At 67.6% G+C, this 51220-nt stretch carries 37 protein-coding genes and 3 pseudogenes; 32 read left to right on the top strand and 8 right to left on the bottom strand.

What is annotated here, in order from left to right; all coding sequences use genetic code 11:
- Positions 1–425: 425 nt before the first annotated feature.
- The 13 genes and pseudogenes from ACTWPV_RS48175 to ACTWPV_RS48115 all read left to right on the top strand — a co-directional run.
- Positions 426–734 (top strand): annotated as a pseudogene (locus ACTWPV_RS48175) (hypothetical protein); the annotation flags it as partial.
- 91 nt (positions 735–825) lie between these two features.
- Positions 826–1449 carry a PadR family transcriptional regulator gene (locus ACTWPV_RS48170; protein WP_443156980.1) on the top strand — a complete coding sequence of 208 codons (624 nt, stop codon included), beginning with the start codon at positions 826–828 and terminating at the stop codon, positions 1447–1449.
- A gap of 182 nt (positions 1450–1631) precedes the next feature.
- Positions 1632–2630: an asparaginase gene (locus ACTWPV_RS48165; RefSeq protein WP_443156979.1), complete on the top strand. Its 999-nt coding sequence runs from the start codon at positions 1632–1634 to the stop codon at positions 2628–2630.
- 11 nt (positions 2631–2641) lie between these two features.
- The gene (locus tag ACTWPV_RS48160) at positions 2642–3163 is read left to right on the top strand and encodes a (2Fe-2S)-binding protein (protein ID WP_347649978.1); all 522 of its coding nucleotides are present in this window, start codon (positions 2642–2644) and stop codon (positions 3161–3163) included.
- The gene (locus ACTWPV_RS48155; protein ID WP_443156978.1) at positions 3163–4026 is read left to right on the top strand and encodes an FAD binding domain-containing protein; all 864 of its coding nucleotides are present in this window, start codon (positions 3163–3165) and stop codon (positions 4024–4026) included. The genes ACTWPV_RS48160 and ACTWPV_RS48155 overlap by 1 nt, the downstream gene beginning before the upstream one ends.
- Positions 4023–6251, top strand: coding sequence for a xanthine dehydrogenase family protein molybdopterin-binding subunit (locus ACTWPV_RS48150; RefSeq protein ID WP_443156977.1), 2229 nt, complete (start codon positions 4023–4025; stop codon positions 6249–6251). The genes ACTWPV_RS48155 and ACTWPV_RS48150 overlap by 4 nt, the downstream gene beginning before the upstream one ends.
- A 47-nt stretch (positions 6252–6298) precedes the next feature.
- Positions 6299–7228 (top strand): MBL fold metallo-hydrolase, encoded by a 930-nt coding sequence (locus ACTWPV_RS48145; protein WP_347649981.1) that lies wholly within the window; start codon positions 6299–6301, stop codon positions 7226–7228.
- 6 nt (positions 7229–7234) lie between these two features.
- Positions 7235–7918, top strand: coding sequence for an SRPBCC family protein (locus tag ACTWPV_RS48140; RefSeq protein WP_347649982.1), 684 nt, complete (start codon positions 7235–7237; stop codon positions 7916–7918).
- 31 nt (positions 7919–7949) lie between these two features.
- Entirely contained in the window at positions 7950–9044 is a 1095-nt protein-coding gene (locus tag ACTWPV_RS48135; RefSeq protein WP_443156976.1) for a mandelate racemase/muconate lactonizing enzyme family protein, read from the top strand.
- The gene (locus tag ACTWPV_RS48130; RefSeq protein ID WP_443156975.1) at positions 9044–10396 is read left to right on the top strand and encodes a dihydroorotase; all 1353 of its coding nucleotides are present in this window, start codon (positions 9044–9046) and stop codon (positions 10394–10396) included. The genes ACTWPV_RS48135 and ACTWPV_RS48130 overlap by 1 nt, the downstream gene beginning before the upstream one ends.
- A gap of 307 nt (positions 10397–10703) precedes the next feature.
- Positions 10704–12155, top strand: coding sequence for an MFS transporter (locus ACTWPV_RS48125; protein WP_443156974.1), 1452 nt, complete (start codon positions 10704–10706; stop codon positions 12153–12155).
- Positions 12152–12730, top strand: coding sequence for a PadR family transcriptional regulator (locus ACTWPV_RS48120; RefSeq protein WP_443156973.1), 579 nt, complete (start codon positions 12152–12154; stop codon positions 12728–12730). Before ACTWPV_RS48125 ends, ACTWPV_RS48120 begins: the two co-directional genes overlap by 4 nt.
- A 195-nt stretch (positions 12731–12925) precedes the next feature.
- A complete protein-coding gene (locus ACTWPV_RS48115) occupies positions 12926–16219 on the top strand; it encodes a BTAD domain-containing putative transcriptional regulator (RefSeq protein WP_443156972.1) in 3294 nt (1097 codons plus the stop codon).
- A gap of 24 nt (positions 16220–16243) precedes the next feature.
- Here the strand turns inward: ACTWPV_RS48115 and ACTWPV_RS48110 are convergent, their stop codons facing one another.
- Positions 16244–16957 carry a sensor histidine kinase gene (locus tag ACTWPV_RS48110; RefSeq protein ID WP_443156971.1) on the bottom strand — a complete coding sequence of 238 codons (714 nt, stop codon included), beginning with the start codon at positions 16955–16957 and terminating at the stop codon, positions 16244–16246.
- Positions 16958–17296: 339 nt separating this feature from the next.
- Between ACTWPV_RS48110 and ACTWPV_RS48105 the strand changes: the two are divergent.
- The 7 genes and pseudogenes from ACTWPV_RS48105 to ACTWPV_RS48075 form a co-directional block, all read left to right on the top strand.
- Positions 17297–17584 (top strand): annotated as a pseudogene (locus tag ACTWPV_RS48105) (ATP-binding protein); the annotation flags it as partial.
- Between the two features lie 210 nt (positions 17585–17794).
- Positions 17795–19183 carry an aspartate aminotransferase family protein gene (locus ACTWPV_RS48100; RefSeq protein WP_443156983.1) on the top strand — a complete coding sequence of 463 codons (1389 nt, stop codon included), beginning with the start codon at positions 17795–17797 and terminating at the stop codon, positions 19181–19183.
- Between the two features lie 96 nt (positions 19184–19279).
- Positions 19280–20140, top strand: a complete 861-nt coding sequence (locus ACTWPV_RS48095) for an NADP-dependent oxidoreductase (protein ID WP_443156970.1) — start codon at positions 19280–19282, stop codon at positions 20138–20140.
- 279 nt (positions 20141–20419) lie between these two features.
- Positions 20420–20602 (top strand): helix-turn-helix domain-containing protein, encoded by a 183-nt coding sequence (locus tag ACTWPV_RS48090; RefSeq protein ID WP_443156969.1) that lies wholly within the window; start codon positions 20420–20422, stop codon positions 20600–20602.
- Positions 20603–20708: 106 nt separating this feature from the next.
- Entirely contained in the window at positions 20709–21332 is a 624-nt protein-coding gene (locus ACTWPV_RS48085) for a TetR/AcrR family transcriptional regulator (protein WP_443156968.1), read from the top strand.
- The gene (locus ACTWPV_RS48080; RefSeq protein WP_347649991.1) at positions 21332–22813 is read left to right on the top strand and encodes an FAD-dependent monooxygenase; all 1482 of its coding nucleotides are present in this window, start codon (positions 21332–21334) and stop codon (positions 22811–22813) included. Before ACTWPV_RS48085 ends, ACTWPV_RS48080 begins: the two co-directional genes overlap by 1 nt.
- On the top strand, positions 22810–23778 hold the full coding sequence (locus ACTWPV_RS48075) for a quinone oxidoreductase family protein (RefSeq protein WP_443156967.1): 969 nt from the start codon (positions 22810–22812) through the stop codon (positions 23776–23778). Before ACTWPV_RS48080 ends, ACTWPV_RS48075 begins: the two co-directional genes overlap by 4 nt.
- Positions 23779–23832: 54 nt before the next feature.
- Here ACTWPV_RS48075 and ACTWPV_RS48070 read toward each other — a convergent pair whose 3' ends face one another.
- Genes ACTWPV_RS48070 through ACTWPV_RS48055 form a run of 4 tightly spaced genes read right to left on the bottom strand, consistent with a single transcriptional unit; the run spans position 23833 to position 27154 of the window.
- Entirely contained in the window at positions 23833–24717 is an 885-nt protein-coding gene (locus tag ACTWPV_RS48070) for a LysR family transcriptional regulator (RefSeq protein WP_443156966.1), read from the bottom strand.
- The gene (locus tag ACTWPV_RS48065; protein WP_347649994.1) at positions 24717–24839 is read right to left on the bottom strand and encodes a hypothetical protein; all 123 of its coding nucleotides are present in this window, start codon (positions 24837–24839) and stop codon (positions 24717–24719) included. The genes ACTWPV_RS48070 and ACTWPV_RS48065 overlap by 1 nt, the downstream gene beginning before the upstream one ends.
- Positions 24840–24854: 15 nt before the next feature.
- Positions 24855–26504 carry an FAD-dependent monooxygenase gene (locus ACTWPV_RS48060; RefSeq protein WP_443156965.1) on the bottom strand — a complete coding sequence of 550 codons (1650 nt, stop codon included), beginning with the start codon at positions 26502–26504 and terminating at the stop codon, positions 24855–24857.
- Complete coding sequence (locus ACTWPV_RS48055; RefSeq protein WP_443156964.1) at positions 26501–27154, bottom strand: TetR/AcrR family transcriptional regulator; 654 nt, start codon at positions 27152–27154, stop codon at positions 26501–26503. The genes ACTWPV_RS48060 and ACTWPV_RS48055 overlap by 4 nt, the downstream gene beginning before the upstream one ends.
- A 760-nt stretch (positions 27155–27914) precedes the next feature.
- Between ACTWPV_RS48055 and ACTWPV_RS48050 the strand changes: the two genes are divergently transcribed.
- The 4 genes and pseudogenes from ACTWPV_RS48050 to ACTWPV_RS48035 all read left to right on the top strand — a co-directional run.
- Positions 27915–31886: a LamG-like jellyroll fold domain-containing protein gene (locus ACTWPV_RS48050; RefSeq protein ID WP_443156963.1), complete on the top strand. Its 3972-nt coding sequence runs from the start codon at positions 27915–27917 to the stop codon at positions 31884–31886.
- Positions 31883–38641: a polymorphic toxin-type HINT domain-containing protein gene (locus tag ACTWPV_RS48045; protein WP_443156982.1), complete on the top strand. Its 6759-nt coding sequence runs from the start codon at positions 31883–31885 to the stop codon at positions 38639–38641. Before ACTWPV_RS48050 ends, ACTWPV_RS48045 begins: the two co-directional genes overlap by 4 nt.
- A gap of 24 nt (positions 38642–38665) precedes the next feature.
- Positions 38666–38983 carry a hypothetical protein gene (locus ACTWPV_RS48040; RefSeq protein ID WP_443156962.1) on the top strand — a complete coding sequence of 106 codons (318 nt, stop codon included), beginning with the start codon at positions 38666–38668 and terminating at the stop codon, positions 38981–38983.
- A gap of 573 nt (positions 38984–39556) precedes the next feature.
- Positions 39557–39843: pseudogene (locus ACTWPV_RS48035) on the top strand (transposase); the annotation flags it as partial.
- 483 nt (positions 39844–40326) lie between these two features.
- Here ACTWPV_RS48035 and ACTWPV_RS48030 read toward each other — a convergent pair.
- A complete protein-coding gene (locus ACTWPV_RS48030) occupies positions 40327–40608 on the bottom strand; it encodes a hypothetical protein (RefSeq protein ID WP_347649999.1) in 282 nt (93 codons plus the stop codon).
- Positions 40609–41068: 460 nt separating this feature from the next.
- Here ACTWPV_RS48030 and ACTWPV_RS48025 point away from each other — a divergent pair, with 460 nt between their 5' ends.
- The 6 genes from ACTWPV_RS48025 to ACTWPV_RS48000 all read left to right on the top strand — a co-directional run bounded on the left by ACTWPV_RS48025 (position 41069) and on the right by ACTWPV_RS48000 (position 47783).
- The gene (locus ACTWPV_RS48025; protein ID WP_443156961.1) at positions 41069–41668 is read left to right on the top strand and encodes a TetR/AcrR family transcriptional regulator; all 600 of its coding nucleotides are present in this window, start codon (positions 41069–41071) and stop codon (positions 41666–41668) included.
- A gap of 1187 nt (positions 41669–42855) precedes the next feature.
- Positions 42856–44058, top strand: coding sequence for an MFS transporter (locus ACTWPV_RS48020; protein WP_443156960.1), 1203 nt, complete (start codon positions 42856–42858; stop codon positions 44056–44058).
- Positions 44059–44346: 288 nt separating this feature from the next.
- Complete coding sequence (locus tag ACTWPV_RS48015; RefSeq protein WP_443156959.1) at positions 44347–44604, top strand: TetR/AcrR family transcriptional regulator; 258 nt, start codon at positions 44347–44349, stop codon at positions 44602–44604.
- Between the two features lie 66 nt (positions 44605–44670).
- Positions 44671–46308, top strand: coding sequence for an FAD-dependent monooxygenase (locus ACTWPV_RS48010; protein ID WP_443156958.1), 1638 nt, complete (start codon positions 44671–44673; stop codon positions 46306–46308).
- Positions 46309–46524: 216 nt separating this feature from the next.
- Positions 46525–47031, top strand: coding sequence for a methyltransferase family protein (locus ACTWPV_RS48005; protein WP_443156957.1), 507 nt, complete (start codon positions 46525–46527; stop codon positions 47029–47031).
- A gap of 290 nt (positions 47032–47321) precedes the next feature.
- Positions 47322–47783 (top strand): ester cyclase, encoded by a 462-nt coding sequence (locus tag ACTWPV_RS48000; protein ID WP_443156956.1) that lies wholly within the window; start codon positions 47322–47324, stop codon positions 47781–47783.
- A 97-nt stretch (positions 47784–47880) separates the two neighbouring features.
- Here the strand turns inward: ACTWPV_RS48000 and ACTWPV_RS47995 are convergent, their stop codons facing one another.
- Positions 47881–48669, bottom strand: coding sequence for an SDR family oxidoreductase (locus ACTWPV_RS47995; RefSeq protein ID WP_443156981.1), 789 nt, complete (start codon positions 48667–48669; stop codon positions 47881–47883).
- Between the two features lie 297 nt (positions 48670–48966).
- Between ACTWPV_RS47995 and ACTWPV_RS47990 the strand changes: the two genes are divergently transcribed.
- On the top strand, positions 48967–49623 hold the full coding sequence (locus ACTWPV_RS47990; protein ID WP_443156955.1) for a hypothetical protein: 657 nt from the start codon (positions 48967–48969) through the stop codon (positions 49621–49623).
- Positions 49624–49642: 19 nt separating this feature from the next.
- On the opposite strand, the gene ACTWPV_RS47985 is transcribed toward ACTWPV_RS47990, so the two are convergent.
- A complete protein-coding gene (locus ACTWPV_RS47985) occupies positions 49643–50062 on the bottom strand; it encodes a hypothetical protein (RefSeq protein ID WP_443156954.1) in 420 nt (139 codons plus the stop codon).
- Positions 50063–50236: 174 nt separating this feature from the next.
- Here ACTWPV_RS47985 and ACTWPV_RS47980 point away from each other — a divergent pair, with 174 nt between their 5' ends.
- The gene (locus ACTWPV_RS47980) at positions 50237–50761 is read left to right on the top strand and encodes a TetR/AcrR family transcriptional regulator (protein ID WP_347650007.1); all 525 of its coding nucleotides are present in this window, start codon (positions 50237–50239) and stop codon (positions 50759–50761) included.
- The last annotated feature ends 459 nt before the right edge of the window (positions 50762–51220 follow it).

Genomic DNA, 51220 nt, shown 5'->3' with positions numbered 1-51220 from the left:
AGGGCGGTCACGACACCCCCTGCCGACTCTACGGCGTGCGTGAGCAGGCTCACGGCCTTGCCGCCTGCGGGCACCTCGAGGCGCACGGTGATGGAGTACGACACACTGGGGACGGTCGCCACGTCAAACGCTCCTTCGGCCCATCCGACCGGCTCCGGTCTCGCCTTGACGGCCATGGGTGTATAAATTTACGTAAAGTTATACATTAACGCTTCGGCCGGCCACTCGGCCAGGAGGCTTCCAAGGTCGACTGAAAGGTTGTTCGTGCGCGACGTGCTGCCACAGCGCAAACGATGCTTGGGTTTGGGTGCAGGTTCGGGTTGGCGACCGTGGTGAGTGCCTTTCGCAGCGCACCCTGGTCGCTGGGTGCGGCGACGGCGACGGAGGTCTGCGCGCCCCTTGGACCGTGATTCATTCGGGGATTGATCGTTAGTTCGTTCAAGGATGGGTTCCTTCGACGGCTTGTGCCAGATGAGTTGTGGGAGTTGTTCCAGCGGGTGGTCCCGCCGGCGCGCCCGCAAGGTGGCGGGCGTCGGCGGGTCGACGATCGGGTGCTGGCCGTCGCGATCAGCGCCGCCAACGTCCACGACAGCCTGGCGCTGGAACCGCTGGTGCGATCGATCCCGCTCGTTCGCTCCCGACGTGGCCCGCGACGCCGTCGACCGGGCGAACGTCACGGCGACAAGGGCTACGACCACCCCCATCTGCGGACCTTCCCGCGCGGGCGGGGCGTCGTCCCATCGCCCGCCGCGGTATCGAGTTCAGCCAACTCTTAGGTGGTAGAGAACCCTGCACACACCATCCACAGATCTACGGAGGCTTCTCATGTCGCTCCGGCACGCCCTGCTGTCCATCCTCACCGTGGAGTCGATGACCGGCTACGACCTGGTGAAATACTTTGACGGCAGCAACGCCTTCGTGTGGAGCGCCCCGCCTAGCCAGATCTATCCCGAGCTGAGGCGGATGGAGCGGGAAGGGCTGGTGCGGGCTCAGGTAGTTCCACGTGGCGACAGGGCCGAGAAACGCGTCTATTCCATCAGTGGTGCCGGCGCCGAAGAGTTGCAGGGCTGGATCGCCATGCTGACGTTGTACCAAGGGGAGCGGGATCCTCACAGGTTGCGCGCGGCGCACTTCGAGATGGCTACCTATGCGGCCGCGCGTCGCCAGCTCCGCGAGCACCTCAAGCATTACTCTCAGGCGCTGCGCGAATGGGAGCAGATGATCGAGGATATCGAGTTCCGCCGGGTGTCCCTGCTGCGAGGGCGGCTGATGGCGCGACCGGCGGCGGAACACGAGGCGATCGTGGCCTTCAGGCAGTTCGCCTTCCGCGGGAAGGCAGCCAGGGCGCGCATGGAGATTGCCTGGGCCGAAGAAGGGCTCGCGTTGCTGGACGAGCTGGAGCGCAAGCACATACAGCTCGCGGAGGAGCGCCCGCCCACCGGGCGCTGAAGGCGGCCTCCCAAGGGTGCGCGGCGGGTCCGGTGGGCCAGGACCTCACCCGCTCTGACCAGTCGGTACGACCAGCTCTGTGCGGGTAGGCAATCGATGTGGAGCGATTCCCGCCAGAAGGGTCTTCCCATTTATGTATCAGTATACGTAAGATGAGATCTAAGTAGCTCTGGGAGGAACGTATGACCGGGAGTGATCGGCGCATTCGGGTGCTGGCACTGGGTGGCACCATCGCCATGGCGACCACAGGCGCCCGCGGCGGCGTCGTCCCCGTACTGGACGCGGACGCACTCGTCGCCGCAGTACCTGGACTGCCGACGCTGGGCCACATCGAGGCCGAGAGCTTCGCCCGGGTGCCCGGCGCCCATCTGGGCCTCGCCGATCTCGTCAGGCTCAGTCGCAGGATCGCGGATGCGATCAAGGACGGCGTCGATGGCGTCGTCGTGACTCAGGGCACCGACACCATCGAGGAGAGCGCCATGGCGCTCGACCTGCTCCTTGATGTCGACCATCCGGTCGTCGTGACCGGGGCCATGCGTGATCCCGCTCAGCCGGGCGCGGACGGCCCCGCGAACCTGCGCAACGCGGTCCTCATCGCGGCCAGCGACAAGGCCCGGGGCCTGGGCGTGCTCGTGACGATGAACGACGAGATCCACGCGGCGAGGTTTGTCCGCAAGGCGCACACCAGTCGACCGTCCGCCTTCACGTCGGCCAGTGCGGGAGTGGTGGGCTGGACGGCCGAAGAGCGGGTCCGGATCCCGCTGCGGCCCACCCGGCGGGTTCACGTGGACCTATCGGACGCACGAGAGCCCGCCGCGGTCGCGGCGGTGACCGCGACGCTCGGCGACGACGGGCGGCTGGTGCGCTTGCTGCCCGATCTCGGCTACGAGGGCGTGGTCGTGAGCGGGTTCGGCGTGGGACACGTGCCGGCGCGGATGGTCGACGACTTGACCGCCGTCGCGCGAGAGGTGCCGGTTGTCCTCGCCTCACGCGCAGGAGCCGGGGAGACATTCTCGGGCACCTACGGCTTTCCGGGCTCGGAACGAGACCTGCTGGCCAACGGTGTCATTCCGGCAGGGGCGCTCACCCCGCCTCAGGCGCGTGTCCTGCTGTCGCTCGCGCTGAGCGCGGGCTGGCCCGCCGCGCGCATCGCCGAAGCCTACGACGTCCTGTCGGGATGAGGGAAGCAGACATGTCAGACGTTGACCACCGCCCGAGCGGCGGCTGGCTCGAAGCCGAAGAGAGCGTGTGGATCCGGCTCGTCGTCAACGACCGGGAACTGCCGGTCAAGGCACCGCCCCGCTGCACGCTTGCCGATGCACTGCGCGACAACAACCTCAAGGGCACCCGGCTCGGCTGTGAGCAGGGCTCCTGCGGCGCCTGCACCGTCTTGCTCGACGACCAGCCCGTCAGATCCTGCCTGATGCTGGCTGTGCAGGCTGAGGGCGGCCGGGTCGAGACCGTCGAGGGGCTCGCGCAGGGTGCGGAGCTGCACGCGTTGCAGCGGGCCTTTCACGAGTACGGCGCGTTGCAGTGCGGGTTCTGCACCTCAGGATTCCTCATGCTCGCCGCCGGGCTGCTACGCGAAGAGCCGGACGCCGGCCCAGAGAGGATCCGCGAGGTCCTGTCAGCCAACCTGTGCCGCTGCACCGGTGGCGTGCCCATCCTGCGGGCCGTCCTGGCCGCGCAGCGGGAACTGGGCGGTGAGCGCTGATGAAACCACCGCCCTTCGCTTACCACAGGGCGTCGTCATTGGACGAGGCGCTGAGCCTGGCGGAAGAGGCCGGCGAGGACGCCAAGTTCATCGCCGGAGGTCAGAGTCTGATGCCGCTGCTGGCCCTGCGCATGTCTCGGCCGAGCCATCTCGTGGACATCAACCGGCTGCCCGGCCTCGGCGGCGTACGCATTGAGGACGGCGGTCTTCGGGTCGGCGCCCTTGTCCGCCACGCCACCCTCGAACGTTGCCCCGAACTGGACGGCCCTTGGCGCGCACTACGTGAGGCGGCCGGCCTCATCGGCCACTATCCGATCCGGCTGCGCGGGACGTTCGGCGGAAGCCTCGCGCATGCCGACCCGTCGTCCGAGTTGCCCGTGGTCAGCACCGCGCTGCGGGCCACCCTCGTCGCGCGCTCGCTGTCGGGGGAGCGGGAGATCCCGGTCTCCGAGCTCTTCGCCGGCCCGCTCATGACGGTACTCGAACAGGGCGAGTTGCTGGTAGAAGCCCGGTTCCCGGCTCCGGACCCGCAGACGCGCAGCGTCTTCGAAGAGTTCAGCCCGCGGGCCGGGGATTTCGCCTTCGCCTCCGCCGCCGTCGTTCTGGCCACCGACGGTGATGGCCGGGTGCGGCATGCACACATCGCGCTTGGCGGAGTCGCCGCGGTCCCCGTGCGTGCGCGCGAAGCCGAAGTGGCACTCGAAGGCAAGGCCCTTACCGGCGGCGTGGCGATGGAGGCCGCCAGGATCGCCGCCGCGAGCTGTGACCCGTCGGGCGACGCGCACGCCAGTCCCGCTTATCGCAAGGAACTCGTCGCCGTGCTCGTCGAACGAGCGCTGACGCGGCTGAGGGAGGAACGATGACATCCACCTATATAGGCGTCAGCGTCGAGAGGGACGACCTGGCCTTCTTGATCGGTTCCGCCTGCTACGTCGCCGACATCGACCGAGAAGGCCAGCTCTACGCGAGAATCGTCCGTAGCCCCGTCGCGCACGCCCGCATCCTTGGTGTGGACGTGACCGAGGCCCACGACCAGCCTGGCGTCGTGGGCGTGATCACGGCGGCCGACGTGCCGGACACCCGAATCCCGATCCGGCTCCCCATGGCCGAGACGCAGTACACGCACCTGTTCCTGCAGCCGCCGCTGGCCCGCGACGTGGTGCGCTATGTGGGTGAGCCGATCGCGGTCGTCGTGGCGAGCGATCCCTACCTCGCCGAGGACGCCGCCGAGCTGGTCGACGTCGACCTCGACGAACTCGACGTCGTGGGCGACGTCCTGTCCGCCGCTTCGGAGGGAACGCCGATCCTCCACGCCTCAGCCGGGACCAACATCGTCACCACTGTCCCGTTGAGCCACGGCGACGTGGCGGCGGCCTTCGCCCGCGCTGACGTCGTGATCAGGGACCGGCTGAGGATGCACCGGCACACCGCCGTTCCGATGGAGACACGCGGCCTGCTCGCCGAGGTCGATCCCGGGACCGGCGTGCTCACTCTGTGGGGCGCGGCCAAGGTGAAGCACTTCACCCGCCGGGCGCTCAGTGACATGCTGGGCATCGGGCCCGAACGCATCCGCCTCGTGGAGAACCACGTCGGTGGCGGGTTCGGCGTGCGCGGCGAGCCGTACCCGGAGGACTTCCTCGTGGCGTTCCTGGCGCTACGGCTCGGCCGCCCCATCAAGTGGATCGAGGACCGCGCCGAGCACTTCGTCGCCACCAACCACGCCCGCGAGCAGGAGCACGACCTGGAGATCGCGGCCACGGCCGACGGGCGGCTGCTGGCCTTCCGTGACCGCGCCTGGTGTGACCAGGGCGCCTACGTACGTTCACAGGGCATCCTGCCGGCGCTGCTACCCGCCCTCCACCTGCCGGGCCCTTACCGGTGGGAGGCCTTCTCCGTCGAGGCCAACGGTGTCCTTACCAATCGCACACCCGTCGGCACCTATCGCGGTCCAGGTATGACGGAGGCCACGTTCGTCCGCGAGCGCTTGCTCGACAGGCTCGCCCACGAGCTCCAGCTCGACCCCGCCGAGCTGCGACGGCGCAACCTGATCGGCCCCGGCGACCTGCCGCACAACTTCGAGCCCACGTCCATCACCTACGAGAGCGGAGACTTCCCGGCAGGCTTCGAACACCTCCTCGACCACGTGGGTTACGACGGCTTGCGAAAGCAGCGTGAGGAGCTGCGAGCGAGCGGCGAACACGCCGGCATCGGGTTCGCCGCCTACACCGAGATCGGCGCCATCGGACCCTTCGAGGAAGCCAGGATCGTGCCGAGCCCGGACGGGCGGTTCGTCGCCCATGTCGGTGTCGCCTCGCTCGGTCAGGGCGTGGAGACCGTGCTCGCCCAGATCGCCGCCGAGAAGCTGGGCACCTCGATAGACGCCGTATCCATCGATCACCACGACACCCAGGAACTGGCCGACGGCTTCGGTGCGTTCGCCAGCCGTTCGACGACCCTGGCGGGGAACGCCGTCGCGCTGGCCGCAGAGGACCTTCGCGCCAAGGCCGCCGCCAGGCTCGACGTGCCCGTCGAAGAGGTCGACTTCATCCAGGGGCAGGCCAGGTCGCGCTGCGGCCGCCAAGTCCCGCTCGCCGAACTGGGGGAGGGCCGGGGCCGCTTCGACAAGCCTCATCCCAGTTTCTCCTTCGGCGCCGCCCTGTCGCTCGTCACCATCGACCCAGGGACGGGTCAGGTGCGGGTGCTGCGTCACGTGGTCCTCCACGACGTCGGACGTGCCGTCAACCCGGAGCTACTGCACCGACAACTGGCAGGCGCCGCCTCACAAGGCATCGGTGCGGCGCTGCTGGAGGAACTGCTGTACGACGAGTACGGCCAACCCCAGTCCACCATCATGTCCGACTACCGCATGCCCACCGTCGAGGAACTGCCCGACATCGAGGTCATCGTGGAGGAGCGCCCGACTACGACCAACCCCCTCGGTGTCAAGGGCGGAGGGGAGTCGGGAATGGTCGGCACCCCCGCCGCGATCGCCAACGCCGTCGCCGACGCGCTCGGCTCCAAAGGCGCCCGGGTGTGGCGCCTCCCTCTCACACCCGACCGTATCCGAGAACTGCTTCGTCACAACTGACTGAGGAGATTGCTGTGTACTGCTGGCCAGCACCCGTTGTTCCCGAGATGACCGAGCGTCAGAAGGGGTTCTTCGCGCCCAACTTGAGTCCCGTCGGGCTCGAGTTGATCCCGACAGAGTTGGCCAAGGGCGTTTACGGCCTGATGGCCAACCGGCTGCCCAAGGACAACAACGGTTTGATCATCGGAAGCAAGGCCGCTCTTGTCGTGGACGCGGGCATTACGCCCGGCGTCGGAAAGTACCTCCAAGAGGTCGTCAAGAAGATCACCGACAAGCCGGTCCGGTATCTCGCAAACACGACCTTCCACGGTGACCACACCTTCGGCAACGTCGCCTTTCCCGATGACGTCGCCATCATCTCCTCACGGCTCAACAAGGCGTCGATGACCGACCTGGAGCAGGAGAAGGAACTGCGCGGCGAGAGCATGTACGGCGACCCCGGCATGGAGGAGGTCGTCACCTGGCGGGAGCCGGACATCGTCTTCGACCGGTTCTGCGAGATCGACCTTGGCGGGCGGGTCGTGCACCTGTGGCACTTCGGCACCGGCAACGGCTCGGGCGACACGCTGGTCCACGTTCCTGACGCGCGGGTGGTGTGGGCCGGGAACTTCCTGCGGCACGCGGGGATGCCGCCGATGCTGCTCGCCGGAGATCCCATCGGCTACACCCGTTCGATTCGCGCTATGAAGGCCACATTGGAGCTCGATCGTTTCGTCCCCGGCCATGGCCCGCTCAGCGACGCTGAACCGTCCGTCAGCTGGATGCTGGCCTATCTTGAGAACATTGCCGCCAGCGTCGACCGCTACCGAGCCGAGGGCATGGAGCTTGACGCGATGATGGACGCGATCGAGCTCAAGAACCCGATGACCCTTCCGCCGGACGTCCCCGGCGCCGATCGCTTCCCCGCGCTGATGGACTCCCTGCATCGACTGAACGTCCTGTTGACCTACAGGTACCTTCAGGCGACCGGCAGGTGAACCAGTATGCACATCGAGAACAGCTTCACCGTTCCGCTGACCGTCGACCAGGCGTGGAGCACGCTGCTCGACCTCAGCCAGGTAGCCGAATGCATGCCGGGAGCGGTGCTCGACTCCAGCGAAGGTGATGTCTTCGCCGGACGGGTCAAGGTCAAGGTGGGGCCCGTGAGCCTCACTTACAAAGGGCAGGCCGAGATCACCCAGCGGGACGAGGCGTCACACGTGGCAGTGCTGGTCGCCAAGGGACGCGACGCCCGAGGTAACGGCACGGCCGGCGCCAACGTCACCATGCGGCTGGCCGATGACGGCGGGCACACGCGGGTGGACCTGCTCACCGAGCTGGACATCACCGGACGCCCCGCACAGATGGGGCGTGGGGTCATGACCGAGGTCAGCAACAGGCTCATCAATCAGTTCGCTGAGAGCCTCGCGGGGAAGCTGGCCGCCGAGCGCGCCACTGGAGCGGCCACACCGCCCACGCAGGGCGCCCCGGCAGGGTCAACATCCGACCTCACGTCGGGAAATGCCTCGGGGCCCGCCGCAGCCGCGCCGCGTCACGCCGCGTCCGCGCGGCCCGCGACCCGCCCGCCCGCAGAGATCAACGTACTCAGCCTGGCGGGTCGGTCGGCCTTGCACCGCATGTGGGAGGGATTCACCAGGATTCTCGGCCGCCTGCTGGGCCGCCGCTGATCGATACCGACATCATTCACACAGGAGCATCATGCCTACCGGCACCCGTATCACCGAAGTCCTCACGGACTTCCTGTCGATCCCCCTCGAGCGGCCTCTGGTCACAGCGGCCTTTCCCATTCCAGCCATCGACACTGCGCTGGTGCGGGTGCGCACCAGCGACGGCCACACCGGCGTGGCCTGGAGTTTCGCCTTCGGGCGAGGAAAGGTCGCGGCACTGCTCGGGCTGATCGACGATCTGGCCGACCTCGTGGTCGGCGCCGACGCGCTGGCGACGGAGCAGCTCTGGGCTCGCATGTCCAAGGCGGTAGGCTTCGTCGGCCGGCACGGCCTGGCTGCGCTGGCCATGTCCGCCATCGACACCGCCTGCTGGGATCTCAAGGGCCAAGCGACCGGGCAGCCCGTACACCGGCTGCTCGGGGGCTTCCGCGACAGCGTCGAGGTCTACGCCAGCCAGGGGCTGTGGCTGGACCGCTCGCGCGACGAGCTCGCCAAGGAGGCCCGCGATCTGGTCGACCGTGGCTTCCACGCGGTCAAGATGCGCGCGGGGCTGGCCGATGAGAACGAGGATGTGGCCCGCGTCGCCCTCGTTCGCGAAGCCATAGGCCCCGACGTGAAATTGATGGTCGACGCCAACCAGGCCTGGGACCTTAAACAGACCCTGCGCATGGCGGCACGGTTCGCAATCTACGATCTTTTCTGGCTCGAGGAACCTATGCCGTACACGCAGGTCGAGGCGTATGCCGAGGCCCGCCAGGCATTGGACATGCCGTTGTGCACGGGTGAGTCCAACTATCTCAAGGGAGAGCTGCTGACCCTCGCCGGGCAGCGGGGCGCCGACTACGTCATGCCCGACCTCATGCGCATGGGCGGCATGACCGAGCTGGTCAAAGTGGCCCACCTGTGCGAGGGCTTCGAGGTGCCGGTGACTCCGCATCTGTTCATGGAGCACTGCCTGCACCTCGCGGCGGGGCTGCCGAACGTCGTCTGGCAGGAGTACCAGCCCTGGTGGCAGCCCATCATGGAGGAACCTCTCCAGGTGATCGACGGCCGTGTCGAACTCACGGACACGCCCGGATTCGGCATCGTGCTGTCGAAGGAAGCCGTGGAAAGGTATCGAGTCTGATGGCCGACGTCGATCTGCTCATCACCGGCGGCATGGTGGTGAGCTCGCAAGGCCGCCGCCCGGCCCACGTCGCCGTGTGCGATGGACGCGTCCTGACGCTGGATGGGGCACATCTGTCGGCAGTCCGCAGGATCGACGCCACCGGGCTGCTCCTGTTGCCCGGGGGGGTCGACACGCACGTGCACCTCATGGACCCCGGCAGCACCGACCGGGAGGATTTTCCCAGCGGGACCAGGGCCGCTGCAGTGTCCGGTGTCACCACGATCATCGAACACTCGCACGGCACACCCGTACGCACGGTGGATGACCTTCAGGCGAAAAACACCTACCTCCAAGGACGGTCCAACGTCGACTTCGGGCTGGCAGCGCACGCCTGGCCGGGCGAGACCGGCGCCGTCGCCGCGCTCCGGCAGGCCGGGGCCGCCTTCTTCAAGGTGTTCACGTGCACGACGCACGGGATCCCCGGCCACGACGCGGCCGCCCTGCAAGCGCATCTGCTTGCCTCGGCAGAGGCAGGCGCCGTCAGCCTCATCCACTGTGAGGACGAGTCGCTGACCTCCGCCGCCGAAGCCTTGCTGCGCGCGGCGGGGCGTGACGACCCCGGCGTCATCCCCGAATGGCGCAGCCGGGACGCCGAGGTGCTGGCGGCTGCAGTCACCGCGCTGCTGGTCAGGCGTACGGGCGCGCGAGCCGTGGTGGCACACGTCAGCCATCCCGAGGTGGCCGGCTATCTCGCGGCGGAACGCGCCCGCGGTGCGCGCCTGCACGCCGAGACCTGCCCGCAGTACCTGCTGCTGCGTGAGGACGAGGTGCACGTGCGTGGAGCGTTCCGCAAGTTCACGCCGCCCGCTCGGGCCAGGCACGACGCGGATGAGGCCGCGTTGTGGGCGTTGTTGCGCGACGGCGGCCTCACCCACGTCTCCTCCGACCACGCGCCGTCCACCGCCGAGCAGAAGACCTCGGGCAACATCTGGGACGTGCACTTCGGCCTGCCCGGGCTGGACAGCACGATGGCGCTGATGCTGAGCGCCGCGGCGCGCGGGATGCTCGCCTACGAGGACGTCGCCAGGCTGTACAGCGAGGTTCCCGCGCGCATCTATGGCCTCTGGCCGCGCAAGGGGCGCCTCTCTTCAGGGGCCGACGCCGACATTGTGCTCGTCGACCCCACGGCGCGTTGGAAACTGCAGAACGAGAACGTGTTCTCCAAAGCAGGCTGGACGCCATACGACGGCATGGAGATGACCGGACGGGTTGTCGCCACGTATTTGCGCGGCGATCTGATCAGCGAGCACGGCGAGCCGGCCGACCAGCGGACCGGTCGGCTCGTCGCTCCCGGCGGCACGGCCGGCTGACGACGCTTGGGGACGGTGATGCGGCTGGGCGTGCGCTGAAGGGGCAGGCCCAGCCGGTGCCCTCTCCACTCTCACGCCCCGTGACCGGTCAAGAGGGAGTTCCAGCCCGGCGTTCGCCGCCCCGCCGCGGCCCAGGTCGGTGCGGATTGCCTCGTCACGGACGCTGAGGAACACGACAGCACCGGAGCCTCCGAGCACAGCCGCTGGAGCCCGGTGCACGGGTGCACGGCCCTGGCCGTGGAGCCGGACGGTTCTTCCTCACGCCATCGCCGGCCCCGCACGGCCGGTCTTCCCCATTGAGGAGCACGTGGTCTCGTATCGGAGCCTGTTCGCGATTCGCGAATTTCGTTATCTCTATGCCGGGCTGAGCCTGTCCTACATCGGCGACAAGTTCGCTTCCCTAGCCGTCGCCGTGCTGGTCTTCGACCGCACCGGCTCGGGGCTGCTCACCGGCGTTGCGCAGGCATCCGCGTTCCTTCCCGCGCTCGTCGCAGGTCCGCTGTTCGGCGCCCTCGCCGACCGCTTGCCACGCAGGCGCGTCCTCATCGTGTGCGACATGGCGCGCGCCTTCCTGGTCATGGCATTGCTGGTCCCCGGGGCACCGATGTGGCTGCTGATCGTGCTGCTCTATACCGGCAGCCTGTTCACCCCGCCGTTCGTCGCTGCCCGCGCCGCCCTCTTCCCGGAAATCCTCGACGGAGCCGCGTCCATCGCCGGAAACGGCCTGAACAGGATCACCTATCAGCTCTGCCAGGTGGCGGCCTACGGAGCCGGGGGGATGCTCGTCGCCGCAACCGGGCACGAGAGGGCACTCGTCATCAACGCCGCGACGTTCGCCATCTCCGCAGCGCTCACCGCCATCGGAGTACGTTCGCGCCCGCGGGCGCTCCCGCGTGATAGCGCCCGCTCAGTGCTCGGTGACGCGCGCGAGGGCATGCGCTACGTCTTCGCCGATCCGTGGTTGCGCGCCTGCCTGCTGCTGGTGTGGTCGGTCTCCATGTTCGCGCACGCACCAGAGGCGATCGCCTACCCCTACGCCACGCACCTCGGTGCGGAAGCATCTGCGGCGGGACTGCTTCTCTCGGCGACCGCTCTAGGTTTCGCCCTAGGTACGGCGTTCCTCACGCGTCTCGTGCCATCGCTGGTCCTGGACCGTCTCATAGTCCCGTTCGCGGTACTGGCGGGGGGCGCGATGGTGCCCTTGATTCTGAGCCCGCCGCTCCTGGTCGTGCTGGTGTCGCTCTTCGTCTCTGGAGTGGGATGTTCGTTCTCCGCGCCGCTGCTCGCGATGTTCGCACGGCGGGTCGACCTGGAATATCGCGGCAGGGCCGTGGGCGTGGCGATCGCCGGACTCACTGGAGGGCAGGGGATCGGATTTCTCCTCACGGGGGCCCTGCTCGCCTTGGATGTTGACCCGGCACGAACGTCAGCCGCCTGCGGCGCCGCCGCACTGGTCGCCGCGATCACCGCCGGATTCGCCGTAAGTCGTGCCTCCCGGTGCGTCGCACCCGGATCCAGGCCGGCGGGGTCCAGCCGCAGTCGGCCCGACCGGCGGCGCCGCGGAGCACACCGGCGACGACACGGACGCGGCAAGAGCACCAGGATCAGTGCGGCCTGTTCCGGCGCCTGTGCGGTCGCTCCATGCCCTGAGAACGGCGCGGCGTCCGGTAGGTTCACCGGTAAGTATCCAGATACTGACAAGGACCACTCATGTCACTTCGGCATGCTCTGCTGGCCACCCTTACCGCGGAGCCGATGACGGGCTACAACTTGATCAAATACTTCGACGGCAGCGTCGCTTTCGTCTGGAATGCCCCACACAGCCAGATCTATCCGGAGCTACGCAGGATGGAGCGCGACGGCCTTGTGGAGGTGCAGGTGGTGCCCCGTGGCGAGCGGGCCGAGAAGCGCATCTACTCGATCACCGAGGCCGGATTCCAGGAACTGCGGAACTGGCTGATCACTCTGGCTCCCTACCAGGGAGAGCGCGACCCCTATCGATTGCGTGCCGCGCACTTCGAGATGGCATCATACGATTCCGCCAGGCGCCAGTTGCGGGAGCACATCAAGCACTATGAGCGAGCGCTGGGCGAATGGGAGCAGATGATCGAGGACATCGAGTCCCGGCGGGTCTCCCTCCTCCGGCAGCGGCTGGCGCAGCGTCCCGATGCCGAGCACGAGGGCATCGTCGCGTTCCGCCGGTTCGCGTTCCGGGGAGAGGCGGCGAAGGCCCGCATGGAAATCGCCTGGGGAGAGGAAGGGCTGGCACTGCTGGACGAGCTCGAGAGAAAGGGCGTTCCGCTCTGGGGTGAGCAGGACATCGCCAGCATCTGAGCAGACGAAAGCCCGAAGCGCGCCTCCTCTGGGGCGGCTGGCTTGCGTCCGAACGCGTTGAAGCGGGATCGGCGCGCACGACCCCTCCCCGGTTGAGCGCTGTCTGTCGAGACGTGCACGCGCGGGCATGAGCGACTGTGCGCCCGTCGCCATGCCCACACCGTTCGCTGCCGATAGGGGCTATAAGCTGGGACTATGCGCTTTGGAGTGCTGGGCCAGGTGCAGGTGTGGACGGCTGGTGGCGAGCCGGTGCCGGTGCCGGAGACCAAGGTGCGCGCTTTGCTGGCCGATCTGCTCGCTCATCAGAAGCGGTTGCTGTCGATCGACCAGCTGATCGACGATCTATGGGGAGACGAGCTGCCGGCCAACCCCACCAGCGCTCTGCAGTTGAAGGTTTCCCGGCTCCGGCACGCCTTGGAGCAGGCCGAGGCGGGTGGGGGCGAGCTGGTGGTATCTCAGCCGCCTGGATACCTGCTGAAGGGCACCTCGGACGCCGACACGTTCATCGAGCTGACCTCTGAGGCGCAGGGCATCAAGGATCCTCGCGCCAGGGTCGCCATGTTGGCCGAGGCGCTGGACCTGTGGCGAGGGCCCGCGTTCGCCGATTTCGCCGACGAGGGCTTCGCCCGCCGGGCGGCTCACCGGTTGGAGGAACAGCGTCTGGCTGCATTGGAGGAGCAGGCCGAGGCTCGGCTGGAGCTGGGCGAGCACACGCTGCTGGCCGCCGAGCTGAGCGATCTGGTGGAGCGTCATCCAGTCCGGGAACGGTTGCGTGCCCTGCAGATGCGCGCCCTTTACCGCGCGGGGCGGCAGAGTGACGCACTGGCGGGCTATGCCCAGCTCCGCGAACACCTGGCCGAAGAGCTGGGTTTGGATCCCTCCCCGGAGCTGGTCGCACTGCATCAGGCGATCCTGGAGCAGGATCCGGCTCTGAGCCCGCCATCTCAGACGGACTCGCCGGCTCGGCCATGGACCAACCTGCCAGCTTCGCTGACCGGCTTGGTGGGCAGAGAAAGGGCGGTCGACGAGGTCCGCTCGCTTATGGGAAACAGGCGGCTGGTGACACTGACCGGTCCCGGCGGGGTGGGTAAGACCCGGTTGGCTCTCGAGATTGCCGGTCGATCGATCGGGCGCTATCCCGACGGGGTGTGGCTTGTCGAGCTGGCGGGGCATTTCCGGGACGCCACGTCACCAGAAGTAACCATGGTGGCCCATAGGGTTGCGGCGATCATCGGTGTCCGTGACGACATGCTGTCGGATCGGGGCCCTGTTTCGTCGTGTGATCTACTTGCCGGTGCGTTGCGCACCAAGCGGCTGTTGCTGATCTTGGATAACTGCGAGCACATCGTGGACCCGGTGGCAAGGCTGGTCGAGCAGCTGATCAGAGCGGGCTCCGAGCTGCGGTTCCTAGCTACCAGCCGCGAACCGCTCGCGTTGACGGGTGAGACGGTCTGGCCCGTGCCGCCACTGACGCTACCCGACCCGTCCACCGACCTGTGCCCAGCCGTCTTGGCGCAGAATTCCGCCGTACAACTGTTCATCGAACGCGTCACCGCCGCGATGCCCAGCTTCACCCTCGACGCAGGCAACTCACCGCATGTCGCCCAACTGTGCCGGCGACTGGACGGCATCCCGCTCGCCCTGGAACTGGCTGCGACCCGCACGCCGGCAATCGGTGTGCGGGAACTCGTGAGCCGTCTCGACGACCGGTTCCGGCTCCTTGCCACAGGCCGCCGAGACGCGCCGGAACGCCAGCAGACGCTGCGAGCGCTCATCGACTGGAGCTGGGACCTGCTCACCGAGCCCGAACGGGTCGTGCTGCGCCGACTGGCCATTCACGCCGGTGGCTGCACTCTCACCGCCGCCGAAAGAACCTGCTCCGGTGCTGGGATAGACCACGGGAACGTCGTGGAGATACTGGCTCGTCTCATCGATCGCTCACTGATCATGATGGCCGATACGCCGAACGGTCCCCGATATCGGCTCCTGGAAACGGTCGAAGGCTACTGCCTTCAGCGCCTGCGCGAAGCAGGTGAGTTCGGTGACGTACGGCGACGCTTCCACTGCTACTACCTTTCGCTAGCTCAGAGCGCTGAGCCGCACCTACGCGGCCACGAACAGCGCAAATGGCTGGACTGCCTGGACCGCGAAACCGCCAACTTGCATAGTGCGCTTGACGGCATGGTGCGCCAGGGAGACGCCGCCGGATCACTCGAACTGGTCAGCGCGTTGGTGTGGTACTGGTTCCTGCGTGGACGGCTCAACCATGCCCGTGACTGGCTGGATCGAGCGCTGACTGCGGACGGTGAAGCGCCGACCCATCTGCGAGCCACCGTCAGAGTCTGGCGGGAGTGCATCGAGCTCCTGACCGAGGGGAACGTCGGCCACGAGGCGCGTGTCCGGGCGGCCGAGCAGGCGTTCGAGGAGATCGAGAACCCGCGAGAGAGAGCCCGTGCCCAGTGGTTCCTTGGCCACGCCTTGTACACCAGCATCAGTGACCTGCCCACAAGCGCAGACCTCGTGAGGCGGGCTCTGGCGACCTTCAGCCAGATCGACGATCGCTGGGGAACAGCAGCTGCGCTGAGCACCGCGACACACCATGCCATGGTGCACGGCGATCTCAGAGCGATCGAAGAGTATGGCGACCAGAGCTCTCAGCTGTTCAGCGAGCTCGGCGACCGCTGGGGGCAGCTGCAGATCGTTGGCCCGCTCGCTTACCACGCCGAGGCTCTGGGCGACTACGAGCGCGCCACGCGGCTGCACAGTGAGGGGCGGCGCATAGCAGAGAATCTGGAGTTGTGGTCCGACGTCTCTGATCGGATCATGCATCTCGGCCGTATCGCTCTATTGAGGCGTGACTTCGCGCAATCGCGCGACCGGCACGAACGAGCCAGAAGCGTGGCCATCGAGCACCGCTACGAGCGCGGGGAGTACCACTACGAGGTTGGCCTGGCCCTCATCGAGCGGAGGGAAGGCCAACTGGAGCTCGCCGAAGAGCGATTGCATCGCCTGCTTCAACGGCAGCAGAACGCAGCCTCGGTGCAAGGTCGCGCGCTGCTTCTGGCCGAACTCGGTTTCATCGCCGAGCAACGCGGTGACGGTGAGACGGCCTTGTCCCGCCACCTCCAGGGTCTCGTGGCCGCTCGTGCAACCGATAACCTCCGAGCTATCGCCCTCGCTCTGGAGGGCCTGGCCGGCGCCCATACCCTGCTCGGCCGTTGTGACGAGACCGCCCGGCTCTTGGGAACAGCTGATGCGGCGAGACGCTCGGCCGGAGTGCCGCTGCCCCCCGCAGAACGCGCCGACGTCGACCGGAGCACCGCACGGGCGCTGGCGGCGTTGGGGGAGGGTGCCTTCGCCGCCGAGTTCCGGCGAGGGGCGTGCCTGGACCTCGACGTGGTGCTTTCCGCCTTCGACGGCGGTCCGCTCTCCGACGGCCTTGCTGCGGCTGGTCGGCGCAGGCGCCGTGACCTATCGGGCACGACCTAGTGCTCTGACCGCAGCCACATGTCCTCAGCGACCTCTGGCTGGCCGGGCCGCCTGCGCGGGGATCCGGAATACGAAGCATGCGCCGCCGAGGGCCGAATTTTCGACTCCGAGTGTTCCACCGTGTGCGAGGGCGATGTTGCGGGCGATTGCCAGGCCGAGTCCAGTTCCGCCGCGGTCGCGGCTACGCGCGGGGTCCAGCCGGACAAACGGCTCGAAGATACGTTCGCGATCGGCTGGCGGGACGCTCGGTCCATCGTCCGCGACGGCCACTACAACCATGCCGCCGTCTCTGCGTACTTGGACCTGGACCGTACGCTTGGCGTGCCGCTGAGCGTTGTCGAGCAGGTTCGTCAACACGCGATTGACATGGGTACGGACGGCGATGACCATCACCTGGCGCCCCAGCCGCAGGTCGATGTCGCCTGGACGCCGGGATACCTCGCTCCGTGCCAGCTCGGCCACGTCCACTGCCTCCCGCTCTGAGGGCACGTTCATCCCCACCCTGGTCAGCAGAAGCAGATCAGTGATGATCGCTTCGAGTCTGCCGACGTCCCGCAGCGCATGGTCAAGCAATTCGGGCAGGTTGGTCTGATCCATGTGGAGCTGGGCCTCCTCCAACTGTGCCCTGAGCCCAGCCAACGGGGTGCGCATCTCATGCGAGGCGTCCGTCGCGAACTGCCTGGTGCGCTCGAACGCGCAGCCATGGTCGCATCCCCCGCGCGGCTCAGTATCGCCCATTCGGTCCGTCGTTGAATACGTCACGGAGCCTGGGGCATGAGCCGAGCTCAGCGGTCGCGAGGCGATGCCGACTGCTGTCGCAGTGGTCGCGGCCTCCTGTGCGTGGTGTCTGTCCATCTCGTGATCCCCCACCTCTCGGCATTTCTCAATCTGCCGGACGGGTCCGTCACTCCGCTGTCGGCTCACTGTCGCCATAGCTCGGCTGACAGGCATCGACAGCAAACCGACAAGCCGAAGTACCAGCATGGGCGATGTAAGGAAACATCGATCAGACTTGCGTAAGGAGGCGATCCCGATGGGACCCTAACTACGAACGCCACGTACGCTTTTCACGCCCGTCCAGAGGAACTCGCGTGCGTACGGCGCTTCGCGCGCCAGGCGGTGGCCGGTCACCCATGCGCCGATGACGTCGTTCTCATGGTTTCGGAGCTGGCCGCCAACGCGATCGAGCACTCCGGGAGCCGGTGCCGGGGCCGGTTCATCGTGCAGGTGACCCACCTCGACGACGCAGTACGCGTCGAAGTGCACGACGCCGGCGGCCCGGATGAGCCCCGGCTGCGCCGCGCCCATCCGGATGCCACCAGGGGGCGTGGTCTGTTCCTCGTCGACAGCCTCGCGCGTGGTTGGGGCGTCGACCGCCGCGAGCGGGCACGGGTGTGTGGTGCGAGATCCACTGCTCCTGCACGAGATGGGCAGGCGGAGACCGGGCTGTGGCCTGATGATCCGGGCCCTTCGTTCTACGACCTCCTGCACGGGCTGGCCGGCTATGGCCAGATCGGCCGATGGGCGCATGGCGTCGACGAACCGGAGCGCATCCGCCGTCGCGGATGGGGCGCGATGGCAAGCGTGCCTCACTGGATGGCCTACACAGCCGCAATGCTTCGGGTTTTTCCCCGCATACTGCTCGAAAACATCCGCTGGACCAGGGGATTCACGCCAGGGCACGATCGTCACATGTCGCAATTGATCCGCTATTCAGGAGAGTTCTCGCCAGACGTGATCGCCCGCGCCTCTGGCTCATGGTTGGAGACGGTGGACGGCCGGCGTCTGCTCGACTTCACCTCGGGGCAGATCTGCGCCACCATCGGGCACAATCATCCGCGCATCGCCGAGGCGATCCGGCGCTCGCTCGAGACCGCGATCCATCTGAACTCCCGGTTCCTGTCGCCTCCCGTGCTGGACCTCGCGGAGCGGCTTGCCGCCCTGCTGCCGCCGGGCCTGGACCGCTCGATGTTCGTCAGCACCGGGGGAGAGGCGAACGAGGCTGCCGTGCGGATCGCCAAGCTGGTCAGTGGCGGCTTCGAGGTGGTCGCGCTGACGAGGAGCTGGCACGGAATGACGGCTGGCAGCCAGTCGTTGACCTTCTCCGCGGGTCGGCGTGGCCATGGTCCGACCGTTCCGGGGGTCTTCACGATCCCGGCTCCATACGCGTATCGGTGCCCGATCCGGCACTGCGCGGGAACATGTGACGCAACCTGCATGGAGGTCGGATTCGAGCTGTTCGACCAGCAGACCACCGGGTCACGCGCCGCCGTGATCGCAGAGCCCGTCCTGTCGTCGGGGGGAGTCCTGGTGCCGCCGCCGGGTTACCTGAACCGGTTGCATGAGCTGGCCCGCGAGCGCGACATGTTGTTCATTCTGGACGAGGCGCAGACCGGGTTCGGCCGTCTCGGCGCAATGTTCGGCACAGAGCTCTTCGGCGTCGTGCCTGACATCCTGACACTGTCAAAGACGCTCGGCGGCGGTCTCCCGATCGGAGCGGTCACCACTACGGCCGCCATCGAGCAGGCCGCCTACGACCGGGGACTGATGTACTACACCTCGCACCAGTCCGATCCGCTCCCGGCGGCTGCCGCCCTCGCCGTGCTCGACCTGGTCATCGAGGACGACCTGGCTGCCCGCGCCGCGAGGCAAGGCGAGCGGCTGGGCGGCCATCTGCGAGACCTGCACAAGCGCCACGAGATCATCGGCGAGGTACGCGGACTCGGTCTCCTGTGGGGCATGGAGCTCGTCGAGGATCGGGAGACCAAGAAGCCGGCGGTCGAGATGGGTGACGCCCTGACTGACGCCTGCCGGAACTGCGGCCTGTCGCTCAACATCACTAAGGGGCGGGCCGCCAAATCCACCGCCTGCCTGCGCATCGCCCCTCCGCTGACGGTGACCGACGACGAGATCGACGCGGCCGCCGAGATCCTGGACGACGCCCTGACCACGCTGACCGGTTGAACCTCAGCCGGACAGCGTGCCGGGCGTCTCCCAGAAGCGCGCAGCCGACCAGCCCGCGCTGACCGCCGGCGATGCGCGGCCCTCGACGAGCAAGAGGTGCTGGTAAAGGTCGTGGCGGCGGGTGTGAACCCGGTGGACTTCTACACGAGGATGGGGGTCGCCTACAACAAGGTGCTGAGCCTTCCGTTCATCAACGGCTGGGACGTGGCCGGGATCGTGACCGAGGTGGGATATGGCGTCACCAGGTTCAGCCCCGGCGACCGAGTGTTCGGGATGCCGTGGTTCCCGCGCCAGGCAGGCGCCTACGCCGAATATCTGACGGCGCCCTCGCGGCACCTGGCCTTGATGCCCGAGGGCATGTCGTTCGCCGAGGCGGCCGCGCTGCCGGTGGCTGGATTGACGGCGTGGCAGTGCCTTGTCGACGTCGCGCGAGTAGGCCAGGGGCAACGAGTGCTCGTGTCGGCGGCCGCGGGTGGCGTCGGCCATCTGGCGGTCCAGGTGGCCAAGGCCCGCGGTGCCCACGTCATCGCCACGGCCAGCGCGCCCAAGCACGAATTCGTGCTGGGGCTCGGCGCCGACGAAGCCATCGACTACACCGCCACTGACGTGGCCGCGGCCGTACGAGAAGTGGACGTGGTCTTGCAGATGTTCGGTGGCGAGCACGCCCTGCGAGCGCTGGAGTGCCTGCGCCCCGGTGGGATCATGGTGAACGCACAGGGGGCGTGGACCCCGAAGATGCACGAAAGGGCCGATGAACTCGCCGTGCGTGCCACAAGCTTCCTGGTCGAGCCCGACCCCTTCGGTCTGGAGCGCCTGGCGGATCTGTACCGGCAGGGGCGCCTCGTCGTGCACATTTCCGAGGAGTTCCCGCTCGCCGAGGCCGCGGCCGCGCACGAGTTGGTCGCGAAAGGGCGCACGTCGGGCAAGGTCGTGTTGACCGTGTCCGAGTCCGAGTGAGCGGCCTGGTCATTTGGCGGATTCAGGTGGCGGGCACGGCGGCCATCCCGTGCGGAAACGAGAACGAGGAACAATGTCGTGAACGACCCATTTCCCGACACGATGATCGAACAGGTCACCCTGGTCGACTGTTCACGGTTCCGCCTGAGGAAGCGGAGCGCTTCCTGGAGCAATGGAAACCTCGCGCCAGGCTGATGTCCCGCAGCCGGGGGTTCATCCACGCCTCATGTACCGGGCGATGGTTGACGACGTGGAGTTGTGTTTCGTCAACGTGGCCGAATGGGAGAGCAGATCGTCCGGTTGGCGGCGAACGGCATGAGCAACAGGGAGATCGCCGCGCGGCTGTTCACCCGCCCGAGAACCGTCGGATACCACCTTCACAAGGCCGTTCCGAATCTTCGGGTCGCCTCCCGCGGTGAACTGGCCAGACTGGCACTCGGACCACGCTCGTTTCAACCATAGGCCGCAAATCTGTCGTTTGACCAGTCATGACCGCGCCGCTTGCTGGCACGTTTATCCATGGGTAACATCCGAACCGTTCCGTTCGGTTCGGTTGAGGGGAGGTCCCATGAAAGTCCAAGCCCGGGACGACGCAAAAGTGTCGCAGATCCGGCAGGCGGCCAAAATCTTGTTCCTGCGGCATGGGTTCGCGGCCGTGAGCACGGCGGCGCTCGCCAAGGAAGCGGGCGTCTCCAAGGAGACCCTGTACTCCCGCTATCCGAGTAAGGAGGCGGTTCTCGCCGACGTGCTCGAACATCTCATTTCAGCGGGGAAGCTGGGCACCAGCGCGCCTGTCTTGCCCAGGACGCGGAGCGAGCTCGACGGCGCGCTGCGGGCTCTGGCCCGCGAGTTGGGCGGCGAGCTCATGGAGCGCGAGTACATCGAGCTGGCGCGGATCGTGATCGCCGAGACGCCACGGCTGCCCCATGTGGGAGAGATCTTTCGCCGCTCGGTGCCGGAACGAGCGTTCCAGCTCACCATCGAGCTGCTCACGGCCGGTAAGAAGGCACGGCTTATTCGCGACGTCGACATGGTGGCCGCGGCTCGTATGTTCGTCGGTCCGCTGGTGGTGCATGCGCTGACGAACGTGCTGCTCGTCGCGCCTCAGACGGCTGGGGACGCTCCGGTCCCACCGCTTGAGGTGGACGCACATGTCGACCTGTTCCTCGCCGCGGTTCTGAAGGAGGAGTGATGAGTAGCTCGGAAGTCCTGATCGTCGGTGCGGGGCCGACCGGCCTCGCCCTGGCAGTCGAACTGGCCAGGCGAGACGTCCACGTCCGTATCGTGGACGTGGCATCCGCTCCCACCAGCCAGACACGGGCGCTTGGCGTCCAGCCGAGGACCCTGGAGTTGTTCGAGCGATTGGGCTTGGCGGCAGAAGCCGTCGCGGAGGGCGTGCCCGTCACGGAGTTCAGGCTCTTCAGCGAGAACAAGCAGTTCCTGGATCTCAGCCTGAGCAGGCTGGACACGCCGCACCCGTACTTGCTGATGTTGCCGCAGCCGGCAGTGGAGGAACTGCTCGGCGCCCGGCTCAAGGACTATGGCGTCCTGGTCGAACGCGGCGTCGAGTTGACCATGCTGTCCCAGCAGCCTGGAGAAGTCGAGGCTGTGCTGCGGCATCTCGACGGTACGGTCGAGCGGGTGCGCGTGCCGTGGCTCATCGGCTGTGATGGCGCCCACAGCACGGTACGGCATCAGTTGGGCGTGCCCTTTGTCGGAGGCGCGTTCGAGGAGAACTTCGCCGTGGCGGACGGGCGCGTGGAGTGGCCGCTGCCGTACGACGTGTTCTATTCCTTCCTCTACAAGGGAAACTTCGTTGCCTACTTCCCCATGCCCGGCGGCCTGCACCGCATCACGATCGCCTACCCGCCCGGCCGGGCGCCCGCCGGTGAGGTGTCCTTCGACGAGGTGCGGGAGGCCGTGGCCATGTGCTCGCCACCCGGCACCCGCCTGGCGACGATTGTGGAATCCGGCCGTTTCCGGATCAACCAGCGTAAGGTCGCGCGGCACTCCGTCGATCGTGTCTTCCTCGCGGGCGATGCCGCCCACGTTCACTCGGTGGTCGGCGGGCAGGGCATGAACACCGGTATCCAGGACGCGTTCAACCTCGGCTGGAAGCTCGCCGCGGTCGTTCAGGGCAGGGCACGCCGCGAACTTCTGGACAGCTACGCTGCAGAGCGCTCGCCCGTCGCGCATCGGCTGGTAAAGGGGACGCGCCGCGCGACGCGGATGACGCTGCTGCGCAACCCGATGGCGACCGCGGCGCGCCGCAACATCGCGCCGCATGTCACCGCCCGGCCGGCAGTGCAGCGAATCCTCTCGCGGGCGCTGACCCAGCTCGACGTCTCCTACCGCGACGGGACAGGAGGTAGCAACGACGACCGGCTCGCGGTGGGCGACCGCTTCCCCGACATCGGGCTCCTGCACCCGTCCAAGCACACGCTGCTGGTGCCCGGAGCCGAGCCGCCAGCGCTGCGCGACACGCTCGGTGACCTCGCGGACCTCATCGACGTCCGACAGGTGCCGGACGGGCGGATCCGTGTCCGGTACGGAATGGACGGCGGCGGGTTGGTCCTCGTCCGCCCCGATGGCTACCTCGCCCTGCTCGGTGGCGACGTTCGCGAACTGAGCAGCTATCTCGACACCACTTACGGTCCACGGAGGAACATATGAAGGCGATCCGCATGCACGCCGTCGGCGGTCCCGAAGTACTGCGCCTGGACGACGTCGACGTGCCCTCGCCAGGCCCGAACCAGGTCCTGGTGAAGGTGGCGGCCGCCGGCATCGCCTACGGCGACGTCATGAAACGCCAGGGCGGCTTCGGCCAGGAACTGCCGCTCCCCGCGGGGCTCGGGCTCCAGGTGGCGGGCACGGTCGCGGCGCTCGGCCGGGAGGTCAGCGCGCCTGAGCCGGGGTCGCGGGTGATGGCCTGGGTCGATCATGGTTATGCCGAGTACGCGCTCGCCGCCGCCCCGGCCGTGGTTCCGCTGCCGGACACCGTCGACTTCCAGAGCGCCGCGACGCTGCCGGTACAGGGTGTGACGGCGTACCAGACATTGCACGACGCCGGCCGCCTGCGGCAGGGAGAGTCCGTGCTCGTGCACGCCGGGGCGGGAGGTGTGGGCAGCATCGCCGTGCAGCTCGCCCGGCTGCTGGGGGCCGCCGTCGTCATCGGTACGGCGAGCAGGCAAGGGAAGCTCGACCACATCCGGGCTCTGGGCGCCATCGCCGTCGACTACACCGGCGACGACTGGCCGAGTCAGATCCTGGAAGCCACTCGGGGGCGAGGCGTGGACCTCGTGCTGGACTCGATCGGCGGCAGCGTGGCCGCTCGAAGTCTGGAGTGCCTCGCGCCATTCGGCCGGATGGTGAGCTTCGGAGTGGTGGGCGGCTCTCCTGCTGACGTTTCCAGTATGTCTCTTATGCATGGGAATCTGTCATTCATAGGCTACGGCCTTCCTGGACAGATGCAGCGGCAGGACCGCGTCGCGGCCGCTGTCGGGGAGCTGTTGGACATGCTCGCCGCAGGCCGTCTCAAGGTCGCGGTGGGGCAGGCGTTCCCCTTGGAGCGGGCCGATCAGGCCCATCGCGCCATCGGCGAGCGGTCCACGACGGGGATGACGGTGCTGCTGCCCTGAGCGGGTGCGGGTCTCGCGAGAAGAACACAGGCTGGGCTGTCCTTCGTGAGCCGGTCAACGAGCCGACCCGGCGGCGGCGCGTAGTGCCGCGCGGACGGCGGCCAGAGCGGGGCGGGCGAGACCGTCGTCCCTGACGACGGTGAAGATTCTGCGGCCGACCCCGATGTCGAGGGTTTCCACGGAGCTCTCGCGTTCCGGGCGGGCCAGATCGGGCAGCAGCGTTACGGCCTGGCCGGCGCCCACCAGCGCGAGCAGAACCAGGAGATCGGTCGCGCGGTGCTTGATGTCCGGGTGGAAGCCGCCCTTGGCGGCGCACACGTCATGGATCAGCCGTTCGTGGCTGGTGCCGCGGTGGCCGCCGGCCCACTGGGCGCCCGCCACGTCGGCCAGCCGCCTGGCCGGATGACCTCGGGGGACTACAAGGCGGACGTTTTCAGCGTACAGGTCCTCGACGGTCAGTCCCCGCAACCGCCGTAGCGGGCGGCCGTCGTAGTCGTCGCAGATCGCCAGGTCCGCCTCGCGGCGCCACAGCGCGTCGAGCGCCTGGTCCGACTCCAGTTCGGTGATCTCCCCGCGCAGCGCCTGATGATCGCGCGCCAGCGCGGCCAGCGCCGGGGCCGCCAGATGGACAGCGGCGGTCTGGAAAGCCGCGATCCGCACCACCCCGGCGACGGCCCCGGCTGCGGATGCCATCTCGGCCTCCGCCCGTTCCACGTGGGCCAGCAGCACGTCCGCGTGCCGGGCGAGCACGTGTCCGGCCTCGGTGAGCCGAAGCCGGCGTCCGTCCCGTTCGAGCAGCGTCACTCCGGCCTCGATCTGCAGCTCGCTGAGCTGGTGCGAAACTGTCGATGGGCTGTACGACAGCGCCTCCGCGACGGCGGCGATCGTGCCGCGCCGCCGAAACTCCCGCAGGAGCCGCAACCGATGGAGATCCAGCATCACGTCAGCTTGGCACACGCGACTCCGCTGCCGATCTGCCGGTCGTGGCCGTCGCTCCGGGCCGGGCGGGCGCCGAGCGAGGGCGCCAGCATCATCCCGGCACCGGCCACGATGCACGCCATCTGACCTGCCGGGGTTCAGGCGGAGGCCAACTCCGCCTCGGCTGGCCTCAGCCAGGAGCCGAGCAGGGGCGGCAGGCTGCCCGGGTCGCTGGTGCGGAAGGCGAGGTAGCCGTCCGGCCTGATGAGGAAGACGTCACCCGGTTTGGCCCCGAACCGGTGCAGCAGCTCGCGCCTGGCGTCCAGGAGCGTCGGGACCTCGCCCGAGCCGGGCAGGCCCTCGCCCAGCACCATGAAGCAGCGCAGGGAGCCGGCATAACGGTCCTGCAACCGCGACAGCTCGGCCAGCATGGCCGTCCTCATCGTCTCGGAGGTGTAGGAGGAGGCGTATCCGACGAGCAGATAGCCGGACTCACGCAGCAGGTCGTACAGGCGGACGCCCGGGCCTCCGCCGTCGGCGAGGTCGAGGTCCGGCACCCGGTCGCCGGCGTTGATCGCGCCCCTCGCCGGCCTCGGCAGGCGCTGTGCCTTCGACAACGTGGTGTGCCGGTAGTTCACCCCGGTCTGGGTCACCCGGCCGCTCATCAGGTTCTGCACCGGGATCGTGGCCAGGGCCAGGCCCAGCATCTTGCTGCTGACCTTGCGGTACACCGCCGAGCGCGCCTGGTTGATGAACAGCCGGAACAGCATGTCCGACAGCTTACGGGTGCGCTCGCCGATGGTGTGCCGCTCGTCGTTGTAACTGTCGAGCAGCGACTCCGGGGCCCTGCCCCGGCAGACGTAGGCGAGTTTCCAGGCCAGGTTGAAGGCGTCCTGGATGCCGGTGTTCATGCCCTGCGCGGCCACCGGGATGTACAGGTGGGCCGCGTCACCGGCGAAGAAGATCCGGCGGTCCCGGTAGGAGGGGAGCAGCCGGTCCTGGGCGCGGAACCGGGTGATCCACTTCGGCTCCCTGATGCGCAGCGGGTAGGGGACGATCGCGTCCACGGTCTCTTGCACGTCGGCCAGCTCCAGCGGCTCACGATGCGAGATGCCCATCTTGGTCAGGTCGAAGGCGATGACCCGGACGTACTCGTTCTGGAAGGGCAGCAAGGCGAGGCCGCCGCGCTCGTTGGTGTGCAGGCTGACGAACCCGCGCGGCAGGTCGCCCTCGACCAGCACGTCGGCGATGAGCGCGGTGCCGTCGAACAGGGCGCTGTGCTTGGTCGTGCCGTACGCGCCGCTGAGCACGCTGTGCGAGCCGCTGCAGTCGATCAGGTAGCGGGCGCGCAGAGTGCTCTGTTCCCCCGCCGGGCCGGTCACCGTGGCGAACACCGCGTCGCGCTCCTGGGCGGCGGACACGAGCCTCGCCTCGCGGGTGACGCTACCGCCGAGCTCGTGGAGCCGCGCGGTCAGCGTCCGCTCGGTCTCCTCCTGCGACAGCGTGAGCATGAACGGGTAGCGGCTCCCGGAGTGGTACATCTCCACCATCGCGGGTGTGCGGTCGTCGGCGCCGAAGTTGAAGCCGGGCGCCAGATACCCGTCGCGGACGATCGCGTCGCTGAGCCCGTGCAGGTGCAGCAGTTCCAGAGAGCGGGCCTGCAACACCAGGGCCCGCGAATACCGCGCGGGCTCGTCCCGCTCGTCGATCAGCACGCATTCGACGCCGTGCCGCAGTAGCTCGATCGCCGCGGTCAGCCCGGTGGGCCCCGCGCCCACCACGAGCACCTGGGTGTCGTGAACGGTCATGAACCTTCCTCCTTGGTCAGAGTGCAGGTGAGAAAGAAGCCGACATGCGTCTCCACGAGGCGTTCGGCCGTTGCGATGTCGTCGGCGGTGGCGTCGGGGCGCAGGTGCATGAACCAGATGACATCCAGGGGCGCCATCAGCTCCCACACCAGGTGCTCGGCGGGCAGGTCCGCCCGCAGTAGACCGGCGGCCTGCCACGCCTCGAACGGCTGGGCGAGCCGGTGCCTGGCCACCTCGATCGCCTCGGCCAGCCCGCGGGCTCCTCCGTGCCCCGCCCCGTTCCGCAGGACGACGCCGGCGAAGCGCCGCCCCCACGGGCTGGACCACACCTCGAGGAGCTGGCCGGCCAGGGCACGGACGGCCGGGCCCGGCTCCATCGCGGCCAGCGCGTCCAGGTCCGGGCACAACGCCTCTAGCAGGGGTGGCCCCAACCGCTCGAACAGGGCGGCGTACATCGCGTCCTTATTCGCGAAGTGGAAGTAGATCGCGCTGCCGTGGACGCCGGCCCGCTCGGCGATCTCCCGCACGCTCGTCGCGGCGTAGCCCTTGACGGCGAACAGCTCCAGCGCCGCGTCGAGCAGGAGCCGGCGCGTGTCTTGCTCCTCGCCCTTACGCGGACGCCCGGGGCGTCGCTTTGTCTCCATCGACATGGCCTCAGCAAATCCAACAACCGCTGAATTTGTTATCCGTCACATGACCAGTCCGCCGGCGGACCTCGCCGGCGCGCCCTGGCCGCGTCCACGAACGGGGCCCCAGCCGGCGCTGCGACCCGAACTCCGACACGACTTGCGCCCGCCCTGGCGCGACCGATGACGAGGCTGACCCGAAAGACCAGCAGCGGTCTCCGTCATCAGACGCATCTCCTTGATCGTTAGATCCGCCGTCAAGGGCGGAATCTGGCCCGGTACGGGATCCGTCGATCCGTGGGGCGTGCCCGGGTGTGCTGGGATAGCGCGCTGGCGGAAACGTTCTTCGGTGCGTTGCAGAATGAGTGGCTCAACGGGATGGCATTCTCGAGGCACCTCACCACCGAATGCTGAACGCCTTTGCGACGGTCACCGTCGGCTCTTGGCGCTTCCTCTCCCAGTAAAAGCAAATCCGTCATCCGAGCGGCCTTCCGCACGACCCCACGGGCGACCGGTCCGGCTCACCGGCGGACTGCGACTGGTCATATGACAGATGTGCTGGTTCGATGTGCCACTCACCTTTGGCCATGTGAAGACTTATTCTTGGCGCTTAGGTCTGGCGACATCGTTGGTGGCGGCGACGTTCGCCGCCGGAGCCAATGGGTCGCCAAGCACTTCAGCGGTAGCAGCGGTCGCGCCGCCGACAGCCGCCCCGGCCGAGGGCGGGGCGCTGGCAGAAGAGCAGGCGCTGGCGCAGGCCAGGAGCACACGCAAGCCGGTTGAGGTGGTTCCGCTGCGGGGGGAGAGCAGCGAGGTCTTCGCCACCCCCGACGGCAGGCTGGAGGCCCGCGAGCACCTGCGGCCGGTGCGGGCGCGGGTGGACGGCCAGTGGCGTCCGGTCGACATTACGCTGGCCAAGAGCGGCGACGGCACGGTGGCGCCGAAGGCGGCCACGGTCGGCCTGCGGTTCTCCGGTGGCGGCGACGTACCGATGGTCCGGATGAGCAAGGCCGGCCGTGAACTGGCGCTCTCCTGGCCGGGCAAGCTGCCCGAGCCTCGGCTGGAGGAGGCCACCGCCGTCTACCCTGACGTGCTGCCCGGGGTGGATCTTCGGCTGGGCGCTCAGGTGGACGGGTTCACCCAGTTGCTGGTGGTCAAGACGCCCGACGCAGCCCGGCGAGTCGGCGAGTTCAAACTCACGATGGCCACCTCAGGTATGAGCGTGCGGAAGACCGACGCCGGCGGGCTCGCGGCTGTGGACGGTGCGGCGGGAGGCACAGTTTTCGAGGCCGCGCCCCCGGTCATGTGGGACTCGAAGAAGGATGCGAACCATGCCCGGGCGGCCGACGACAAGGGGGCGAACCGAGCACACGTCGGCGTCGACCTGGCGAGCGGCGGGCGTGAACTCGTGCTGAAGCCGGACACGAACCTGCTCACCGGGGCGGACACGGTTTACCCGGTGTTCATCGACCCGCAGTGGTACACACCGAAGGCGACCGCGTGGACGATGGCCTCGAAGTACTGGGCGTCAAGCCCACAGTGGAAATTCAATGGGGATCACGACGCGGGCATGGGGTATTGCGGCTGGGAGTACTGCAATCCCTACGACGTCAAGCGGCTGTTCTACCGCATGCCCGTCTCCAGGTTCGCGGGCACCACGGTGCTGTCGGCGGAGTTCGTCGTGCCCAACACGTGGTCGGCCTCGTGTACCGCCATGCCCGTGCAACTCTGGCGCACCAAAGGCATTTCCGAGTCCACGACCTGGAATACCCAGAAAGCGTCCGGATTCTGGATTGACTACTTGAGGACGGAGACGTTCGCTTACGGCTACGACGGCTGCGCCGCCAGGGATGCCGAGTTCGACGTGAAATCGGTGGTGCAGCAGGCCGCCGATGGCAAGTGGGCCACGATCACGTTCGGTCTGCGAGCACCTGCTGTCGACGAGAGCGACAGGTACAGCTGGAAGCGCTTCTCTGACGATGCCTACTTGCGGGTCCGCTACAACCGTCCGCCGGCACAGCCTCGGATGTCGCAGCTGACCATGCAGTACGGCGGGGTCTGCAAGCAGCCGGGCGACGCGCCGTGGGTGCGGTCGTTGGGTGTGATCTACGCCAACAACATCACCGATCCCGACGGCGACAACGTGTCGGTGCAGTTCCAGGCCGCGTGGGACGGCGGCATGTGGCAGCCGGCCCGTACTGCCATGAAGCGGTCGGAGTCGGACTTCTCCATCCAGTTGTCGTCGTCGATCCCGGAGGACAAGGCGGTTCGCTGGTATGTGCGCGTCTACGACGGCGCTCAGTACTCGGCGTGGTCCCACGCGGGAGACCCGACGGCCTGCTACTTCCGCTGGGACACCGACGCTCCGAAGCCGCCGGCCATTTCCTCCGGCGACTACCCGGTGCAGGACCCTGAAGATCCGAACGATCCCTGGTACGACGGGATGGGCAAGTACGGCTCGTTCGTCATCGGGGGCAACGACACCCAGACGACCAAGTACTGGTACGGCATCAACGTTGATCCCTCGTCCGACAACACGGTCACGACGACGAGCGGGGCCGCCCGCACCCTCACCTTCCTGCCGCCACGGGCTGGCGTGAACACCTTGTGGGTTCAGTCGTTCGACGCGGCCGGCAACCGCTCCGCGCCCACCGGGTACCGGTTCCGGGTCAAGGCGGGGCAGCCGGAACGGGCTACTTGGCAGTTCGATGAGAACGCGGGTCAGACGCAGGCGCAGGGCTCCGCCCCGCCGCGTCCCCTCACCCTCGCCGGCGGAACCGTCCTCGGCGCGGAGGGCGCGATCGGCACGGCGCTGGCCCTCAACGGCACCGACGCCCACGCCGCCACCGACCTGTCCGTGGTGGACACAACGCAGAGTTTCTCGGTCTCGGCCTGGGTGAAGTTGGACACGCTGCCCGGCCATCCTGCGGTCGTGGCCGCACAGCTCGGCAACGAAACGGCGGGCTACGAGTTGTCCTACTCCAACCTGGACGACCGCTGGGTGTTCGCCAGTTACGCCGCGGACAAGGCCGGGGCAGGCACGGTGCGTGCGATGCCGAGCACCGCCGGCGGAGTCCGGGTGGGTACGTGGACGCATCTGATGGGCTCCTTCGACGCGTCCCTCAACCAGCTGCGGTTGTATGTGGATGGCGTCCTTGCCGGATCGACGGCGCACGACATCGGCTGGAACGCCGCTCGTGGCGTGCGGCTCGGGGCGGGCGCCACCAAGGGCGTGGCGAGGGATTTCTTGCCCGGCTCCCTCGACCAGGTGGAGATCTTCGACCGCGCCCTGGCGGACGGCGAGGTGGCCAAGCTCTCCGCCAAGGAGCCGGTGACCGGAGGGAACCGGCCGGCGAGCGCGGTCTTCCCCCTCGACGAACCGGCGGGCGCGACCGAAGTGATCGGGCATGCTCAGGTGATGCCCGCGGTCTTCCGCGGCGGCGCGTCGGCCGGAGCCGTGGGCGTGCGCGGCAAGGCACTGTCGCTCGACGGGACGGACGACCACGCGGTGGTCAGCACGCCGCACATCAACACCTTCCGCAGCTTCGCCGTGTCGGTCTGGGCGCGACTGGAGGCCAAGCCCGGTCACTCGGCCGTGCTGCTCACCCAGCAAGGCCAGTATCGCAGCGGGGTGGAGCTCTTCTACTCCGCGCACCTGGACCGGTGGGTGCTCAACCAGCACAAGTCCGACGCCCCGGATGCCGGGCAGGTCCTGGCCGTGCAGTCCACGGGCGGCCTGCCGCAGGCGGGCGAGTGGGCGCATCTGGTCGGCGTGCACGACACGGTGGCCGACACGCTGACCCTGTACGTGAACGGCGTGAAGGCGGGCCAGGTCACGCTGGACAGCCCGTGGTACGCGGCGGGCGCATTCCAGGTCGGCGCCGGCCTGTACAGCGGCGTCCCCGGCAACTTCTTCCCCGGTCAGATCGACGACATCCGCCTGTTCGACCGGGTGCTCTCCGCCGACGAGGTCAAGCAGCTGTTCAAACAGCGGCCGGTCGTCGCCGCCCGCTGGCTCTTCACCGAGTCATCGGGTACTCCGCCAGTCACGCCGGACGCCTCGTCGTCCGGCAACGCGATGACCCTGTACGGCGGGGCGCAGGTGGGGCCGGGCGGGATCGACGGCACGGTGACGCTGGACGGCGTCGACGACTACGCCGTCACCGCGAAGAGCCCCTTGGACACTGGAACCAGCTTCACGATCAGCGCGTGGGCTCAAACGGCGGCTGTCCCGGACCGGCAGGTGACGCTGCTCAGTGTCCCGTCCACCCAGCAGAGCGCGCTGGCCGTGAGATACGTGCCCAGTTCCGATCCCACCAAGGATCCGGGCCGCTGGCGCATCGTCACGGCCGACAAGGACACCGCCGACGCGACCCTCACCACCATCGACAACGGCCTGTTCTTCAGCGCGACGGAATGGAACCACGTGGCCCTGGTCTACGACGCGTTCGCCGACGAGTTGATGCTCTACGTGAACGGAGGGCTGCAGGACGCCGTCTGCGCCGACGACAGCGGGGAGGACAGCGCAGGCTGCGTCGACCTGGCCTCCTGGAAGGAGAACGTGATGACGTTCAAGTCGGCCCAGCCCATGCAGCTCGGCCGGGTCAAGACCGGGTCATCCACTTGGGGGGAGCACTGGCCCGGCGCGGTGTCCGACGTGTGGGCCTTCCACGGCGCACTCACCGATTTGCAGATCGATCACCTGTCCATCGGCGCGTCGGGCCTGCCGACCGAAGTCCCCGGGGGAATCGGATGAGGCCTTTCTCACTTTTCAGACGGGCTGCGGCGGCGATGTCGGTGGTCGTGGTGGCGTGCCTGATCCAGGGCGCGACGCTGCCGTCCGGCGAACAACGTTCGGCCGAGCCCGAACGGGACAGGCCGGTGGCGGGCAAGGTCTTACGGGCCAAGCCGCGGCCGGTGACCAAGGTGCCGGCCACGCCGCGGGAGAGACCGCGAAGCGCCTGGCCGCGGGCGAAGAAGGCGGTGGTCACGCTGCCTGCGGCAGGGGCCAAGGCCGCGGTTGCCGCGGCGGGGACACCGCTGACGCTCACCATGAAAGGTACGGCCGCCGTCGGCGAGGTCGAGGCCGGAGTCCTTTCCCGTAGGGCGGCGTTGAAGGCCGGCGCCGACGGCCCGATGTTCACGTTACGGTCGACGACCGGAGCGGAGGGGTCGGTGGGCGCCAGTCTGGACTACTCGAGCTTCGCCGGCCTGTACGGCGGGGCGTACGCCTCCAGGATGACGCTGGTCGAACTGCCCGCGTGTGCGCTGACCACGCCCGGTGTGCCGGAATGCCGTACCGCGACGCCGCTGAAGACGGTCAACGACGCCGAGCGTCGGACCCTGGCAGTGGATGAGGTGAAGCTGCGTGCCGGCACGCCCACCGTGCTGGCGGCGGTGGCGGGGACATCGAGCGCTTTGGGTGACTACAAGGCGACGTCGCTGTCGCCGTCGTCGGCGTGGCAGGTCAACCTGAACACCGGTGATTTCGCCTGGTCATACGACATCCCGGTGCCCGAGGTGCCAGGGGGCCTGGTGCCGGGGGTGGAGCTGGGGTACTCCTCCGGCGCAGTGGACGGCCGCACTGCCACCACCAACAACCAGTCCTCCTGGATCGGGGACGGGTTCGACCTGTGGCCGGGCTACATCGAGCGCAGTTACAGGTCGTGCGCGGACGAGGGCGTGGAGAACTCCGACGGGATGAAGCCCGGCGACCTGTGCTGGGCTTACGACAACGCGTTCGTCTCCTTCAACGGCAAGGGCGGCGAGCTCGTCCCAGCCGGCGAGAACACCTGGAAGTTCCGGGCGGACGACGGCAGCAAGATCGAGCGGATCGAGGGCAGCGGCGACGACGTCCGGGGAAACGGGGCCAGGCAGGACGAATACTGGCTGATCACCGCTCCCAACGGGGTGAAGTACTACTTCGGTTACAACCGGCTGCCGGGATGGAGCTCGGACGAGGAGACCACCGACTCGGCGTGGACGGTGCCGGTGTTCGGTGACGACGCCAACGATGACTGCCACGGCGACACCTTCGCCGAGTCGTGGTGCCAGCAGGCGTGGCGGTGGAACCTGGACTACGTCGTGGATCCGCGCGGCAACGCGATCGCCTATTTCTACGACAAGGAAACCAACTCCTACGGCCGCAACCTGAAGCCCGCCGACGACACCCGCTATGTGCGCGGAGGCACGCTGGATCGGATCGAGTACGGCCTGAAGAGCGAGGCGATGTACACCACGGCCGCCCTGGCCAAGGTGGACTTCACGAGCGGTGAACGGTGCCTGCCGAACGAGTTGACCACGTGTGCGTCGATCGAAACCGACGCGGCCTACTGGTACGACACCCCCTGGGACCTGAACTGCGACGAAGGCGAGGACTGCGACGAGGGAAGGTTGTCGCCGTCGTTCTTCACCCGTAAGCGGCTGACCTCCATCACGACGTACGCTGGCGGCAGCAAGGTCGACTCCTTCCAACTGGGGCACCGGTGGGGCCAGGCGGATGTCGACTACCAGTTGCTGCTGGATTCGATCCAGCGGACCGGTCATACCGCGAGCACGGCGATCACCCTGCCGGAGGTCTCGCTGGCGTACACGCAGCTGGCCAACCGGCTGGACAAGACCGGTGACGGGTACGCGCCCTTCATCAAGAGCCGGCTGTCGTCGGTGGCCGATGAGTACGGCGGTCAGATCGGCGCGGAGTACTCCGCGCCGGCGTGCGCGTGGGATAAGTTACCGACTCCGCACGCCAACACAACCCGGTGTTTCCCGCAGTTCTTCGGCGGAAGCGTCAGCGACCCTCCCACCCAGCAGTGGTTCAACAAGTACGTGGTCACCGCCGTCACCGCGACCGACCGCACCGGCGGCGCACCGGACCAGGTGCTCAGGTACGACTACCTGGATGGCGCGGCCTGGCACTACGACGACGACAACGGGCTGACCGAGGAGAAGCACAAGACCTGGTCGCAGTGGCGCGGCTATCAGCACGTGCAGGTACTCACCGCAGCATCGCGGACCGATACCTACTTCCTGCGCGGAATGCACGGCGACAAGGCCGCACCCGATGGTGACGCGACGAAATCCGTCAGCGTGTCGCTGGGCGACGGTGAAGGGGACCCGATCGTCGACCACGAGGCGCTGGCCGGAGCCATCTACAAGACCGTCGAATTCTCCGGTCCGGGCGGCGACGTGCTGACCAAGTCGGTGACCAGGCCATGGCGGCACCAGACAGCGGCAGCGACACGGCCGTGGGGAGCGATCACCGCGAACCTGACCGGCGCCGCTCAGAGCAGGACGTGGACCTCGCTGGACGACGGAGCAGGCGTCAAGTGGCGCACCACCACCACCAAGAACACCTACGAGATCGTAGCGGGGCGGATCATCACCATCGACGACCTCGGTGACGACGCGACGGCCGCAGACGACAAGTGCACCCGCACCACCTACGCCACCAACAACGTCGGCGGGAACCTCACGCTGCCCGCGCGGGTGGAGGTCGTGGCCAAGACGTGTGCCACCACCCCCGAACGGCCGGGTGACGTGATCACTGATGTGCGCACCGCCTATGACGGTGGCGCCTACGGAGCGGCTCCCACGACTGGGTCGCCGACCGCGACGGCCACGTTGAAGGAATACGACGGAAGCACTGCCGTCTACCTGGAGTCCGGATCCACCTACGACTCCTACGGGCGGGTGGTGACCAGCACCGATCTGACCGCGACCGTCAAGGTCACCGCGGATGGAACGATCACCAGGACCGCCCGCGCGGACGGTCGTACCACCACCACGCAGCGCGCCCCGGCGACGGGGTTCGTCACCACGACGAAGGTGACCGGTCCGCCGGCCAAACCCGGTGACCCGGCCACCGCGCAGACGGCCACCACCACCCACGACGCCACCCGCGGGCAGGTGCTGTCGATGACGGACACCAACACCAAGGTCACTAACCTGGCCTACGACGCCCTCGGGCGGCTGACCAAGGTCTGGCTGCCTGACCGGCTCTCCGGACAGACCCCCTCCTACGCGTTCAGCTACCGGATCACTGGAAACGACCCGGTCGCGGTCGGCTCCACCTCTACCGGCCTCAACGGCACCACCCAGACGTCCTACACCCTGTACGACGGGCTGCTGCGGCCGCGGCAGGTGCAGGAACCGGGTCCGGACGGTGGCCGGCTGATCACGGACACGTTCTACAACGAGCGGGGTCTCGAGGCGATCGAGTTCACCTCCTACTTCGCCACGGGTTCCCCTGCAACCGGGCTGTTCCAGCCGGACGACGCGCTCAGCGTGGAGACGCAGATCCACCACAGCTACGACGGGCTGGGCCGGGAGACCAAGACCGAGCTTGTCGCGGGCAACAGCACCGGCGGCAAGCCGGTGAGCACGACCACCACGATCTACGGCGGTGACCGGGTGACGGTCATCCCTCCTGTCGGCGGCACGGCCACCACGACGGTCGCCGACGCCCGCGGCCAGACCGTGGAGTTGCATCAGCATCATCAGCGCAGCGCGGCTTCGGCCGCTGATATCACCACCTTTACCTACAGCCCGGCCGGGAAGCTGAAGACGATCACTGATCCAGACGGGAACGACTGGACTTTCGAATACGACTTCCAGGGCCGCCAGGTGGCGGCCGAGGACCCCGACAGAGGCCGCAGTACCAGCGACTACGACGAAAGAGGCCAGCTCACCTCGACCCAGGACGCTCGCGGAGCCGTCCTCCAGTACGTCTACGACGGGCTCGGACGCAAGACCGAAGTGCGCGACACGGCCGGCGCGGTGCTGGCCTCGTGGGAGTACGACACGATCACCGGGGCAAAGGGACAACTGGCCAAATCCACCCGGCATGTCGACGGACAGGCCTACGTGCAGCGGGTGGACACCTACGACCGGCTGTACCGGGTGACCTCCTCCAGTGTGGTCATCCCCGACGTCGAGGGCGCGCTGAAGGGCACCTACACCTTCAAGACCTCCTACGAGGACGCCGGAATGGTCAAGGGCCTCGGGCTTCCGGCAGCAGGGGCACTCCCAGCGGCCACCGTGGCCTTCGCCTATCAGGACAAGACGCTGTGGCCGACGGTCGTCAACGGGTTGGGCGTCACGGCCACCACCGGCTACTTCCACACGGGCGACCGCAGCGAGATCGTGATGTCCCGCGCGGGAGGCAAGGCCACCACCGTGGGTTACGGCTATGAGTGGGGCACCCAGCGGCTGGCAGTCAACAGCGTGGACACCCAGGACGTGCCCGGCACCGACAGGAGCGCAACCTACCGCTACGACGAGGTCGGCAACATCGTCTCGGTGGCGGACGTCTCCCGCGACGGCACCGACACCCAGTGTTTCGCCTACGACTATCTGCGCCGCCTCACCGACGCATGGACCCCGGCCGTCTGCACCGCCATCCCCTCGGGCGCCGCGTTGACGGGGCCGGGCGCCTACTGGCACTCCTACACCTACGACAAGGTGGGCAACCGCCGCACCGAAACCCAGCACGACCCGTCAGGCGACGTCGCCAAGAACATCGCGCGCACCTACGCCTACCCCGATCCCGGAGACGTCCGGCCGCACGCCCTGACCTCGGTCACCACCAAGGGGCCGGCCGGCACGACTACCGACACCTACAACTACGACGACGCCGGCAACACCACCAACCGCCCCGGCCAGGTCCTGGAATGGGACGTGGAAGGCCACCTGGCGAAGGTGACCGAAGGCAGCAAGGTCACGGAGTACCTCTACGACGCCGAAGGCAACCGTCTGATCGGCCGTACACCCACCGACACCACCCTCTACCTGGCTGGCACCGAACTCGTCCTGGCCAAGGATGCCTCCACCCCCAAGGCCACCCGCTACCTGGATCTGGGCGGCGGTCACCAGGCGGTGCAGCAGGACGACGGAACGGTGACGTTCACCATCGCCGATCATCTGGGCACCGGGCAGATCGCGATCGAGGCGGCTACACAGAAGCTCACCCAGCGCCGGATGCTCCCCTTCGGCGGTCCTCGAGGCGCCCAGATCACCGGCTGGCCGGGCACCAGGGGCTTCGTCGGCGGCATCGACGACACCCAGACGACAGGGTTGACCCACCTGGGGGCCCGCGAGTACGACCCGTCCACCGGCCGCTTCATCAGCGTCGACCCCATCCTGGACGTCCAGAACCCGCAGCAATACCAGGGATACGCCTACTCCGGTAACAATCCGATCACCTTCAGCGACCCGACCGGCCTGCTGTTCGACTTCGGATCGTGGTTTGATCGCGTGGTAAAGGGCGCGGCGAGCGCGGCTCGTTCAACCGCCACCACGATCGCCAACCAGAGCGGCTATGTTCCCGGCGGCCAAAAGCCGCACGTCGATCAGGTCAGCGTCCAGGACGCGACCGTCATCGAAGGCGTCCGTATACCCACCAATACGGAACTCGTCTCCATGGCCCCTCATCTTTATAAGGAGGATACTCCAGAATGGGCCAACCAGCGGCTATGGGCCCGTAGGCAGTGCGTGACGTCAGAGCGGGACGGAGGGCTAGGCGGCTCCAGCTTCTGCAGCGTAGTCCTGCACATGCGATGGAACGAGATGCCCCGACCTCAGCACGACCACAACCACTCCCTGTTGAAGGGGCTTGTAAAGGCAATTTGGCCGGTAGATGACATCGCGAGTTGCAAGAATGGGAAAGGGAAAGGCTGCTTAGGGACCCTTGTTTCCATTTCCCCCTGGGGCAAGCTCGCCAAAAGGCTTAAGGTCCTCAAAGGCGGCAAGAAGGCCACGGGTGCAAGATCGGCGACGAACTGCGTCAACAGCTTCGCCCCCGACACCCCCGTCTTGATGGCCGACGGCACCCGCGAGGACATCGAGGACATCGAGGTCGGCGACAAGGTCCTCGCCACCGATCCCGAGACGGGCAAGACAAGCGCCGAGAAGGTCACGGCGCTGCACCGCAACCACGACACCGAGCTGGCCGACATCACCATCAGAAATTCTGACGGAAAAGCCCTCTCGATCCGCACCACCCAGCACCACCCGTTCTGGAGCGCCACCTCCAAGAAGTGGGTCGACGCCGCCGACCTACGCGTGGGAGACGCCCTCCGGACACCACGCGGCGACCACGTGAAGATCACCGCCGTACGCGTCTTCGACGGCGCGCGCTACATGCACAACCTGACAGTCGACGACCTTCACACATACTATGTGCTGGCGGGCGAAACATCGGTCCTTGTCCACAACACAGCGCCATGCGATAAGGCCCTCGCCACCGTCTGGACATCTCCCAACAGAAGCCTTGCCGACAGCTTCGCGTATCACTACGAGAAACATGGCAGGCCTCTTGGAAAGACGGAAGAAGAATATCATGCCGATGCCAAGGCATGGCTTGAATCAAATCCCGCCAGAGCGAGAATGAATTCGCGACTGGTAGAGCTTGCCGATGGAACGAGGGCGGCCAAGTATACGAGCCCGAACGGAGGTCCAGGAGGAATCGTCCAGAATGGCAAGCTGGTCAGCTTCTGGTATGATGCTAATCATTAGGAAGGGTTCAGGAAGATGGACTTCATGGATTCCTACAGCCTATGGAAACAGCTCATGCGCCCCCCAAAGGGAGTGGATGAAGAAACCATAGACCTTAGAACCGACCTGCTGGTGTCAGATGAGTATCTGTTGTCGGTGGCAAATCTGGTGGACCACGGAACCTTTACTCCCCCAATGGTCGACGTATTGTCCTATCTGGACAAGATCATGCTCCATGCAGAGAGAATGATCGCGACGGGTGGTCGCGAGGTTCGGGAATCCGCACGCAACTTGCATGCATATGCAGCGCTTTCCCGACAGTTGTACCAGCAATATCTTGAAGTCGGCTCTCAGGAGAAATGACGATCCCTTGCAGTGGTATTCAGTCACTGCTGATGACTGAGGCGGCCCCACGGAATTTCCCGTGGGGCCGCCTGCACGTACGGACCCTCGGTGTCGTACTCTGCCATGTTGTCGACGCCGAATTTCGGGGCCGCTTGACAGATTCGGCGGCGGATAAGGTGGTTTATCTTGGGTCCATTCGAGATTGGTCATCTTCGTCAGTCGCAGACGATTCTGGCCGCTCGCCGAGCAGGACCACTCCTGGTGAGACAGCGGTCCATACCGGCGGTGGCGGCCCAGCGGATGATCGCTTCGGCGACCTTTGGGTCCCGTTCGCAGTCGCGGGCCGGACGGCGACAAGCGGTCAGCCAGACAGGTGTCTCTTCCACCGCCCAACGTCGCGCGATGACGCTGAACCCTCGCTGATCAGCGGGCTTACGGACGATCTCCAACGTGGTACGCAGGGTGTCGCGGACTCAGTTCACCAGCCGACCGGCGAGCCCCTGATCGGCAAACACGTGCCGGATTGGAGTGGTCGGGTACGCCGACAGCAGCGCGGTCTTGGCACCGTCGCGGTCCTGCCAGTTCGCAGCGGAGGACTGCCAGCCGGGCGTCTTCCTCGCGTACGCTTTCCCATCGGGCCGAGGGCTGATCGATGCTGAACTGTGTCTGCCGAAGTCCTGGACCGATGATCGAGCTCGGTGCGTGCAGGCCGGCATCGGCGAAGAGGTGCTGTTCGCCGCCAAGCCCGTACTGGCCCGGTTGATGCTCACCCGCGCTCTGGAGACGGGCGTACCGTGGGTCACGGCCGATGAGGCATACGGCATGGAGTTCACGTTCCGGCACTTCCTAGAAGCGCCACCTCAGCTATGTGGTCGCGGTGCCCAAGCACCAGTGGATCGGAAAGGGGTGGGGCGGGCAGATCCATGCCAGCACCGCGACCGCCCACGCCCCGCCTGAGGCATGGAAGCGCCGCTCGGCCGGTAACGGCGCCGCCCACGCGGTCTTTGAGGGCCAGGCCGCCGAGCTTGGCCAGGCGTCGGCGGAGCGAGTCGGCGAATCGCTTTGGGTGTAGCTCTTCCTCAGTGGTGCGACACGAAGTCGCGCATATCGAGTGAACTCGCAGATTGGAGGCCGGTTATGCCGGGTGCGTAGTCCCTGATCAGTGTTCGAGATCGGTCCCCGCCCCGACGTGCGTCCACGGGTCCTGCCCGCTGGGGGTGCGAAGCTCGGGGGAGACGCCCAAAGGCCCCTGGAAGAGGCGGCAAGCGGCGTAGTCGTGGCGGTCCGGGCACAGTGGTTTGAACCCGTCCGGGTTTGATGGACAGCAGGAGCCCCCATCAATGCCGGACGGGTTCACATCTCTACACGCGGGCGACCTTGGCGATCGCCACCTCCCCGGTCACGGTGCCCAGCTCCTCGACCTGAAAGTCGGCCAGCGCCTGGCGGATGCGCTCCGCGCCCGCACCGGCACGGCGAGCGTGCTCCTCGGTCTCGAACAGCGTGACGGTGACCACCGTCCCATCGTCGGCGGCGATGGCGTAGTAGGCGGCGATGCCCTCGGGCACCCTCACTTCCGCCGAACCGTCCTCGCCCGAAAGCTGGCTGGCGAACTGGGTCTCGACCCGGTGCATCAGGTCCTCCATGGTGCCGGCACCCCTGCTGTACCTGCGAATCAAGGCATTCACGAAATAAGTCCCCATCTATTGACCTACAAGTCCTCGTACGAGGATATACCACCGCTGCTAGAAAGTCATCAACAGGAGACATGCGCGCGACGGCCAGGTGCCACGGGCACGATGTTCCGATGACGTACCCACGAAGCCCGAGGACCGGTTGCCCGATAGATGTGCGCTTCGCACGACAATGCAGGGAGCGCGACGTCTGTCAATGGCCAGGTGTGTGTCGCCGATGCGCCCGGGCCGTCTGGGGCACCTCGGAAGACGAGGTTGGGGACGGGCGAGGCCGATAGCGTTGTCCAGGCGCGCCGCCGAGCCGTACGGCGATCAGCTCGGCTGCCAGCTCCCGTCATTCGCGATGAAGTCCTTATTGGGGGACTTTTTGGTCACAGCAAGGGGATATACGATAGATCTCGAGGAGGAGACCATGCGTAAGACGGGACGCCGCCCCGGGACATCGACCACCAGGCAGGAGATCGTGGCCGCCGCTGCCGGCTCGTTCAGCTCCAGCGGCTACGACGGCACAAGCGTACGGCAGGTCGCCGCCGACGCCGGCGTCGACCCCGCACTCGTACGCAGGTTCTTCGGCAACAAGGACCAGCTGTTCAGCGCGGTCGTCGCGGAGGTGTTCCAGCCGGACCGCACGGTCGTCATGCTGCTGGACGGTCCGCGCTCCAGCCTGGGGCGCCGGCTGCTCGGCTACGTCTTCGACCTGCTGGGGGACGTCGACTCCCCCGGCCCGCTGCTCGGCGTCATCCGCTCGGCCGCCACCAACGAGCACGCCGCCTCCCAGGTCAGGGACTTCCTGGCCGCCGACCTGCTCGTCAAGCTCATCCGGGCCCTGGGCATGGACCACCCCGACCTGCGCGCGACGCTCACGGCCAGCCAGCTCGTCGGGCTGGCGATCGCCCGGTACGCCGTACGGGCCGAGGCACTGGTCACCGCTGATCCCGACGAGCTCGCCGATTGGGTCGCGCCGACGTTGCAGCGCTATCTCACCGGGCGAGCGCCCAGGCGCTCAACCTGAAGCTACTGGCACCGCGCCATGAGTACCCGGGGCAGCATCCCAGCCAGCGCGACACTTCGGCGAAACTGAAAAAACATGCCGGTTAGCCACGTGCCGGGGTTCGCTTCCTGCGCATCTGGCCTGGTCATGCCGGCCGCCACGACGGTGCGGAGGCGCGGGCCAGCCGACGGGACATCACGTCGGTCATCGCCCAGTGCACCCGTGATTCGGAGCTGGGCGGCACAGCCGCGCCAGCCCTGGGCCACGGCGGTCGCGGAGCGCTGCCGTGCCCTGCTCGCCAAAGGACGGCGACGCCGAGGCGCACTACGCGCGTGCGGTAACACTGCACCGGCACGGTGGCCGCCCCTTCGAGCGAGCCAGGACCCCTAACCGCGCGTGCACCAGTCGCGGAGGCGCGCGGTAACGGCGCCGGCGGGGAGTCGGAGCTGTGCGCACATTGTTTGAGATCGAAGAACAGCCGTTCCCTGGCGATGAGGCCGTCGCACACCCTCCACATCTCGGCGAACGGCAGCTCAAACCGGCCCTTGGTGGGGCGCCAGCGGCGCTTCCACGGTCGCCGTGAGCATCCCGACACGCGCCGGATCCATCATGTGACGGATCATGTTTGCGGAAACGACGCCGCGATCCCACGCGTTCAAGAGGAGGCGCCTTCCGCCGTGTCAGCATTCCCCCTCACATCAGATACTGAACTCCCAGCCATGACCGGTCAGCCGGCAGATGTGGCATGTCAGACCGGCCGACCAACCCTGGCCATGTCAAGGTGCTTCCGCCTGCCGCGCGGGCACGGCAGATCGTGACGCGTTCGTCGTTTCTCCATGGCCCCGAACCTTTGTCACCGCACGTGATCAGCCGCGGAGCGGAGCGACCCCCTGGTGCCGCCGCTGGGCCACTCACTCATCGAGGTTGACGCCGCACGACCTCATGCTCACCCGGCTGGCGCTCGTCGCCCATCTGGTGCCGCACGCAGGTCATGCGACAGATTCGCCGCACAAGCACCTCCCATAACTTCCTGCGAGGCAGTCAACATGGAAGGAGGTGCCCCATGGGTAAGGCCAACGGTTGGGACTGACCATCGTCTGATGCACTCACCTGACCAGGGGACTGAAAATCGACCTGGTGAGCACGGCGACCCTGGCGACCCGTTGTCAGGCGCGCTCACCAGGTTTCCTCATCTCCGGGGCACTCTCTTGGTCACATATCGAGACCTGTTCCGGGTGCGGGAGTTCTGCTTCCTGTACACCGGGCTGGTCCTTTCCTATATTGGCGACAAATTCGCTGCCATCGCGGTCGCCGTACTCGTCTTCGACCGTACGGGGTCCGCATTCATGTCAGGGCTCGCGCACGCGTCGGCCTTCCTGCCCGCGCTGGTGGCGGGTCCCCTGCTCGGCCCGCTGGCCGACCGTCTGCCCCGGCGCACGCTGCTCATCGCCTGCGACGTGCTACGGACCGCGACGACCGCGGGACTACTCCTCCCCGGTTTGCCGGTAGGGGCGCTGATCGTGCTGCTCTACGCGGGCAACATCCTCACCGCGCCGTTCACCGCCGCCAGGTCGGCGTTGTTTCCCGAAGTGCTCGACGGGGAGGCGTCGATCACCGCGAACGGACTTAACCGGGTCACCTACCAGCTCTGCGAGATGGCCGCGTTCGCCGCGGGCGGGCTCGCCGTACTCGCCATCCGGCCGGAGGGCGCGCTGGCCGTGAACGCGGCCACCTTCGCGGCGTGCGCCTGCCTCACCGCGATCGGCGTACGGAGGCGACCGCGGGCACTCCCGCCCCGATCCAACGCCGGGATCATGACGGGTGTGCGGTTCCTCCTCACGGACCCGTGGCTGCGCAACTGCCTGCTACTGGTGTGGCTGGTGTCGATGTGCGCTCACGCGCCGGAGGCGATCATCTACCCTTATGCTGCTTCTCTCGGTGGTGGACCGTCCCTGGCGGGCCTGATCCTCGCCACCATGGCCGCAGGTTTCACACTGGGGACTGTAATGCTCACCCGGTGGCTGTCCCCGGCAGCCCGGGACCGGCTCATAGTGCCGTTCGCTGTGGTGGCGGGGGCGGCCCTGATGCCACTCGCGGCCGAGCCCTCGCTGCCGCTGGTGCTTGGACTGTTGTTCGTCGCAGGGCTCGGCTGCGGATATTCGGCCCCACTCAACGCGCTGTTCGTGCAGCGGGTTCCGGCCGAGCTGCGCGGCCGGACCATGAGCGTGGCGATCGCCGGGATCACCGGCGGTCAGGGAGCCGGTTTCCTACTGGTCGGCCTCGCCGCCGGCGCCGGGTTGGACCCGGGGATCACCTTCGCTCTCTGCGGGCTCCTGGCCGCGCTGGCCGCGCTGGCCGCCGGCCTGCCATGGCGACGTTCGCACGCCCGCGGTACCGCCCCCGCCCAGTGACTCGCCGCACCGGATCGCCCCATCGCCCGCGTAACGTCAGGGATGATGACGGGGACCGCCGTGGAGCCGGAGGACCGTGGCAAGGTCGTCGAAGAGGCCGTGTCGAGCGCGGGGCGGAGGGTCGCAACAGCGGCAACAGCAGTAACAGCCGTGTGAGGTGCTGGCCGGTCACTTCCTGTCACGATGGGAGGGACGAGGCGATCATGCTGCTGCTCCGTTCGGCCGCCACGAACCCGGCAGCCACCGCGCATATAAGGGCCATCTTCGAGTCGCAGATCGCCGCTTTCGTTGCGCGAGCCCTCCCTTTGTGACCTCGCCGAGGCGTCCTGGCGTGCCGGTCTGGTGCGCACACAACTGCTCGGCGTGGCCTTCGTCCGCTACGTCGTGGAGCTCGCCCACGTCGTCTCCGTGGCCGCCGGTTGCCTGATCCGCGACATCACCCGGTCCTGCAGTACTACCTCACCGGCGAACTCGGCGTCGAGGCCTGAGTTCCCGCCCCATCCCGCACGCAGGCGCTGTCGTAACCAGTCATGTGAACAACTGTAGGCCAACACTTGTTGGCCTACAGTTGTTGGCATAAAGTTCATAGCAGACAGAGCGAAGGAGCGCACGGTGACCAACATCGAAGAGGGGATGTGCGAGGTTCTCGTCGTCGGTGCCGGACCAGTCGGTCTCATGGCAGCCGGAGAGCTGGCGCACCGTGGCGTCGCCGTAAGGGTGATTGACCGCGAACGTACGCGGGACTCGTTGTCCAAAGCCCTCGTGGTGCACGCCAGAACACTGGAGATCATGGATCTCGCCGGGCTCGCCGACGAGTTCGTCAAACGCGGCTATCCGGCGCCCGGACTGGATGTGAGCCTGCAGCGCACCGGCAAACCCGTGTCCGTGAACATGCGTCACCTGGACACGCGGTTCCCCTACATGCTGGTGCTCCCGCAACGCCAGACCGAGGAGATCCTCGCCGGGCGCCTGGAGGATCTCGACGTCCCGATCGAGCGTGGCGTGGAACTCGTCGATTTCTCCCCAGGGCAGGACCACGTGGTGGCGACGCTGCGCGGCGAGGACGGGCGCGAGGAACCGGTGCGGGCCCGGTATCTGATCGGCGCCGACGGCTCGCACAGCAGCGTTCGTCGGCTGGTCAACCTGCCCTTCGACGGTCGACAACTTGACAGCCTGGTCCTCATCGGAGACGTCAAGGCCGACGTGGACCTCGTACGGTCGCGGATCACGAACCTGACCTCCTCGCGGGGGTTCGTCTCGCTCCTGCCCTTCCTGGGAGAGTATGTCCGCGTTTTCGCCGTGGATTTCGAGCGCCAGAACCACGCCCGCGACGACGCCCTCACGCTGGAGGAACTGCAGGACACCGTGAACGCCATCGCGGGCAGAACGATCGAGCTGCGCGACCCCATGTGGCTCACCCGATACGTGGCGCCCAGCCGGCAGGTGCGGACGATCCGCGCCGGCCGGGTGTTCCTCGCAGGAGACGCCACGCACGCGCACAGCCCGGCTGCGGGCCAAGGCATGAACATGGGCCTCCAGGACGCCGCCAACCTGGGCTGGAAACTCGCGATGGTGCTGCGCGGCCAGGCTCCAGCAAGCCTCCTGGACACCTTCGACAGCGAACGCCATCCGGTACACACCAGCGTGCGCCACGGGACCGATCAGATGTTCCGCCTCTTCACGCTCACCAACCCGGTTCTGCGGCTGGCGCGGAGCATCGTCACCCGGACAGTGGTCAGGCGAGCGCCGGTGCAACGTCGCCTGGCGGGCCGCCTGTCCGGGCTTGCCATGGACTACCGTCATGCCCACAAAGGTGCGGGCGAGGGCAGGATGCGCTCCGGGGACCGCATCCCCGACGTCGACCTGTGGACCGCGCACCGCCCCTCGACCCGGCTGTACGAGGTGCTGCGCGACCCGGGCTACGGGTTGTTCGTCTACGCAGAAGCAGATCATCTCGTCGCGGACCGCGGGCGGATCACGGCTCTCTTCGCCGCCGTGGCCGGTACCTACGGCGTCGCCGTGCGGCCGCACCTCGTGATCGACGAAGGGGTGGTCGATCCCGCCGAGATGGGCGCCCCCGTCTTCGTGGACGTCGCAGGCCAGTTCGCCCGCAAGCTCGGCGCCCGGCACGGCAGCGTCCTGCTCATACGGCCCGACGGCTACCTCGCCGCCCACGACAGAAGCTTCGACATCCGAGCGGTCGCAGCATGGTGCCGGAGCCGGCTGGTCGCCGCCGGTCAGGAGGCGTAACCGAGGAAGTGGTCGTGGAGCATGCGGCCGACCTGCGGGTCGCCTCTCTCGAAGGCGTCGACGATCGGCTCGTGGTCGGCCGCGTTCTCGTGCAAGCGCATCCCGAAAAGCCGGGAGCCGTCGGCAAGCGGAGCACTTCTCCGAACGGTCCCGTCGTTGACCAGCGGCGTTCCTAGAGATAATCTCATCATATGGTGAATTAATGGGGAGGCGGTCATGCGCAGATCGACAGCGGCCACGGTGAGCGCGGTGTTCTTCGCGGTGGGCCCCGGCCTGTTTGTTGTGCTGATCCCCTGGTGGATATCGCGCTGGCAGCTGCGCGAGCCCTTCCCGGCATGGGCGATGGTGCCGCTCAGGGGCGTGGGGGTGGTGCTCCTGAGTGCCGGGCTCGTCATCCTTGCTCAGGCATTCGTCCGGTTCGTGGTCGAGGGATTCGGTACGCCGATCCCCGCAGCGCCTCCGGATCGGCTCGTCGTCGGCGGCCTGTACAGGTATGTGCGCAACCCGATGTACGTGGGGCTCTTCGCGGCCGTTGTCGGTCAGGCCATGGCGTTCGGGAACGGTTGGCTCCTGGTGTATGCGGCCGGTATGGCGATCCCGGTGGTGCTCTTCGTCCGTTTCTACGAGGAGCGAAAACTCCGCCGACGTTTCGGCGCTGACTACGAGAAGTACTGCGCGACCGTGCCCGGGTGGTGGCCGCGGCTCCGCCCATACCGCCCCTGACTCCGAGTGCGCCGCCAGGGTTCCGCGCACCCGACATCGGCACCGTTACTTCGACGAGATGATCAAGCAGGTGGATCGTGAGTTCGCGGACCGCATTCCGGAGGAGGTCGGCAGCGTGCTGTACGCCACGGCCAACGCGGGAGAGGGGACTGCATGACGGTCACCCTCTTCCCTGGCGCCGAGGCGGCGGCCAGGACCGAGGTGACCGGTCGAGTGGCAGATGCGTCGCCCGCCCTGGCTTCCTACGGTTTATTCGTCGACGGACAACGAGAAGCGAAAAGGGGGCGGCCATGACGCCGAAAGAGGTGGTGCGGGCGCATTCCACCGCGAAGACCAGCGGTGACGTGCCCGGTTGCCTGGAGTGGTGCCACGAGGACGTCGTGTTCGAGACCGTCGCCTTCCAGTCGGCCTCGCACGGCAAGCGGGAGGCCCAGCAGCAGTTCACCGCGTTCCTGGGGGCGTTTCCCGACTACGCGGTGCAGATGGACGAGTTCGTGGAGATCGACGACCTGGTGATGGCGGTGGGCACGATCACCGGGACGATGCGCGGCCCGCTGGCTGGCATCGAGCCCACCGGCGCCGCGTTCGAGCTGCCGTACGTGTGCCTTTGGTACGTCCGCGACGAGCTGATCGCCACAGAACGCTTCTTCTACGACTTCAACCAGATGTGGGAACAGCTCGGCGTGCCCACGGACGACGCCGCGGCCCGATTCGCCGCCTGGCGCGATCGAGCGAACGCCACGGTGAGCTGACTCTGGTCTCCGCGGCCCGTACATCCGCCGCGGACGCTGGCTGTACCCGGTTTTGAGGGATTCGCCGGGTGCAGCCGGGTTTTCGTTGGAGGTCGCGTTACTGGCCGAACATCTGGCCCGGACCAAACATAAGACCCCGGTCGAACATTGAGTTCAGCGTGCCGAACATCCCTTCCGGGTCGGCCTTGAGCTGCTGGGAGAGACCCACGAGGATCTCTTCGGCGCCCGCTTCGAGGCCGGCGATGGTCTCGGTCACGAATTCGGCGACCCGCATGCCGCCGTGCGTGGCGGTGAGGTCGTCTCGCAGGTCGCTGCCGAGTTCGGTGTCCACCGCTGGTGGTGCGACCTCTACTACCCGGATGCCGAGTTTCTTCAGCTGCTCGCGCATAGAGATCGTCAGGGAGTGTACGGCGGCCTTGGTGGCGCTGTAGAAGGCCACCGTGACCAGCGGTGCAAACGCCAGTGCCGACGTGATGTTGACGACGGTGGCACCCGGCTTCCCGGCCAGCTGCCCGGCGAGCAGTGAAGTGAGGTGGGTGGGTGCGATCAGGTTGACGTCGGTCTCCGCCCGCAGCCGCGCTGGGTCGATCGGCCGGGAAACGTCGGACCTCAGCTGGATCCCGGCGTTGTTGACCACCATGTCAAGGCTCGGGAATTCCTTGGCGAGCTGGTCGGCCAACTGCTGCCGCTGGTCGTCGAGGGCCAGATCACACTGATGTACGGCTATGCCCGGATGTCGCTCGCGCAGCTCCGTCAGCCGATCCGTGCGCCGGCCGCAGACGATCACGGTGTTGCCGCGCCGGTCGAGTTCCTCGGCCAGTGCCCGCCCGATGCCGCTGGTGCCGCCGGTGATCAGAACCGTTCTTCCCCGCAATTCCGTCCTCATGATGCTCAACGAAACGCCGCCGGCTCAGTGTGGCGCATCTGTCATCCGACGGGAGCCGCCCAGTCTCTGGCGATGATGGGGGCGCTGATCGTCTGCACAGCGCTGTGGGCGCTGGCGCAAGCCTCGTCGGCGGTCAGCCATCGGTGAGTCCGAACGTAGGTGGGGCGACCGCGGCTGAATCGGTCGGTTGACCGGTCCGTCGAATGGCGTTTATATCCTCATGCAATGACTTGAAAGTCGCTAGATGGGGACATAGCATCGCCGGGCAAGTAATGCCGAGACGGAAAGGACGATGACATGGCAAAGCTGCCCAGTGGTCCGCTGGCCGACGTGGACGCCGAGTTCGAGCGGATGGCTTTGGAGACGGGCGGTGCCACGTTCGGCCTGTCGGGCACGAGCGCGCGGGAGAAGCTGCTCCAGGTCACCGCGCACGACATCTGCCTGGCCAACGTCGGGCTCGCGTTCAAGATGCACGTCCAGGCGATGAACATGCACGGCGTCTCCTATGGCGACATGCTCGCGCTGATCCGCTTCGTGGCCCCGTACGCCGGCTATCCGGCCGCGGCCAGCTCGCTGGAGGCGTTGCGGCGATACGGCGCCGAGCTGGGGCTGCAGGTCGCCGCCGACGTCGACCCGGAACGGAGCGGCGAGGAGCGGGCCGAAGCCGTGGTGCCGGTGGCCGACCGGTGGCTGGGGGAGTTTCTCGCCTCTCGCCTCGGCCGGGCCTGGACCGAGGATCGGCTGTCCGCGCGCGAGCGCGCGTTCGTCGCGCTGACCGCGCATGTCACGCTCGGCGAGCTGGGCCCGTCGTTCCGCCGGCACGTCGAGCTGGCGCTGGCCGCCGCGAGCGTGGACGAGGTCCGCGACGCGGTGCGCTTCACCGGTGAGATGGGCGTCACCAGGGCAGTCGCCGCGCTGGAGGCTCTGGAAGCCGTCCTCGCCGCTCAGGGCTGACGGCCGGGCGCTGGGTCGCTCAGGGGTGATGGCCCGGGCGCCGGGCGGGAGCCTCGGTTCCCGCCCGAGCCGACGCCGGCCTAGCGGCTCGGTGGCTGCCGGCTTGGGCCCGACCGGTGAGATAGCGCTGCAGGGTCGGGGCGACCCAGCCGGCGAGCTGGTCGGGGCCGGCGGCGACGAGGAGCTCGGCGCGTACGGCGTGAGCGAGCGGGCTGGGGACGTAGGTGAGCAGTCGTCGGCCGAGGGCGCCGCGCGGGCCGTCCAGCAGGGTGACGACCGCGCGGTCCGTTTGGAACACCTCGGCGACGACCGCGCTGAACAGCTGCTCCATGCCGCCGAAGAACCGGCGCACCAGCGCCGGGTTCGCACCCCCGTCCGCGGCGGCCACGATCTCCTGCCTGGTAGTGGATGTCCCCTGTCCACGTCCAGTCTTACGCATTGCCTGCCTCCTCGGTCGCCATGATGTCCCGTTCCTGAGACTTAAGAGTCATCAGTAAGAGACTTAATCGAGTGACGAGGAGACCCGATAGAGGGCCTCTATTCCATGACTGACGACTTTCGCCGAAAGCCGCGCCGCCGAGGCGAGGAACTTCACATCTCCATTATCCAGGCGGTGCTCGCCGAACTGGCCGAACACGGGTACGCGCGACTCACCGTCGAAGGTGTCGCGGTGCGCGCGCGGACCGGGAAGGCGTCGATCTACCGGCGCTGGCCTGCGCGCGCGGACCTGGTGCGCGAGGCGATCGCGTTCGTGCTGGACTCCGCCATCGAGCCGCCGGACACCGGCGGCTTCCGCGATGACGTGCTGCGGCTCTGCCTCGACGTGGCCGAACTGCTGGCCGGCGTGACGGGTGAGGTGATGCGTGGCCTGGTTGGCGACGGGCGCCGTGATCTCGACCGCACGGACGAGGTGCGCCGGCTCGTCCTGGGCCTGGGCATGAACGCGATGCGCGACGTCACCGGCCGGGCCGTCGCGCGCGGCGAGATCGGCAGCGAGTCGATCACGCCGAACCGGCTCAGCGCCGGACCGACACTGATCTACGCCCACTTCCTGTTCGGCGCCAAAGCCCCGGCCGAGGAACTGGTCACCCAGCTCGTGGACGAGGTCATAATCCCGCTCTTCCGAGCGGGGTCGTGAGCGCGCCGGTCAGGACTCGCCCGCCGGGTCGACCGTCACCGGCACGTCGTTGAGCACGGAGGTGCCGCCGAGCCTGTCGATGATCATCGGGTCGGTCAGATCATTGGCGCTCGCGCCGCCGCGTCCGCGCCGTGCTCGTCCCTGATCTCGGCGGGTCGGTCCGCGACCAGATCCAGCGCCTCATCCTAGGAGATCTCCGCCCAGCCGGAGGACGTGCGCCGCACCGGGCTCCTGAGCCGGTCCGGATCGTTGCGGACATCCTGCCCGGCTGACTGTGTCCGGCGCGTTGTCGTTTGCACCGTCGACCTCTCCGGGGCTTTCCAAGGGCATGATGGAAACTCGATATGCCCGCAGGTTCGCAGGAGGGCCCGTAGCGCCTAATCCGCCAAACGACCGGTTCACGCTCGCAGCTGGGCGAGCGCGGCGTCCAGTACGGCCGGGGCGTCCAGCTCCGGATCG

This window comes from Nonomuraea sp. KM88, assembly GCF_052245635.1.
In the GTDB taxonomy this organism is placed as follows: domain Bacteria; phylum Actinomycetota; class Actinomycetes; order Streptosporangiales; family Streptosporangiaceae; genus Nonomuraea.
The sequence above is the reverse complement of the archived record's forward strand: the minus strand, read 5'-3'. Positions and strand labels throughout refer to the sequence as shown.

Excerpts from the sequence above, each read along its gene's own strand:
- ACTWPV_RS48170 (WP_443156980.1), top strand. The coding sequence starts at position 826 with ATGTCGCTCCGGCACGCCCTGCTGTCCATCCTCACCGTGGAGTCGATG.
- ACTWPV_RS47990 (WP_443156955.1), top strand. The coding sequence starts at position 48,967 with ATGGCAAAGCTGCCCAGTGGTCCGCTGGCCGACGTGGACGCCGAGTTC.
- ACTWPV_RS48160 (WP_347649978.1), top strand. The coding sequence starts at position 2,642 with ATGTCAGACGTTGACCACCGCCCGAGCGGCGGCTGGCTCGAAGCCGAA.
- ACTWPV_RS48030 (WP_347649999.1), bottom strand. The coding sequence starts at position 40,608 with ATGGAGGACCTGATGCACCGGGTCGAGACCCAGTTCGCCAGCCAGCTT.
- ACTWPV_RS48025 (WP_443156961.1), top strand. The coding sequence starts at position 41,069 with ATGCGTAAGACGGGACGCCGCCCCGGGACATCGACCACCAGGCAGGAG.
- ACTWPV_RS48135 (WP_443156976.1), top strand. The coding sequence starts at position 7,950 with ATGCCTACCGGCACCCGTATCACCGAAGTCCTCACGGACTTCCTGTCG.
- ACTWPV_RS48065 (WP_347649994.1), bottom strand. The coding sequence starts at position 24,839 with ATGGCGTGCATCGTGGCCGGTGCCGGGATGATGCTGGCGCCCTCGCTC.
- ACTWPV_RS48145 (WP_347649981.1), top strand. The coding sequence starts at position 6,299 with ATGACCGAGCGTCAGAAGGGGTTCTTCGCGCCCAACTTGAGTCCCGTC.
- ACTWPV_RS48130 (WP_443156975.1), top strand. The coding sequence starts at position 9,044 with ATGGCCGACGTCGATCTGCTCATCACCGGCGGCATGGTGGTGAGCTCG.
- ACTWPV_RS48075 (WP_443156967.1), top strand. The coding sequence starts at position 22,810 with ATGAAGGCGATCCGCATGCACGCCGTCGGCGGTCCCGAAGTACTGCGC.
- ACTWPV_RS48085 (WP_443156968.1), top strand. The coding sequence starts at position 20,709 with ATGAAAGTCCAAGCCCGGGACGACGCAAAAGTGTCGCAGATCCGGCAG.
- ACTWPV_RS48150 (WP_443156977.1), top strand. The coding sequence starts at position 4,023 with ATGACATCCACCTATATAGGCGTCAGCGTCGAGAGGGACGACCTGGCC.
- ACTWPV_RS47985 (WP_443156954.1), bottom strand. The coding sequence starts at position 50,062 with ATGCGTAAGACTGGACGTGGACAGGGGACATCCACTACCAGGCAGGAG.
- ACTWPV_RS48060 (WP_443156965.1), bottom strand. The coding sequence starts at position 26,504 with ATGACCGTTCACGACACCCAGGTGCTCGTGGTGGGCGCGGGGCCCACC.
- ACTWPV_RS48000 (WP_443156956.1), top strand. The coding sequence starts at position 47,322 with ATGACGCCGAAAGAGGTGGTGCGGGCGCATTCCACCGCGAAGACCAGC.
- ACTWPV_RS48055 (WP_443156964.1), bottom strand. The coding sequence starts at position 27,154 with ATGTCGATGGAGACAAAGCGACGCCCCGGGCGTCCGCGTAAGGGCGAG.
- ACTWPV_RS48005 (WP_443156957.1), top strand. The coding sequence starts at position 46,525 with ATGCGCAGATCGACAGCGGCCACGGTGAGCGCGGTGTTCTTCGCGGTG.
- ACTWPV_RS48115 (WP_443156972.1), top strand. The coding sequence starts at position 12,926 with ATGCGCTTTGGAGTGCTGGGCCAGGTGCAGGTGTGGACGGCTGGTGGC.
- ACTWPV_RS48155 (WP_443156978.1), top strand. The coding sequence starts at position 3,163 with ATGAAACCACCGCCCTTCGCTTACCACAGGGCGTCGTCATTGGACGAG.
- ACTWPV_RS48070 (WP_443156966.1), bottom strand. The coding sequence starts at position 24,717 with ATGCTGGATCTCCATCGGTTGCGGCTCCTGCGGGAGTTTCGGCGGCGC.
- ACTWPV_RS48165 (WP_443156979.1), top strand. The coding sequence starts at position 1,632 with ATGACCGGGAGTGATCGGCGCATTCGGGTGCTGGCACTGGGTGGCACC.
- ACTWPV_RS48120 (WP_443156973.1), top strand. The coding sequence starts at position 12,152 with ATGACGGGCTACAACTTGATCAAATACTTCGACGGCAGCGTCGCTTTC.
- ACTWPV_RS48110 (WP_443156971.1), bottom strand. The coding sequence starts at position 16,957 with ATGGGCGATACTGAGCCGCGCGGGGGATGCGACCATGGCTGCGCGTTC.
- ACTWPV_RS48040 (WP_443156962.1), top strand. The coding sequence starts at position 38,666 with ATGGATTCCTACAGCCTATGGAAACAGCTCATGCGCCCCCCAAAGGGA.
- ACTWPV_RS48045 (WP_443156982.1), top strand. The coding sequence starts at position 31,883 with ATGAGGCCTTTCTCACTTTTCAGACGGGCTGCGGCGGCGATGTCGGTG.
- ACTWPV_RS48100 (WP_443156983.1), top strand. The coding sequence starts at position 17,795 with ATGGCAAGCGTGCCTCACTGGATGGCCTACACAGCCGCAATGCTTCGG.
- ACTWPV_RS47995 (WP_443156981.1), bottom strand. The coding sequence starts at position 48,669 with ATGAGGACGGAATTGCGGGGAAGAACGGTTCTGATCACCGGCGGCACC.
- ACTWPV_RS48090 (WP_443156969.1), top strand. The coding sequence starts at position 20,420 with ATGGGAGAGCAGATCGTCCGGTTGGCGGCGAACGGCATGAGCAACAGG.
- ACTWPV_RS48080 (WP_347649991.1), top strand. The coding sequence starts at position 21,332 with ATGAGTAGCTCGGAAGTCCTGATCGTCGGTGCGGGGCCGACCGGCCTC.
- ACTWPV_RS48140 (WP_347649982.1), top strand. The coding sequence starts at position 7,235 with ATGCACATCGAGAACAGCTTCACCGTTCCGCTGACCGTCGACCAGGCG.